The 57,671-nt window shown below is 61.5% G+C and carries 45 protein-coding genes, 4 tRNA genes and 5 pseudogenes (1 of these 54 only partly in view); 28 read left to right on the forward strand and 26 right to left on the reverse strand.

Annotation, left to right across the window (positions count from 1 at the left end):
* Positions 1-1,259: 1,259 nt before the first annotated feature.
* Entirely contained in the window at positions 1,260-1,472 is a 213-nt protein-coding gene (locus tag JGU72_RS31395; RefSeq protein WP_374101086.1) for a DUF4436 family protein, read from the reverse strand.
* A gap of 49 nt (positions 1,473-1,521) precedes the next feature.
* Positions 1,522-2,097, reverse strand: a complete 576-nt coding sequence (locus tag JGU72_RS06940) for a TetR/AcrR family transcriptional regulator (protein WP_199682934.1) — start codon at positions 2,095-2,097, stop codon at positions 1,522-1,524.
* 158 nt (positions 2,098-2,255) lie between these two features.
* Between JGU72_RS06940 and JGU72_RS06945 the strand changes: the two genes are divergently transcribed.
* Positions 2,256-2,918 (forward strand): MMPL family transporter, encoded by a 663-nt coding sequence (locus tag JGU72_RS06945; RefSeq protein ID WP_199682935.1) that lies wholly within the window; start codon positions 2,256-2,258, stop codon positions 2,916-2,918.
* 359 nt (positions 2,919-3,277) lie between these two features.
* Here the strand turns inward: JGU72_RS06945 and JGU72_RS30595 are convergent.
* Positions 3,278-3,432: pseudogene (locus JGU72_RS30595) on the reverse strand (alpha/beta hydrolase); the annotation flags it as partial.
* Positions 3,433-3,654: 222 nt separating this feature from the next.
* On the opposite strand from JGU72_RS30595, the gene JGU72_RS06950 reads away from it, so the two are divergent.
* The 5 genes and pseudogenes from JGU72_RS06950 to JGU72_RS06970 all read left to right on the forward strand — a co-directional run bounded on the left by JGU72_RS06950 (position 3,655) and on the right by JGU72_RS06970 (position 9,959).
* Positions 3,655-5,157, forward strand: a complete 1,503-nt coding sequence (locus JGU72_RS06950) for a PEP-utilizing enzyme (RefSeq protein WP_199683264.1) — start codon at positions 3,655-3,657, stop codon at positions 5,155-5,157.
* A 148-nt stretch (positions 5,158-5,305) separates the two neighbouring features.
* A complete protein-coding gene (locus JGU72_RS06955) occupies positions 5,306-6,202 on the forward strand; it encodes a DUF7065 domain-containing protein (RefSeq protein WP_199682936.1) in 897 nt (298 codons plus the stop codon).
* Between the two features lie 46 nt (positions 6,203-6,248).
* Entirely contained in the window at positions 6,249-6,863 is a 615-nt protein-coding gene (locus tag JGU72_RS06960) for a hypothetical protein (RefSeq protein ID WP_199682937.1), read from the forward strand.
* Positions 6,860-8,337, forward strand: a pseudogene (locus JGU72_RS06965) (pyruvate, phosphate dikinase). Before JGU72_RS06960 ends, JGU72_RS06965 begins: the two are co-directional and overlap by 4 nt.
* The gene (locus tag JGU72_RS06970) at positions 8,334-9,959 is read left to right on the forward strand and encodes a PEP-utilizing enzyme (protein ID WP_199682938.1); all 1,626 of its coding nucleotides are present in this window, start codon (positions 8,334-8,336) and stop codon (positions 9,957-9,959) included. Before JGU72_RS06965 ends, JGU72_RS06970 begins: the two are co-directional and overlap by 4 nt.
* Positions 9,960-10,296: 337 nt before the next feature.
* Here the strand turns inward: JGU72_RS06970 and JGU72_RS06975 are convergent, their stop codons facing one another.
* Both JGU72_RS06975 and JGU72_RS06980 read right to left on the reverse strand, forming a co-directional pair.
* Complete coding sequence (locus JGU72_RS06975; RefSeq protein WP_199682939.1) at positions 10,297-10,524, reverse strand: hypothetical protein; 228 nt, start codon at positions 10,522-10,524, stop codon at positions 10,297-10,299.
* Positions 10,525-10,834: 310 nt separating this feature from the next.
* Positions 10,835-11,575: a GntR family transcriptional regulator gene (locus tag JGU72_RS06980; protein ID WP_199682940.1), complete on the reverse strand. Its 741-nt coding sequence runs from the start codon at positions 11,573-11,575 to the stop codon at positions 10,835-10,837.
* A 267-nt stretch (positions 11,576-11,842) separates the two neighbouring features.
* On the opposite strand from JGU72_RS06980, the gene JGU72_RS06985 reads away from it, so the two are divergent.
* From JGU72_RS06985 to JGU72_RS07025, 9 genes and pseudogenes are all read left to right on the forward strand, one after another.
* A complete protein-coding gene (locus JGU72_RS06985) occupies positions 11,843-12,916 on the forward strand; it encodes an LLM class flavin-dependent oxidoreductase (protein WP_199682941.1) in 1,074 nt (357 codons plus the stop codon).
* A 32-nt stretch (positions 12,917-12,948) separates the two neighbouring features.
* A complete protein-coding gene (locus tag JGU72_RS06990; protein ID WP_199682942.1) occupies positions 12,949-13,563 on the forward strand; it encodes a cysteine hydrolase family protein in 615 nt (204 codons plus the stop codon).
* 45 nt (positions 13,564-13,608) lie between these two features.
* Complete coding sequence (locus JGU72_RS06995; RefSeq protein ID WP_199682943.1) at positions 13,609-14,715, forward strand: alcohol dehydrogenase catalytic domain-containing protein; 1,107 nt, start codon at positions 13,609-13,611, stop codon at positions 14,713-14,715.
* Positions 14,716-14,738: 23 nt separating this feature from the next.
* Positions 14,739-16,514 carry an FAD-dependent oxidoreductase gene (locus JGU72_RS07000; RefSeq protein WP_199682944.1) on the forward strand — a complete coding sequence of 592 codons (1,776 nt, stop codon included), beginning with the start codon at positions 14,739-14,741 and terminating at the stop codon, positions 16,512-16,514.
* Between the two features lie 2 nt (positions 16,515-16,516).
* Positions 16,517-17,455: a 3-carboxyethylcatechol 2,3-dioxygenase gene (locus JGU72_RS07005; RefSeq protein ID WP_199682945.1), complete on the forward strand. Its 939-nt coding sequence runs from the start codon at positions 16,517-16,519 to the stop codon at positions 17,453-17,455.
* 45 nt (positions 17,456-17,500) lie between these two features.
* Positions 17,501-18,358 (forward strand): alpha/beta fold hydrolase, encoded by an 858-nt coding sequence (locus JGU72_RS07010; RefSeq protein WP_199682946.1) that lies wholly within the window; start codon positions 17,501-17,503, stop codon positions 18,356-18,358.
* Positions 18,359-18,475: 117 nt separating this feature from the next.
* Positions 18,476-19,099, forward strand: coding sequence for a 2-keto-4-pentenoate hydratase (locus tag JGU72_RS07015; protein WP_307828326.1), 624 nt, complete (start codon positions 18,476-18,478; stop codon positions 19,097-19,099).
* A gap of 159 nt (positions 19,100-19,258) precedes the next feature.
* A pseudogene (locus tag JGU72_RS07020) lies at positions 19,259-19,387 on the forward strand (4-hydroxy-2-oxovalerate aldolase); the annotation flags it as partial.
* A gap of 77 nt (positions 19,388-19,464) precedes the next feature.
* Positions 19,465-20,152 (forward strand): annotated as a pseudogene (locus JGU72_RS07025) (SDR family NAD(P)-dependent oxidoreductase); the annotation flags it as partial.
* A gap of 280 nt (positions 20,153-20,432) precedes the next feature.
* On the opposite strand, the gene JGU72_RS07030 reads toward JGU72_RS07025, so the two are convergent.
* The 5 genes from JGU72_RS07030 to JGU72_RS07050 all read right to left on the reverse strand — a co-directional run bounded on the left by JGU72_RS07030 (position 20,433) and on the right by JGU72_RS07050 (position 22,103).
* Positions 20,433-20,509: transfer RNA gene (locus JGU72_RS07030), tRNA-Phe, on the reverse strand.
* Positions 20,510-20,565: 56 nt separating this feature from the next.
* Positions 20,566-20,639 (reverse strand) — tRNA-Asp (locus tag JGU72_RS07035).
* A gap of 41 nt (positions 20,640-20,680) precedes the next feature.
* Positions 20,681-20,753: transfer RNA gene (locus JGU72_RS07040), tRNA-Glu, on the reverse strand.
* 93 nt (positions 20,754-20,846) lie between these two features.
* A complete protein-coding gene (locus JGU72_RS07045; RefSeq protein WP_199682947.1) occupies positions 20,847-21,512 on the reverse strand; it encodes a TetR/AcrR family transcriptional regulator in 666 nt (221 codons plus the stop codon).
* 518 nt (positions 21,513-22,030) lie between these two features.
* Positions 22,031-22,103 (reverse strand) — tRNA-Lys (locus JGU72_RS07050).
* Between the two features lie 52 nt (positions 22,104-22,155).
* Here JGU72_RS07050 and JGU72_RS07055 point away from each other — a divergent pair.
* From JGU72_RS07055 to JGU72_RS07075, 5 genes are all read left to right on the forward strand, one after another.
* Positions 22,156-23,265, forward strand: coding sequence for a tyrosine-type recombinase/integrase (locus tag JGU72_RS07055; protein WP_199682948.1), 1,110 nt, complete (start codon positions 22,156-22,158; stop codon positions 23,263-23,265).
* A 208-nt stretch (positions 23,266-23,473) separates the two neighbouring features.
* Entirely contained in the window at positions 23,474-24,445 is a 972-nt protein-coding gene (locus JGU72_RS07060) for an AAA family ATPase (RefSeq protein ID WP_199682949.1), read from the forward strand.
* A gap of 273 nt (positions 24,446-24,718) precedes the next feature.
* Positions 24,719-26,074, forward strand: coding sequence for a S8 family serine peptidase (locus tag JGU72_RS07065; RefSeq protein WP_199682950.1), 1,356 nt, complete (start codon positions 24,719-24,721; stop codon positions 26,072-26,074).
* Positions 26,071-26,973, forward strand: coding sequence for a S8 family serine peptidase (locus tag JGU72_RS07070; protein WP_199682951.1), 903 nt, complete (start codon positions 26,071-26,073; stop codon positions 26,971-26,973). Before JGU72_RS07065 ends, JGU72_RS07070 begins: the two co-directional genes overlap by 4 nt.
* A gap of 842 nt (positions 26,974-27,815) precedes the next feature.
* Complete coding sequence (locus JGU72_RS07075; protein ID WP_307828327.1) at positions 27,816-28,448, forward strand: PAS and ANTAR domain-containing protein; 633 nt, start codon at positions 27,816-27,818, stop codon at positions 28,446-28,448.
* Between the two features lie 516 nt (positions 28,449-28,964).
* Here the strand turns inward: JGU72_RS07075 and JGU72_RS07080 are convergent.
* Complete coding sequence (locus tag JGU72_RS07080; RefSeq protein ID WP_199682952.1) at positions 28,965-29,588, reverse strand: TetR/AcrR family transcriptional regulator; 624 nt, start codon at positions 29,586-29,588, stop codon at positions 28,965-28,967.
* A gap of 245 nt (positions 29,589-29,833) precedes the next feature.
* Here JGU72_RS07080 and JGU72_RS07085 point away from each other — a divergent pair, with 245 nt between their 5' ends.
* From JGU72_RS07085 to JGU72_RS31400, 4 genes are all read left to right on the forward strand, one after another.
* Positions 29,834-30,364 carry a PaaI family thioesterase gene (locus JGU72_RS07085; protein ID WP_199682953.1) on the forward strand — a complete coding sequence of 177 codons (531 nt, stop codon included), beginning with the start codon at positions 29,834-29,836 and terminating at the stop codon, positions 30,362-30,364.
* The gene (locus tag JGU72_RS07090; protein ID WP_199682954.1) at positions 30,361-31,572 is read left to right on the forward strand and encodes a cytochrome P450; all 1,212 of its coding nucleotides are present in this window, start codon (positions 30,361-30,363) and stop codon (positions 31,570-31,572) included. Before JGU72_RS07085 ends, JGU72_RS07090 begins: the two co-directional genes overlap by 4 nt.
* On the forward strand, positions 31,569-32,633 hold the full coding sequence (locus tag JGU72_RS07095; RefSeq protein WP_199682955.1) for a BtrH N-terminal domain-containing protein: 1,065 nt from the start codon (positions 31,569-31,571) through the stop codon (positions 32,631-32,633). The genes JGU72_RS07090 and JGU72_RS07095 overlap by 4 nt, the downstream gene beginning before the upstream one ends.
* Before the next feature lie 645 nt (positions 32,634-33,278).
* Positions 33,279-33,911 carry a metal-dependent hydrolase gene (locus tag JGU72_RS31400; RefSeq protein ID WP_372433090.1) on the forward strand — a complete coding sequence of 211 codons (633 nt, stop codon included), beginning with the start codon at positions 33,279-33,281 and terminating at the stop codon, positions 33,909-33,911.
* A gap of 574 nt (positions 33,912-34,485) precedes the next feature.
* On the opposite strand, the gene JGU72_RS07105 is transcribed toward JGU72_RS31400, so the two are convergent.
* The 13 genes from JGU72_RS07105 to JGU72_RS07165 form a co-directional block, all read right to left on the reverse strand.
* On the reverse strand, positions 34,486-37,458 hold the full coding sequence (locus tag JGU72_RS07105) for an MMPL/RND family transporter (RefSeq protein ID WP_199682957.1): 2,973 nt from the start codon (positions 37,456-37,458) through the stop codon (positions 34,486-34,488).
* A gap of 604 nt (positions 37,459-38,062) precedes the next feature.
* Positions 38,063-40,273 (reverse strand): acyl-CoA dehydrogenase, encoded by a 2,211-nt coding sequence (locus JGU72_RS07110; protein ID WP_199682958.1) that lies wholly within the window; start codon positions 40,271-40,273, stop codon positions 38,063-38,065.
* 109 nt (positions 40,274-40,382) lie between these two features.
* Complete coding sequence (locus JGU72_RS07115; protein ID WP_199682959.1) at positions 40,383-40,877, reverse strand: hypothetical protein; 495 nt, start codon at positions 40,875-40,877, stop codon at positions 40,383-40,385.
* A gap of 166 nt (positions 40,878-41,043) precedes the next feature.
* Positions 41,044-41,961, reverse strand: a complete 918-nt coding sequence (locus JGU72_RS07120) for an MlaD family protein (RefSeq protein WP_307828329.1) — start codon at positions 41,959-41,961, stop codon at positions 41,044-41,046.
* A gap of 38 nt (positions 41,962-41,999) precedes the next feature.
* Complete coding sequence (locus tag JGU72_RS07125) at positions 42,000-43,085, reverse strand: MlaD family protein (protein ID WP_199682961.1); 1,086 nt, start codon at positions 43,083-43,085, stop codon at positions 42,000-42,002.
* On the reverse strand, positions 43,082-44,134 hold the full coding sequence (locus JGU72_RS07130) for an MlaD family protein (RefSeq protein ID WP_307828330.1): 1,053 nt from the start codon (positions 44,132-44,134) through the stop codon (positions 43,082-43,084). Before JGU72_RS07130 ends, JGU72_RS07125 begins: the two co-directional genes overlap by 4 nt.
* Positions 44,135-44,189: 55 nt before the next feature.
* A complete protein-coding gene (locus JGU72_RS07135; RefSeq protein WP_199682963.1) occupies positions 44,190-45,233 on the reverse strand; it encodes an MlaD family protein in 1,044 nt (347 codons plus the stop codon).
* Positions 45,221-46,228: an MlaD family protein gene (locus JGU72_RS07140; protein ID WP_199682964.1), complete on the reverse strand. Its 1,008-nt coding sequence runs from the start codon at positions 46,226-46,228 to the stop codon at positions 45,221-45,223. Before JGU72_RS07140 ends, JGU72_RS07135 begins: the two co-directional genes overlap by 13 nt.
* Positions 46,225-47,274: an MlaD family protein gene (locus tag JGU72_RS07145; protein ID WP_199682965.1), complete on the reverse strand. Its 1,050-nt coding sequence runs from the start codon at positions 47,272-47,274 to the stop codon at positions 46,225-46,227. The genes JGU72_RS07140 and JGU72_RS07145 overlap by 4 nt, the downstream gene beginning before the upstream one ends.
* Positions 47,275-47,278: 4 nt before the next feature.
* Positions 47,279-48,145, reverse strand: coding sequence for an MlaE family ABC transporter permease (locus JGU72_RS07150; RefSeq protein ID WP_199682966.1), 867 nt, complete (start codon positions 48,143-48,145; stop codon positions 47,279-47,281).
* On the reverse strand, positions 48,145-49,017 hold the full coding sequence (locus JGU72_RS07155; protein WP_199682967.1) for an MlaE family ABC transporter permease: 873 nt from the start codon (positions 49,015-49,017) through the stop codon (positions 48,145-48,147). Before JGU72_RS07155 ends, JGU72_RS07150 begins: the two co-directional genes overlap by 1 nt.
* A 168-nt stretch (positions 49,018-49,185) precedes the next feature.
* Positions 49,186-50,781, reverse strand: coding sequence for a flavin-containing monooxygenase (locus JGU72_RS07160; protein WP_199682968.1), 1,596 nt, complete (start codon positions 50,779-50,781; stop codon positions 49,186-49,188).
* A 30-nt stretch (positions 50,782-50,811) separates the two neighbouring features.
* Positions 50,812-51,711 (reverse strand): metal-dependent hydrolase, encoded by a 900-nt coding sequence (locus tag JGU72_RS07165; RefSeq protein ID WP_199682969.1) that lies wholly within the window; start codon positions 51,709-51,711, stop codon positions 50,812-50,814.
* A 1,242-nt stretch (positions 51,712-52,953) separates the two neighbouring features.
* Between JGU72_RS07165 and JGU72_RS07170 the strand changes: the two genes are divergently transcribed.
* Positions 52,954-54,135, forward strand: coding sequence for an ISAs1 family transposase (locus JGU72_RS07170; protein ID WP_307828331.1), 1,182 nt, complete (start codon positions 52,954-52,956; stop codon positions 54,133-54,135).
* A 184-nt stretch (positions 54,136-54,319) separates the two neighbouring features.
* Positions 54,320-54,514, forward strand: a pseudogene (locus tag JGU72_RS31210) (TetR/AcrR family transcriptional regulator); the annotation flags it as partial.
* A 165-nt stretch (positions 54,515-54,679) separates the two neighbouring features.
* Here JGU72_RS31210 and JGU72_RS31215 read toward each other — a convergent pair.
* Positions 54,680-55,258: a hypothetical protein gene (locus JGU72_RS31215; RefSeq protein ID WP_307828355.1), complete on the reverse strand. Its 579-nt coding sequence runs from the start codon at positions 55,256-55,258 to the stop codon at positions 54,680-54,682.
* Between the two features lie 174 nt (positions 55,259-55,432).
* On the reverse strand, positions 55,433-55,816 hold the full coding sequence (locus JGU72_RS07180; protein WP_307828332.1) for a DUF4873 domain-containing protein: 384 nt from the start codon (positions 55,814-55,816) through the stop codon (positions 55,433-55,435).
* A 203-nt stretch (positions 55,817-56,019) separates the two neighbouring features.
* Here JGU72_RS07180 and JGU72_RS07185 point away from each other — a divergent pair, with 203 nt between their 5' ends.
* Positions 56,020-56,991 (forward strand): AurF N-oxygenase family protein, encoded by a 972-nt coding sequence (locus tag JGU72_RS07185; protein WP_199683268.1) that lies wholly within the window; start codon positions 56,020-56,022, stop codon positions 56,989-56,991.
* A gap of 107 nt (positions 56,992-57,098) precedes the next feature.
* Positions 57,099-57,671: the 5' portion of a flavin-containing monooxygenase gene (locus JGU72_RS07190; protein WP_199682971.1), read on the forward strand. Its footprint extends 1,005 nt past the window's final position; the window shows 573 of its 1,578 coding nt (coding positions 1-573); it begins with the start codon at positions 57,099-57,101; its stop codon lies beyond the right edge, outside the window.

Below are 57,671 nucleotides of genomic sequence, written 5' to 3' on the forward strand. Positions count from 1 at the left end.
AGGGCCGGGATCGAACCGGCGACCTTCCGCTTTTCAGATGGAATGCATTGCGCCAAAACAGCATTCGTGCTGGTCATGTCGGATCGACTGTGTCGGATTGGAGGGCTCGGATCTCCTGGTCTGAGCCGTTGGCCCGATCCTGGCCCTATCGAACTGCACTCGTTGGGCGGAGTGCGACCGTCCGCTTGCCGCCGCAAAATGCATGGCCCGGGTCAGTCGAAATTGGAACTCCTGCAGCACGCGACCCGTAGCCCTGGCCCCGTATGGCACTATCACCCGAACACTGCCGCCGCGACCTCCCGGGCAACGATCTCTTATCGGCCGCCGCGACATCCTCGCGCGTTTGCTCCCGCAGCCGATGGTGCGCGACGGAAATTCGTATCAAGAGTGGCGACGCCGATGCGCCTGGCCGTCGGACGAGTCGCGGTTCTGCCACATCACATGCCACGACGACGTACCGGCGGCCGGCGTCTTCAGAATTCGTTCCGCCGCGCGATCGAGCAATACGTCCATCTGCTCGCGCAGCGCCTCCGCCGCATCCGCAACTTCGGTTCAGCGTTCTCCGATGGGCGTAGACATAGTTCGCACACGCGGAACATTATCGCCAATGTCCGACATGGATCCCAATGCGTCACAGTGACAAAACTTGAGGAACGGCCCGAAGGTGTTGCATCCGAACGCAATTAAGGTTCCGGTTATCAATCTTATGTCAAACTCTACGCCTGTGCATTGCGTACCATCAACTGCAACAACATTTTTCGGGATCAGCGAAGCCTTTGGTAACGTCACGCGGAGGCCGGATGGGTAGGCGATCCTGCTTGACGAACTGGCGAAATGCCTGGCCAGTTCATGAAGTTCGACAGCAATCCGTCTGGTCCAACGAGGCAGGCGGCTACGCCCGAATCGGCACTGATCAGGGATCATTGACCCGTGGCGCTCACTCGGCAGGCTGGATCACCACTGCCGTTGCTTGCGTAGCGCTCGGCGTATTCGTCCTCGCCGAGCCGATGCTCCAAAGTTCGTCATGCGAGCTTGGGCTGTTCCCCGACAACGGTGTTGATAACCGGTCCGAATGCAGCAGTTCTGTCCGCGAGCCCTCGAACGGCGCGAACGAGTAGTGCTGAGACACAACGACTTTCCAAACAACGCAGGTTGATAGCGGACGTCCCCGTAGAACTCGATCGACATTAGTCCACGCACACCGAACGTGTCGCCAAAGTTCGGCAGCAAGCGTTTCAGTAAGCTCGAGGTAGCAAGCCTCAACGGGTGGGTGGGTCTGAGCAGATCCCAGCCGAAACTGTCCAGCACGGTGCCTGCGATTCGCGGTGACGCCACCATGCCACGACGTACGTGGTCATTTTTGCGGCAACGAGGCCGATGAGCGCCCAGATCATCACCGTACGGTCGACCCGGCTGCCGGGTGGGCGGCGCCGGGAAGCGCGCTTCTCAGCTGGCTGTTGTCCAGCGGCCATATCAGGAATAACTCGGCGACGACTCCGGCGCGACACTGCGCTGGTTCGATTATGGAGGCAGCGGGCTCGCGTGGGCAGGATCGAGTCCGTCGAGCATCAAACTTAGATATCGCCGTTGAGTTGTTCGGTCGAGGTTCACGGCGGTAAACGCGGTCGTAACAAGTGCCAGCACATTCGTGACGTCGCGAGCGCCGATGTCACGGCGCAGATTACCGGCCGCCTGGGCTTGGTGGACTGCCCTCGCGAATGCGTCATAGTGGCGGTCGAGCAGCGTGTGCGTGAAGTCAGTGAGATTGTTCAGCGACGAGATTAGACCCTGCTGTCGCTGCAGCAGCTTTACAAGCCGCTCACACACATCGAGGAGCTCCGCACGCGGGGCAACGCTGTTCTCGAACTTCGCCAGCAACGGCTCGATGTCCGCGACGAATACGGCTTCATACACCGCCTCCGCGAGGGCCTGCCGGTTCGGGAAGTGCCTGTACAGCGTCGCAGGACCGACGCCCGCGCGACGCGCGATCTCGCTCAACGTGACTGACGCACCATGCTCGGAGAAGAGGTCCCGCGCGGCCACCACAATTCTGCTCGCACTGGCGTAGGCATCGACCCGCTGTTGTCGTTCGCTCACTGCTGTCGCCCTCCGCCTGTTGTGCCGTAGGTCACGATGTCGGCCACGGATGCACTGTCCCACTAATGATAGCGCACTCTCAAAACGAGAGTCTACTCTCGACCTGACATGCACCGCCGCGTGGCGCGACATGCAATCAACTTTGAGGAGGATCTGTAGTGAGTACATTCCTGTTCCGACTGAGCCGAGCCGCGTTCGACGAGTGGTGGTACTTCCTTGCCAGCTGGGTGATAGCCGTCACGCACATCGTCGGCATTCTGGTCGCCGTCCGTGCCCCGATCTTCGGCGACCTGCCTGACTTCGGGGCACCAGTACTAGTCCCCGCCGCGGTAATCCTCCTCGCCAGTTTCGTTTGGGTTATATCAGCGGGACTGCCCCCGACTGCCGCGTTCTCGGGCAGGGCAGTCGGTCTCGGTGTAGCAATCGCAATGTCGCTGATCCCGGAGATGCAGTCGACCACTGCCGTCGCGGCACTGATAATCGGTTTGGCGCTCGGCATCGACTACACGCTTCTCGTCCTCTTCCGCCAGCGGCGGCTTGTCCACGACGCCGGACTCGATCCCTCCGAAGCGGTAGGACGAGCCATCGGAGCGTCCTCCGGCGCAGTGTTCGTCGGAGGTGCCGCGGCCCTGATCGCTTTACTCGCGGTGTCCGTCGTCAGCCACAGCACACTCATGGCGACGGCGATCGCTGCAGGCGCTGTCGTCACGGCGATACTCGGCGCGTTTACGCTGCTACCCGCGTTGCTGGGTATGGTGGGCGGACGCCTCCACGCGCGACAAGAACCGGGGAAGCGTCCCGCAAACAGCGGGAACTTGTGAAACCTGTCGAACGCCTGTCGGTCAATCCTTTGCGATCCCCCTTGCGTGATCCAGCCGAGCAAGCGATCGGTTACCGCGGGAACGACAGATTGAGTGCGGCCGGGCATCCTGGTGTCCGTTCTCATTGATCCGATAGGCCCTGCGAGGCTGACCTGCGGTGCGACAGGTTGATTGAGACTGCGCGTCTCCTACCAGCAGCGCGACGTGAGCAACCGGCGATCCGGCAAGGCCGTCGCTCAATCAATCTGTCGGAACTGTGCGGATCCTCGGACGGTCCAGTGAGCCCCACGCCACGCTGGCCAGCGCAAACTCGCAAACGCGAGACGAGCCGTCCTGTGAGCCTGCACCCGACTGTGTCCCGGCGAGCCCTCGCTGGCGCCCCAATGTCGGTAGTCGAAGACGAATCCGGCAAAGCGGGCTGGGCGAACCGCGCGGCGTAGACGTCGAGTCTCAGTTCGCGGAACGCAGCGAAACCGTGGGCGAGCACGACGAATCGAGGGTTCACGGCGCCATCCCGCAACTACGTATCCATGTGCGTATTCGACCCGATTCGCCTTGGTTCCGGGACGGCCAGACTGAATCCATTAGGGCCACTACGCAGGAGAATCGGATGCCACCATTAGAGACAACGAGAGCGCAGACCGTCGTCGAGGACGAGCCCAACGCTCTGCACGCACTGTCTCCGGATGACGCGTCGTGGAGTTCGATCAACCTGGCCGAAGCAGTTCCCGGAGTGATGACGCCACTGTGCGCAAGCGCCTGGGTACCCGCAAGCGAAATTGGTCTTCGCATGCCCTTTCACGCGATGGGGGTTCTCGCGGGCAATCGCCGCCAGATTCCTGCCGATCCGGCCGAGCGCATCACGAACGCCTTCTACGGCCGCATGGCCGTACGGGTCGACTTCCTCTGCGAGATCGGCGACCTCATCCCCGGCCAGTCGGGCGAAGCGCTCTCGCGCGACTTCTTCGGCTTTGTCCCGCCCACATTCGTCAGCCGACCCTCTAATCGGAGGCTGCCCTTCATCGTGTGGCGATACCCGCGCACGCTCTTGCGCGCCGCCCGCGATATGGAGCGCCTCCGAGCCGAGACGAATGTCTGGTGGGCGGCGGCAATTGTCACGACCCCACGACTGACGATCGCGCAGGCGCAGCGACGCATCGGCGAAGGTATGGACCGGTTCGCACAGGCCCTCGGGCAGCAAGCCGTCATGGCGGCAGGCGCAATCCAGCCAGTCTTCGAGCAACTCTCCGCGATAGCTGTTATGGCAGGGGTCGACGCCTCAGTACTCCTGCGTGGGCATGGCGAGCACGAGGAAAGTGTCGTGCTCGCAGACATGTGGGACGTCTCGCGAAACCGATTGCCCCTGCACGAGTTTCTCGCACGACACGGCTACCACGGACCAGGTGAAGGTGAGCTCTCCGCGACCGCGTGGCGCGAGGATGCGACCCCGGTGGTTCGGTTGGTCGAGCAGTACCGAGCCATGGTCGACGCCAAAGCACCGTCGGCCGCCGACGCAGTACATGCCGCTGCCCGAGACGAAGCCGAAGCACGACTACTCGCCTCGACCGGGCTCGCCGGCCGAATCAAAGCACGCCTGATTTTGCGGCTGGCCCGTCGGTTCGTACCGTTGCGCGGCGTCGGCAAGGTTGCGTACTTGCAGAGCATCGACGTCATCCGGGCCGCGGCCCGTCACATCGGAGCCCAACTCGTCGCGCAGGATCGCCTCGACGATGCCGACGACACCTTCTATCTCACCCGGGACGAACTGACAGGTGACCTCACCGCGGATCTCAGGTCCCTCGTAGCGGATCGCCGCGAGCTCCGATTGCGCTATCAGGCCTACGACGTTGCGTCGTCGTGGACCGGACGACCTGTCGCGACACTGCGAGAGGGCGTCGACACGACCGGCGTAACGAGTCTGCTCGGTGTCGGCGCGTCTACTGGCACGGTCGTCGGTCGGGCCGTCGTGGTCCTCGATCCAGGCGAGGCCGAAATCGAGGACGGCGACATTCTCATTGCGCGCACCACTGATCCAGCTTGGGTGTCCCTGATGTTTCTGTCCCGGGCGCTCGTCGTCGACATCGGCGGAATGATGAGCCACGCGGCAGTCGTCGCCCGAGAACTCGCAATCCCCTGTGTGATGAACACCGGCAACGGGACGCAGGTAGTGCGCACCGGCGACACCATCCGCGTCGACGGAAGCACCGGCAACGTCGAGATTCTCGAGCGCGCGTCGTGATTGGAAAGTGCGCGATTGGAAAGTACGCGATTCGAAAGTACGTAGCGAAGTACGTGCCGCATCGGAACCGGACACTTGGCAACACACCGAAAGATGAAGCACGGCACCTCGTTTCCGCGGTGTCGAGACCAGGGGAAGGAACTTCGTGATGACCGTGACCACACCGACCGAGCAGCTCTGGGGCAGTCTGTCCGAGCCGATCCATGCCGACGCCGCAGGAGTCGGTGAGCCGGTGTGGAAGGACAACGCGTACCTCTCGTTCTGGGACGCCGACGCGCAAGTATTCGGCACGCTGCACGTTTCGACGTCACCCAACGCGCCGAGCGCTCGCAGGGCACGCTTCAGCGTGTCGCTTGCCGGCCGCATCGTCGAGATTGTCGAGCCGCTCGGCGAAGGCACATTCAGCAGTGACAGCATCCACTTCGGGCTCGACGGAAACGTCCGGGTGGACCATCCAACGGTGCAAGCCGAATTGGTCAACGCCCCGCTGTTCGTCGCCGCCGACTATGCGACGAACGCTCTCATTCCCGCACTGGTGCCCGGAAAGCCGCTGCAGCACTTCCAGCAGGCGTGCACGGTCGTCGGTATCGTGACGGTCGACGACACCACTGTCGCGACTGCCGGTCACGGAATGCGTGACCGCACTTGGGGTTTCCGCGACGAGGCCGCGCAATGGGCCGAGTATGCCGGGCTTATCGCGGTCGACGACTCGACCTTCATCACTGCGATGAAGTTTCTCGGCACAGACGGTACGCTCGCCGCAGACGGATTCGTCATCGACGGCGAACGCTCACTGTCCATCACCGGAATCACTTTCGCCCGCAACGCCGCTGCGCAGTATCTGTGGGCACGCCTCGAACTCGCCGACGGCACAACACGTCTGGTGACTTTGCGGTCTCGCCAGGCAGGCTTCTGGGTCCCGATGGGACCAGCTGAGACCGACGGTCCCGCCTTCGGGACCTACGACGACTTCATGTCCCTCGAGAGCGACGGCCGTATCGGCGGTGGCCTTTTCGAGCAGGGCATCGTCCATCGCGTCGCCTAGACACAACCGCCGAGACACAGCTACATCCCCGAAAGCCAGGTTGACCATGACACACGAACTTCGGATCCTGCAGGCAGCGCGCCTCAAAGGACGCCCAACCGAGTCCGCTCTCGCCGCTGCGGCAGGTATCGCTGAAGCCGACGTAACCGGCGTGGTGGAATCGCTGATCGAAGCCGGTTCGCTCGACCGTGCCGGGGCGCGGCTGAAGCTCACTGCGGACGGTCGCGCACAACTCGAAGGTCTGCTTGCCGCCGAGCGTGTGGCCGTGGACCGTGAGAAACTCACCCAGCGCTATCACGAATTCGACGCGATCAACTCCGCATTCAAGCAGCTCGTCACCGACTGGCAGCTTATCGACGGCACGCGCCCCAACGACCACAGCGACGCCGCATACGACGCGGGCATCATGACACGGCTCGGCGAGGTCCACCGCCAGTTTGCTCCGCTGCTCGAGCAGTTCGTTGCGCTGGCACCTCGACTCGCTCCGTACCCGGACCGTTTCGCGAATGCCCTCTCGAATGTTGCTGCAGGCGAATATAAATGGTTCGCATCGCCGCTCATCGACAGCTATCACACGGTGTGGTTCGAGCTGCATGAAGACCTGATCGGCCTGGCCGGTCTGTCGCGTCTCGAAGAAGCCGCAGCAGGAAGAGCCGAATGACTACCGCAATCGATCCCATCGTTGTCCTCGACGGATCCTCGTCGGGTGGTCGGCAGCTGCTTGGCGGAAAGGCGTGGAGCATCCAGCAAATGCTGGCGCTTGGGATACCCGTCCCGCCTGCATTCGTCATCACGACAGACGTGTGCCGCCACTTCCACGAGTCCGGAGGGGTTTTGCCGGACGACATCTGGCAGCGCGTTCCCGCCGCGATGGCGGGGCTCGAAAGGTATCCGGGCGAACGTTCGGCGCACCGGCACAGCCCCTGTTGGTATCGGTACGGTCAGGTGCCGCGACCAGCATGCCGGGGATGATGGACACCGTTCTCAATCTCGGATTCACCGACGACGTCGAAATCGCCCTCGCCAACGAAAGCGGCAATCCCGCTTATGCCGCAGACACCCGTCGGCGATTCAACGAACAGTTCGAGAAGGTGGTCGGCACTCCCCCGCCCGCCGATCCGTTGGAGCAACTGCGGCTCGCAGTCGTAGCGGTGTTCGGATCTTGGAAATCCAAGCGCGCGATCAGTTATCGCGAAAACCGCGGGCTATCCCATGACGGCGGCACCGCTGTCACCGTGCAGGCGATGGTCTTCGGCAACCTCAACGACCAGTCTGGTACCGGCGTTCTGTTCTCCCGCGATCCCCTGACCGGTGGGGCCGACGCATATGGAGAATGGCTGGCCGGCGGTCAGGGCGAGGATGTGGTTTCCGGTCGCGCCGACGCCCTTCCGCTCGACGCTCTCGGCGCTGCGATGCCGGCGGTCCACGCCGAACTACTGGCCGCGACGGCTCGGCTCGAGGCCGCTGGCCGGGATGTCCAGGACATCGAATTCACTGTCGAGAACGGCACGCTGTGGCTCCTGCAGTCACGCGCGGCAAAACGCTCGCCCGAAGCGGCAGTTCGACTCGCGGTGCTGATGCACCGCGAAGGCCTCATCACGAAAGCAGAGGCACTCGACCGCGTGGAGCCCGATCACGTTCGCGCGCTTCTGACTCCGCGCCTCGACACAGCCGCTGTCCGGACCGCTGAGGTCGTTGCGACAGGCAAACCGGCAAGTCCCGGTTTCGCCACCGGAATCGTGGTCACCGACGCCGACGAGCTTCTCGAACGCGCCGACAACGGCGATGCCGTCATTCTGGCCCGGCCGACCACCGACCCCGACGACGTCGCCGCAATGTCCGCCGCAGCGGCCGTGATCACCGAACTCGGTGGTTCGACGTCACACGCGGCGGTCGTCTGCCGCGAGATGGCGGTGCCCTGCGTCGTCGGTTGCGGCACAGGCACACTCGCGTCGCTCGCGGGTCAGACCGTCACCGTCGACGCAACCACGGGCGCGGTGTACATCGGCGAGCTGGGCATGGTCACCGCCAGCGCCGAAAACGACCCGGATCTGGCCCTCCTCACTTCGTGGGCGCGGGACGAACTTGACACCGAAGGCTCGCTCGCCGAGCTGCTGCAGAAGAGGCAACGATGAGCACCCGCTACGAAGTCGAGGAGACACTCGACAACGCGACAATCGATCCCGCGCTGACATGGACGACCGGCAATGTCGCGGAGGCATTTCCGGGCGTCTTCACAACGCTCGGTTTCACCTTCATCCACGAGCCGATGGAACTCGCGTTCCGGAAAATGTTCGTCAGCCTCGGTGTCTTTTCACCGAAGGAGATCTACGTCCCGGACCGCGTCGAAGACATGTTCTGGACGCTCTTCGCCGGACGCGCGGCGGCAAACATCGACAAGTTCCGAACGATTGCGAACGTCACCCCTGGCACGTCGGCAACTGCCGTTGAACAGCAGTTGTTCGGTTACGTTCGACCGGAGACCATCGACGCAAACACCACGCGGCGCTACCCCGTGATACTCGCCAAGGCACCGCAAGCTGTCGTTCGCCTGCCGAAACAGCACGATGCCGAGTTCGCCGAGCTGCGCAGGTGGCGCCTCGAACAGCTCGAAACCATCGGCTATCTCGACCACGCAGGGTGTGCCGCGTTGCTCGACGACGCCCGCAGTCGTTTCGAGAGCATCATGATCAAGCACCTCGTCGTCGCCTTCGTCAGCTCCGGCCTCGCCGACAGGCTCGCTGCGAAGCTCGCCGAACTCGGGCTCCCCGGGCTAGAGGCAAAGCTGCTGTCCGGCGTCGGTTCGGACGAAAACGAAGTCGCACATGATCTTTGGGCCCTCGCCCACGACGAGATCACATTGCGTGAGTTCTCAGATCGCCACGGTTACCACGGCACCAACGAGGGCCAGCTTTCCGGCGTTTCGTGGCGCGAGGATCCGACTCCGGTCCTCGCGCGGCGCACCGACTACCGCGCGATCGCGGCCGACAGTCCGCGTGCGCCGCGCAATCGGAGTGCTGAGCAAGAGCAGACGCGCCTGCGGGCACTGGCCGAACTGGAATCCTCGGTGCCCCAGCGCAAACGGGTCGGACTCGGACTCGTTGTCCGGCTTGCCGCCCGCTGGCTCGCACTACGGGAACAGGGCAAAGCCGGCTATTTGCTCACATTCGATGTCGCACGCGCGGCAATGCGCCGGCACGGCGCACTACTGGTCGCACAGAACGTGATCGATCAGGTCGACGACGTCTTCCATCTCTCGTACGACGAACTGCAACGAGGCGCCTCCGACGACCGTCACGCGGACGTCGAACGACGCCGCGCCGAGTACGACGAGCGGACGAGTTACCGTCTCCCGCAGGCGTGGACCGGATTGCCGACGCTCGCAAAGGCGGGCGAATCGAGCGCACCGAGCGTCGACGGCGTCGTGACCGGAGTTGCCGCCAGCGGCGGAATCGTCGAGGGGCGTGCACGCGTCGTTCGCGATCCATCGACGACCGAGCTCGACGACGGCGACATCCTGGTCTGCGAAACGACCGACCCGAGCTGGGTTTCGCTGTTTCTCGTCGCCGGCGGCGTCGTCACCGATCACGGCGGCATGCTCAGCCACGGACCGATCGTCGCGCGCGAACTCGGCATCCCGTGCGTGTGCGGTACCGAGAACGGTAGCTATCGCATTGTCGACGGCCAGCGCATCCGTCTCGACGGCAACACGGGAACCGTGACAGTCCTCAGCACAAACCCGAACCGCTCGGTGTAGGGGTACTACAAAATCTCGCCAACCAAAGAGTTGCTCCAGACGGGTCGATATCTGGTCCCGCGTCTGCGAGTTCCATCCGAAGGCCACCGCGAACGCGTTCCGGATAACGAGGTACTGCCTTGTCTGCCCGAAGTTGCACAGGGATCAGGTATTTGAGTTCACCGTAAAGAGCCTCGATGGCATGCGCACTCGCGGCAATTGCCCGACGGACGCGTAAAATTGATCGCGAAGTTCTTCGCTCGATGACGGCTCGGCGAGACTGCCGGACTTCGAACGCGCGAAAAACTCATGGCTGACGGCGATTTCGGTCCAAGTCACCCAAAACACTGGCGAATCATCACGGTGCCTCCCCCTGCGCGACGCGCCCGGCAGCGACCTCTGGCTGTCGGTGGGCGTCGCGGAGCTGCTGAAACTCTTTGGACAGCGCTTGCAGCTCCTCACCGGTGCTGGCCGCTTTCTTGTTGCGCTCGAACTCCTCCGACATGTCCTTGAAGGTCTCCTCCTCGTGGACCCATGCGCGCCGCAGCTTCTGCTCGTTGTTCTCTTTGATCGGTTCAGCCGCCATGACTAGAAAAGCCCCCTCGGTGCACCCAGTTTGTCCTGCATCGCGCTCGATGTTTCGTCAATAGAGCTAGCCGTCGTCGGTGAGTTCGGCTTCCAGTTCCTCGAGCGTCGGCAGACTCGATTCGACGAGGTCTTAGCCCGAACCTTCGAACATGGTCCGTGAGGATTAGCAGTTCCTCGACGGTGTGGCGCTCGAGAACAACGGTGATGGGACCATTGATTTTCATGGCGCGAACGGTGCACAGGCGGGGTGCAGACTAGCTGCACGCTGATCACCGACAAGTGCCGTCACAGGGGCCGTCGGAGATCCGTCAGAGTTCGACGCTGACACTTTCATCCCGAATCACGGAGATGGTGCCGACTATGTGTTGCTCCATGGCGCTGCGGGCTGCGTCTGCGTCTCGAGCACGTAGGGCGTCGGTGATCCGGTGGTGGTCGTGCTGGCGCTCCTCGAGCGCACTCGATAGTGGGTTGACGACGCCGGTGGTGTTGATCAGGAAGTCAGACAGGTCCCACATGCGTTGGCTAGTTTCGGCCATGATCCGGGAGTGCGCCATTTTGTGGATCGCGGCGTGAAATTCGCGGTTGTAGATGCGGTAGCCGTGGGCCCGCACGGCTGGGTCGTCGGACGTGAGCAGTCCGTCGACGCGGGCGGAGATCAAGTCGAGTTCGAGTAGTTGGTTTTCGGTGCGCCTGAGCGCGGCGACGCCGGCGATTGTGCCTTCGAAGCCTCCGAAGAGTGTGAAGAAGTCCTCGACTTCCTGGGTGCCGTAGCTGGCGACCTGACATCCGACCTGCGGAATGATTTCGACGAGTTTGTCGCTGGACAGGCGCCGAAGGGCGTCCATGACCGGCTGTTTGCTGACGCCGAATTCCTGTCGGACGGTCTCGACGACGATCTTTTCTCCGGCGTCGTACTTCCCTTCGAGTAACCGCGCTTTGAGGGTGTCGTATAGAGCAGCGGAAAGACGCGCACCGGAGAGGCGTGCGCCCGCGACCGCTGTGGCAGCGTCGCTCGTGGTAACCAGCGGCCACGGATTCGCGGCCGTCATCGAGTCGTCACCTTTCGCTGTCGACCAGTGTTCGCCATTCGGTCCCTCCCATTTTGCGACGCCCAACCTACTGGAATTCTAGCACTAGCATTCTAGTACTTGTGGTCTGAGTCACTGCAGGTTATGGTTGCCTAGCACGCTAGCATGCTACCGCTCTAGAAGTTGAGATCTCCCGCGCGGATGTTCTGGCAACGCCAACAACATCGCGATCGATATTGCCGCCGGTCGTCCGGCGACGCGACTCGCGGCGGTCTACGAGGAGAAACTATGGAATTCAGCATCGGAACGTGCGCCAAGATCGATCAGGTTCACATGGTCAAGCAGGCTGAAGATCTGGGCGTCACCCACTTCGGGGTGGGCGAAGGCCCCCTTCTGTTCAGCGATCCGTATCAGTTCCTCGCCCTTGCCGCGGCCCAGACGAGCACCATCAATCTGGGCACGATGGTCACCAATCCGCTGACCCGGATCGGGCCAGTGACGGCGAACTCGATGGCGACACTCAACGCACTCGCACCCGGACGAACGTTTCTGGGCATCGGAACAGCCAACAACGCGTTGAGGTCGATGGGTAATCGCCCAGCGAAGATCTCCGAACTGATGCACACAATCGAAGTCTCGCGTGAACTGATGGCCGGACGTCGTGTCGTGCACAAATGGCTGGGCCAGGAGCGCGAGGTCGAATTCCTCGACAAGGAAAGCGGATTCCTCAATGTCAAGGACTACATCCCGATCTGGGTCGCCGCCGGCGGTCCACGCGGACTGACCGAGGCCGTGAAATACGCCGACGCGATCGTCTACTGCCTCGGCCCCAACACCGACATGATCAAACTGATCCGCAACAAACTCGACAAAGCCGTCGCCGACGCCGGCCGCGCCCCAGGCTCAGTCAAGCTGGTATCGCTGTCCTGGTTCTACCAGCTCGAAAACGGCGAGACTTGGGAAGACGGAGTCACCAACGGATTCGGCTCCGGCCCCATCTCCTCCTGCATCACCAACTCCGGGTTGATGAACGACCACCGCGACCAACTCGGCGACCCGATCGTCGACGCGTCGATCATCGCCGCACAGCAGTACCTGGGCGACCCGACCGCACCGAATCAACCGCACTACCTCGACGTGTGGGCGAAGTATCTGCGCGGCCTCGACCCCAAGCACCGTCCGATCATCACCAAAGAACTCGTCGATTACTGGTGCCTCTACGGCTCCCCCGCCCAGCTGCAGGAAAAGGCAGCGCTGATGCGTGAGGCCGGCGTCGACGTTCTGCAGGTGTTCCTGTCCAATCCGTTCACCGCCCAGCGCGACATCGACAACATCGGCCACTCGATCATCGCCTACGCCTGACCCAAACCCACACCACTGCAAAGGAATACGCCATGGAACTCGATCCCCGCACCACCGCACTGATGGTCATCCACTGCCAGGGAGACGTCGTCGGTCCCGACGGCGCCTTCGCCGACTTCTTCTACCAGCAAGTAGTCGAACGCGACGTGATCGCCAAGATCGCAACGCTCGCAGACACATTCAGAAATGCCGGCGGAACAGTCGTCTACACCCGCGTCGCCTGGAAACCTGACTTCTCCGACCTCGAGGTCAACTCCCCCATCCTGGGCATCGTCCAACAGTCCGGCTGCCTCACGGACGGAAACCCGCTCACCGCGATCGTCGAACCCCTCACACCGCACGACGATGACGTCGTCATCGATCACCAACGGGTCGGCGGATTCGCCGGCAGCGGACTCGACGATGCGTTGCGCAGCAAGGGAATCACCAGCCTCGCCTTCGCCGGCGTCGCGACCAACTTCTCCGTCGAAGGAACCGCACGCGTCGCCAGCGACCTCGGCTATCACACCGTGATCGTCGCCGACGCCTGCGCCGCGGCCACACCCGCAGCGCACGAGGCCAGCATCGAATCGCTCGGGCTACTCGCCGACATTTCCACCATCGACGACGTCACCCGCGCTCTCACCGCGACTTCCGTCACCACCTAGCCCAAAGTGCCTGCGCAAAAACCATCCTCAAGGAGTTCTACGACAATGCAGTCCATGCTCGCTGCTCGCCTACACAACATCGACGAGCCCATGCGACTCGAGTACCTTCCAATCCCCCACCCCGGTGCCACCGACGTCGTCGTGCAGGTCAAGGCCTGCAACGTGGTCCCGAACCTGAAGAACGTGCTCGCCACCTACGCCGAATGGTTCCCCTACCTGCCATTGCCCAAGCTGCCGGCAGTGTTCGGACTCGACAGCGCCGGCGTGGTCACCGAAGTCGGCAACCAGGTCACCGATGTCCAGGTCGGCGACCGGGTCTATGTCAACCCCGGACTGTCCTGCGGGTCCTGCCGCGCCTGCAGGCAAGGGGCGGACCAGAATTGCGACAGCTACACCTTCATGGGTTACTTCGCGTTCGGCACCGGCGGCCAGAAACTCTTCGACGCCTACCCCTACGGCGGGCTCGGCGAGTATTTGACTGCACCCCAACGAAATCTGGTCAAACTGCCCGACTCGGTAACCTTCGAGCAAGGTGCACGATTCGGCTACCTCGGTACCGCGTTTTCGGCGCTGCGCAAGGCGGGCGCCGGTCCGGGAACGACGGTTCTGATCGACGGGATCTCCGGAACACTTGGCCTGGGCGCCTGCTTGATCGCGCTCAGCCTCGGTGTCACCCACATCTTCGGCACCGGACGAGACGACGCACTGCTCGCCGACGTCAAGGCGATCGCTCCCGATCGCATACACGTCAGGTCAACTCTCACCGGCGATCTGCGCGGCTGGGTGCGCGAACACAACGAGGGCGCAGGTGTCGACATCGTGATCGACGCCCTCGGCCCTGGGGCACCGGCCGAGTCGATGCTCGAAGCAATCTCCACGCTGCGGCGCGGCGGAATCGCTGTCGACATCGGCGGCATGATGGAGCGCCCGCAAATCGACATGTTCTCGATGATGTGCTCGCAGATCTCGCTGCTGGGCAGCCTGTGGTTCTCCACCGGAGAAGCCCAAGACATGGCCGACCTCGCCGGCGCTGGCGTCCTGGACCTGTCCGTCTTCGAGCACCACACCTTCGCGCTGGAAAAGATCAACGAAGCCCTCGACAGCCTGCCCGCACGACACGGCGGCTTCACCAACTTCATCAGCGTCCCGTAATCGACAAGCGAAGCGACACAACCATGAATGACTTCGACACCGACGTACTCGTCGTCGGAACCGGACCCACCGGATCCACCGCGGCCCTGGCTCTGGCCACCTACGGAGTTCGGGTTCACCTCGTCAGCAGATGGAACTGGCTGGCCAACACACCCCGCGCGCACATCACCAACCAGCGGGCCGTGGAGGTGCTGCGCGACCTCGGGATCGAGGAGGAAGCTAAGAAGTACGCCACCCCGTGGGAACTGATGGGCGACACGCTGTTCACCACCAGCCTGGCCGGCGACGAAATCGCCCGGGTCCGGACCTGGGGCACCGGCGACGACCGAGTCGGGGACTACATCAAAGGCAGCCCCTGCGGACTGCTCGACATCCCGCAGCTCTACCTCGAACCGGTCATCTTCAAGAACGCAGTCGCCCGCGGCGCGACCTACACCTTCAACACCGAATACCTCTCCCACGTCCAGGACGACACCGGTGTCACCGTCTCCGTCCGCGATCACCTGTTACAGCGCGACTACACAATCAGAGCCAAATACCTGATCGGAGCCGACGGAGCCCGCTCCCAAATCGCCGACGACATCGGTCTCGAAATCGAAGGGACGATGGGGCGGGCCGCCACCGCCTACGTCCTCTTCAACGCCGACCTCAGCCGATACGTCCAACACCGGCCGAGCATCCTGCACTGGATCATGGCCCCCGGCAGCAGCTTCGGCGAAATCGGCATGGGACTGCTACGCGCCATCCGGCCCTGGAACAAATGGATCGCCGGCTGGGGCTACGACATGGCCGACGGCGACCCGGACTTCGACCCGGCCGAGATCACCTCGAAGATCCGCACGCTGGTCGGTGACCCCGACCTCGAGATCGACATCGAAACCACCTCGACCTGGCAGGTCAACCAAGCCTGCGCCTCCCACTACTCGAAGGGGCGCGTGTTCTGCGGCGGCGACGCCGTGCACCGCCATCCACCCAGCAGCGGACTCGGCTCCAACACCTCCGTCCAGGACGCGTTCAACCTCGCCTGGAAACTCGCCTTCGTGCTCAAGGGCTACGCCGACCACGCGATGCTCGAGTCGTACTCACACGAACGCCAACCGGTCGGCCGCCAGATCGTGGCCCGCGCCAACCAATCTCGCGTCGACTACGGACCGATCAACGAATGCTTCCGCACCGAAGGCGCCGCCAACCCAATCGCGGCCGGGCTGGAGAAGCTACGCGACCCCAGCCCCCACGGCGTCGAGGTCCGCGACGCGCTCGGTCGCGCACTGGAACTGAAGAACTACGAGTTCAACGCCCAAGGCGTCGAACTGAACCAACGCTACGAATCCAGCGCAATAATCCCCGATCCCACTGCAGGACAAGAAGAGTGGGAACGCGACCGCCAACTCTACCTGCAAGCCACCACCCGCCCGGGCGCGAAACTGCCGCACACCTGGTTGGTCGACAGCAACGGTCTGCGCACCTCCACCCTCGACGTCACCGGCAAAGGACAGTTCACCTTGGTCACCGGCCTGGCCGGCACCGCCTGGGTCAACGCCGCCAACAAACTCGACCTGCCGTTCCTGCGCACCGTCGTGATCGGCGCCAAAGGCACCGAGGACCCCTACCGCAGTTGGCAACGGATCCGCGAAACTCACGAAGCCGGCGCCCTGCTCGTGCGTCCCGACGGATACATCGCGTGGCGGCACAGCCCGGCGATCTGGGATGACAACGACGCCTTCGAGCACCTGCAGACTGCGCTGGCCGCCGTCCTCGCCACGCCCGCCGACGCAGCGGTCACGCACGGAGGGAGCTGACAATGACTGTCGCACTGTGCACCATGTCGCACTCACCTCTGATGGGCCGAAACGACCCCGACGCAGCCGTCGTCGCCGAAGTCGACGCCGCCTTCGCCGACGCCAGAGCCTTCATCGCCGACTTCGCACCGGAACTGGTCGTCATCTTCGCGCCCGACCACTACAACGGCGTGTTCTACGACCTGTTGCCACCGTTCTGTATCGGCGCCGCCGCGCAATCGGTCGGTGACTACGGCACCCAGGCCGGTCCGCTCGACGTCGACCGCGACGCCGCCTATCAAATCGCGCGGACCGTGCTCGCCGCCGGTGTCGACACCGCGTTCTCCGAACGGATGCACGTCGATCACGGGTTCGCCCAGGCCTTGGAACTGCTGACCGGGTCGATCACCGCCCTGCCGACCGTCCCGATCTTCATCAACTCCGTCGGCGAGCCGCTCTGTCCGGTCAGTCGAATCCGCCTGCTCGGCAACGCAGTTGGCCACGTCGCCGCTGCGTTGGATCGCCGGGTGCTGCTCGTCGGATCCGGCGGGCTGTCCCACGATCCGCCGGTACCGCGCCTCGACACCGCTCCACCCCCGGTCCGTGAAACGCTCATCTCCGGTCGAAACCCGACGCCCGAGCAACGCGCAGCGCGCGAGCAACGCGTCATCGACGCTGGACGCGACTTCGCCGCCGGAGTCGCCACGATCCAACCGCTCAATACCGACTGGGACCGCAACCTGCTCACGGTCCTGGCGTCCGGCGACCTCGACCAGATCGACTCGTGGACCAACGACTGGTTCGTCGAACAAGCGGGGCACTCCTCGCACGAGGTCCGGACCTGGATCGCCGCGTATGCAGCACTCGCGACCCAAGGCCGTTACCGGGTGCGGTCGAGCTACTACCGCCCCATCCCCGAATGGATCGCCGGCTTCTCCATTACCACCGCGCTACCCGCATAACTGCGCGGATCACATAGCACCGCATATGTTTTGAAAGGAACTCCCATGACTCACGCACCCTCGGTGTGGACCTCGTTTCCAGGACTCGACCACACCGTCCGCCACGTCCAGGTCGGCCGCTGGAACACCCGCATCTTCGAAGCCGGAACGGGACCCGACACCGTCGTGCTGATGCCCGGCACCGGCGGCCACCTCGAGGCCTACACCCGCAACTTCGCCGACTTCGCCGCCCAGCACCGAGTTATCGCGTTCGACTACCCCGGCCACGGCTACACCACCCACGCCGAAAATGATCTGGAACTCGACGACTACGTCGAGCACCTCCTCGGACTTCTCGACACACTCCGCGTTGACAAAGCACACCTCAACGGCGAATCGCTCGGCGGCTGGGTGGCCGTCAAATTCGCTGCCGCACATCCCGGTCGGGTCGGCAAGCTGGTGCTCAACACCCCTGGCGGCACGATGTCGAGCCCCGAAGTCATGGCGAAGATCCGCGGCCTGTCCCAAGCCGCGGCCGACGACCCCAGTCCTGAACGCATCCGCGCAAGGCTGGAATGGTTGATGGCCGACAACGACAGTGTCACAGACGAACTCGTCGAAATCCGGCGCGGAATCTATTCGCAGCCCGGCTTCGCCGACTCGATGCGACACATCCTGTGCCTGCAAGATCCCGACATCAGACTGCGCAACCGCATCACCGACGACGAACTCGCCGCCGTCCCCAACGGAGCGTTGGTCATCTGGACCAGCAACGACCCCTCCGGGCCCGCCGGAGCCGGAATGGACATGGCCGAGAAAATTCCTGGCGGCCGATTCGAGCTGATCACCGACGCCGGGCACTGGCCACAGTGGGAACAAGCCGAGCACTTCAACAAGGTCGTGCTGTCGTTCCTCGCCGAATGACCTCGCCCGCCACCGGAATGACCACCAGATGACCACTCCAACAGTGGAATCCGCAATCGTCGTCGATGCGGCCGACCGCCTCGCGACCGCAGCCACACCGGACGCCCCTGCCCGCCGGTGATCGATCTGGGCGACCCCGACGACGTCGACACCACCTACCGGGTGCAAACCCACAACGTCACAGCGGCCGTCGATGCCGGTCGCCGCATCGTGGGCCGCAAGATCGGACTCACCCCACCGGCAGTACAACGACAACTCCGCGTCGACCAACCCGACTTCGGTGTGCTCTTCGCAGACATGGACTGCAGCAACGACGCTCGGGTCGAGCACGTACGACTGCTCCAGCCACGCATCGAAGCCGAGATCGCGTTCGTCCTCGCGCGCGATATCAATGCATTCATCACCGCCGATACCGCTTCGGATTTCGTCGATCGCATCGTCGCTGCGTTCGAGATTGTCGAGAGCCGCATCGAGGCATGGAACATCAGCCTCGCCGACACCGTGGCCGAGAACGCCTCCTCCGGCCTGTACGTGCTCGGCGGCTCGATACCCAGCACCGACGCACCCGACTTGTCCGCCATCGAAATGACCATGACCGAAAACGGCACCGATATCTCCCATGGTGTCGGATCGGATCGTCTCGGCAGCCCCTGGCACGCCCTGGCCTGGTTGGCCAACACCAGTCTGTCCTTCGGGTCGCCACTGCACGCCGGTGGCGTCGTGCTCTCCGGCGCACTCTGACCCATGGTGCCCGCCCGCAGCGCCACCTACACCGCCACCATCACCGGGGTCGGCGACGTCCGCGTCTCGTTCACCGCCTGAGAACAGAAAGCCACCACCATGCCCCGAACCAAAGTCGCCGTCAAACAGTACGGACTCGACACTCGAGACATCCTGCTCGCCGTCAAACAGTACGGACTCGACACTCGAGACATCCTGCTCGCCGTCGGACAGCGCGGACTCGTCGGCGGACAAGAAGACCTCATCACCGACGTCGCACTCGGCCTGCAAGCCGCCGCGAACCGGTGACCGAACTCGACGGTCACGTCGCCGTCGTGACCGGCGGCAGTCGCGGAATCGGCGGGGCCATCGTGCGAGCACTCAGCGCGGCCGGCGCAACCGTCATCGTGCACTCCCGCGTCGACAGCGTTGCCGCACGCACGCTCACACGCGAGCTCAGCGACGCACCCGGGCACGCCGTCAATGTGTTCGCCGATCTCGCCGACTCGGATGGGCCAGCTCGTCTGTGGCAGCAATTTGACCGTGCCACAGAAGGACTCGGGCTGCCCCAAGAACTGGACGTGCTAGTGAACAACGCCGGCATCAACGCCCCCCGGAACGATCGAGACACTCTCTCCACCAGACTTCGACCGGCTCACCGCAGTCAACCAGCGAGCACCGTTCTTCGTCACACAGCACGCCCTGCCCAAGATCCGTGACGGCGGGCGCATCATCAACATCTCCTCTGGATCCGCCCGCTATGCCCGGCCCGACATCGTCGGCTACGCCATGACGAAAGGGGCGATCGACGTTTTCACCCGAACCCTCGCAGCCCACGTGGGCGACCGCGGGATAACCGTCAACGCTATCGCTCCCGGACTGGTCGACACCGACATGAACGCCCACCTGCTCCGAGGGCAGCACTCCGCCGCCGATTCCGCAGCGGCCACCACAGCCCTGCAGTCGCTCGCGACGGTCGAAGACATCGCAGACATCGCTTGTTTCCTCGCGAGCCCACGCTCGCAAAGCATCACCGGACAAACGATCGACGCAACACTCGGAAACCGGCTCTGAAGGCGACGCGGCCATTGCCGCGTTGGCCGAGGCCAATGTATCTCGGATCGCATGTCTCGCGACGATCGCAAGGCCGAAGTGTTGCGGCCGTTCGATCAGGTAGCCCCACCGTCGATACGCCAGCCACACCGGACGGAAGTTGTAATTGGTAGGCCAATCGTCGACGACCTTCCGCTCAACGACAAGCCGTTCACTCGCGGCGGATACTGGCGGATACTTCGCGGATTCTGATGCCTTCGATGCCGAACAAGATCGAACAATTGGGGACCTACGGAAATTCTGGTGGCCAGGGCCGGGATCGAACCGGCGACCTTCCGCTTTTCAGGCGGACGCTCGTACCAACTGAGCTACCTGGCCGGACGGCACCGGAACTTCAATGCCAATCGCGTCTGCGGTGTCACCCGCAAATATTGCGACCCTGACGGGACTCGAACCCGCGACCTCCGCCGTGACAGGGCGGCGCGCTAACCAACTGCGCCACAGGGCCTTGCATCTATCTTTGTAGCAGGTCTAACACTGGCCTAACCGTACCCCCTACGGGATTCGAACCCGCGCTACCGCCTTGAAAGGGCGGCGTCCTAGGCCGCTAGACGAAGGGGGCCCGTCGGATTGCTCCAGACCAGTACCCCAACGGCGTTCCGTTGGGAGCTGGGATAGCTTAGGACAGATTCGCCCGATTTCCCAAACCGCGTAGTCAGAGGCCTGAATTGACGTCGTCGAGGCTTGCTTGCGTCTGCCAGCCGGAGGCGCGCCAGCTTGCCAACCACTCGGGTGACGCCATCGCTTCGAGCACCACTTCGTAGGCCTCCTCGAACCGCCGGCGGAGGTCGGCGTGCTCGGATAGGAGGTCGGCCATGTACCGCTGGCCGGCGAGTATGGCGGAGAGGGTGCGCATGAACTTCACACAGTCCGCGTCCGCTCTGAAGAGTCCTTCGCTTTTTGCGCGCTCGGCGAGCGCGAATGCCGTCTGCCCCCATACTTTGCCGCCGCCAGTCTGGACTTCTTGGTAGAAGTCGGGCTCGATGATCAGCCGGAACTCGGCCTGAACGATCACGTCGGTCTGGAATCGCAGCGCGAGCTCGTCGATCATGCCGTGCAGAATCTCGAAGGGGTCGAGTTCGGTTCGGGCAGCCCATCGCTGGGTGGTCTCCGCATACCGCTCGAGCGCGGTTTCCATGACCGCGCGCGCAAGGTCTTCCTTCGAATCGAAATGGAAGTACATCGCACCCTTGGTGGCGTGCGAGCCTTCGAGAATCCGGTTCAGCGACGCAGCCGCGTAACCACTTTTGCCGAACTCGATTGCGGCTGATCCAATGATCGCCGCCCGGGTACGGCGGGCCCTCTCTTGCTGCCGTGCCATGCGCCCTCGTCTCCGAAGCAGATGCCGTCAACGTCGCCGAAAACCGCGCCGCCGTCGCATCTTGTGGTGTTTTCCCGACACACTCAAAGGGTATAGGTTCTGTTTCCGGAAAGCTGGTCGGTTCTCACGAAACCACAGAAAACACACCGGGTGGTATAGTTCTGATCGCTCGGGTGCGCTGCAGGGGGTGCGCACCCGAGCGAAACTTTGTATCGGGACTCCTGCTTTCTGGGCGCTGCTCGCGTGTCGGCACGAACAATAGCGGCACGGACCCTGCGCCGGAAGGCCAGTGAGACCCTATTTCTGGGGGCAGGCCGCAGGCCGGACGAAACGACACGCCAACACGGCAAAAGTGGGTGGTGTTCTGCTCTCGATTTCGGCACATTAGACTTGCCGACCGCGCCCCTTTAGCTCAGTTGGTAGAGCTACGGACTTTTAATCCGAGGGTTCTGGCGCATCTACCAGTGGGAACGTTAGAATCGTGGGGCAAATGTGGGGCACGTAGCCCCAAAGATGAGTGCCCCCAGCAGGACTCGAACCTGCGACCTGCTGATTAAAAGTCAGTAGCTCTACCAACTGAGCTATAGGGGCTCGGCTGGTTAGCTTACCCGACGCCCTTTGGGCACCACGGGAGGGGGAAGCGATGGCGTGGGCCGAGAAGTTGCCGTCCGGTAAGTACCGCGGGATGTATCGCGACGCCGACGGCGCAAAGCGCAGTGCCGGCACCTTCGGACGAAAAGACGAAGCTGTGCGCCAAGCTGGCGCGAAGGAGGTCAACGAGCGCGGGTCCCCCACTCCCCGCGAGGCCAGGACCGTGACGTGGGGCGAGTGGGAACCACGATGGGAGGGTATGCGCCTTGTTGTGGCAAGCACGGAGCGCTCGGACAAGGGCCGGCTACGTGACCACGTGCGACCCCGCTGGAAGAACGAGCCACTGCGGTCAATCACCGGGGACGATGTCCAGCGCTGGGTCGCCGCCCTAGCGGACAGCGGCATGGCTCCCTCGACAGTGGCCAAGTGCTACTACCTTCTGAGCTCTTCGATGAAGGCCGCACTGCAAGCGAAGCTGATCCCGACAAACCCGTGCAGCGGAATAAAGCTCCCGAAGGCTGGCCCTATGCCCGAACGGTTCCTCGACGCCGACGAGGTGTCGGCGATCGAAGCGTCTCTGGACGGGTTCGACGCGTTTGTCGTCAAGCTGTTGCTCGGTAGCGGCATCCGGCTCGGCGAAGCAATGGGCCTGCACTGGCAAAGCGTCGACCTCAAGCGCAAAGAACTCACAGTCGAATGGGCCTACGACCCCGTGGCTCAGTTGATGAAGACGCCCAAGGACCACGAGCGCCGAACGATCCCGGTCGGCGAGACCTTGGCAGGCTTACTGAACGCCAGGCTCAACAAAGGTGGCGTTGGCCGGCCGGCGGCGCCGCCTGTCGAGTACCCGAGGAACGCCCGTGTCCACTCAGGTCTTGTTCTGGCGCATACACAGGGCCGGCCGTTCGATCCTAGTAACCTCAGACATCGATTCGAGGCATCCGTGCGGATCGCCTATGTCGGAGTCGGCAAGAAGCGGCACCAGATCGGGCATGTCCGGTTGCACGACTTGCGGCATACGTACGCGAGCCGACTTCTGGAGGCTGGTGTGCCGATTGAAGAGGTCTCGCGGCTGCTCGGGCACGCATCAATCACAACGACCATGCGATACGCACATCGCGCTAGGTCACAATGGGACAACGTACGGTCGGCGTTGGGTTGATCCATCCGTTTAATCGATCCTTGTCCGACATATGCAGGATTCGAGCATGCGGCATACCCGGACAATCCGATTTTCAGCGAATAGCCTCAGCTGGAGTCCTGCTGGCTGGTGCGCCCAAACCGCACTAGGTTGATCCTGGCGTGGGGTCAGTGCCCACTCGGTCAGAGTCTGCAACGATGATGACGCAAGCAACCGACGAGGAGGAAAGATGGCACGCGCCGACCTACTCCTTGCTCTCGTGAAGTCTGGAGCGGGTGGGGACGAACTGGCATTTCGTCGCGCCGCCGAGGCTCTCATCGCCGAGGAGGAGGGCAAGAAGCACGGTGTTTTGGCCTCCCAGCTCGCCGACGCCCTCACCCGGCGCTCCCGCTCAGGATCAAACGTCGCCCCGCTAGCCCGCAACGAGGCCGCCTCCGCGCTGTTCTACGAGCTGGAGCCCGAGCGACGCACCACCGACCTCGTGCTGCCGTCGACCGTACGAGCTGCAATCAGTGAACTCGTCGAGGAACACCATCGTCGCGACCTTCTACGCAGTCACGGCGTCGAGCCTCGCCACCGCGTTCTACTCAGCGGTCCGCCCGGCGGCGGTAAGACGTCACTGGCCGAGGCCGTTGCATCCGAACTAGCCGTTCCTCTCCTCACCGTCCGCTACGAAGGCTTGATCGGCAGCTTCCTCGGTGAGACGGCCTCGCGCCTGGACACGCTCTTCGCCGCGGTCCGTATCCGTCCCTGCTTGCTCTTCTTCGATGAGTTCGACACCATCGCCAAAGAGCGAGGCGACACCCACGAAACCGGCGAGATCAAACGGGTCGTGAGTTCTCTACTTCTCCAGGCAGACCGACTCCCGTCGCACGTAGTTGTCGTCGCCGCCACCAATCACGCTGAGTTGCTAGACCGCGCGGTTTGGCGTCGTATGCAGGTACGACTAGAGCTACCCCAGCCGACCCGGGCCGCCAAGATCGAGTTCTTAAGCGCCTGGGCTAGCCGCAATAACGTCGACTTCGGACTCAGTCCTCGCAGCATCGCCGACCGTCTGGGTAGCGTCAGCTTCGCCGAGCTGGAGGACTTCGTTCTCGACCTTCAGCGACGCTCCATCCTGTCGGGACCCGAACCTCATCCCACCGAAGTGACGCAATTGGTACTGAAGCACTGGTCTACGCGCGCCAACCCCGACGGCTAGATGGCAAGTCGTGATAGTGCCGCCTCGACAGCACGACCCGTAATTCTTGGTGCCGTCAGCACAGCGCAGGCCACCACCTTGCCTCAAGGGCGCATCGGCGGCAAAGTCCGATTTCCGTCCCTAGACGCGAGGCGCCAGCGCCTCGAAGATCGCTTCGTCGCGGCGTCCGACGCCTTCCAGACCCAGATCCAGCTCGCCGAATCACTCCCGGCCGCAGACCCTCAACTCGTGCTCGTACTCGAGGCCAGAGACGAGCGCCTCGACCTGACCAGCGTGGCCAAGAAACTCAACATCGAGTTACTGACCGAGACAGAGTCCAGCGCCGCGGCTGACGACGAGTTCGAGATGATCAACACCAAAGCAGCGCCGGTCATATCCAGCACCCTCCATGCCGTTTGCCTCAATCAGAAGGCAATGCACGAGCTGCTCGGGCTTTGGCGAGCATGGAAGGCCGACCAGAAACTCGGCCACGGCTACGCCAAGATGCGCGACCTGTTTCTGCATCTCAAAGACGTACGACCATGGGGACCACAGGACCGACTCAAGCTGACCAACTGGGACGACCATTTCGCCGGACAGCTTCCCGGCAGCAAACGGTCCGTCGACATCGAGTTGTGGTTCCGTGGCTCGACCGCAACCCGTACTGCGGCGGAAGCCCAAGTTACGGCTCTCGTCAGCCAGGCCGGGGGCGCCGTTCTTAACCGTGTCATCAACGAAGACATCGGATATCACGGTCTGAAGTGCGACCTTCCCATCGAGGTAGTCGAGGTTCTGGCTCGGGGTAACCTCGACACCATTCAGCTAGTTAAATCCGCGAACGTCATGTACCTCCGCGTCACCGGCCAGGTGATAGCTCAGCCGAGCTCCGACACCGCCGAGGAAGCGAGCTCCACGGCCGCCATGCCGACCGGCTCGCCGGTTGTGTGCCTTTTCGACGGACTCCCGGCCACTAATCACCCGCTCTTGGAAGACCGCGTCAATGTCTATGACCCCGACGACCTCACCGCCGGCTACAACGTCGACGAGCGCCGACACGGAACTTGGATGACGTCAGCAGTGGTGTGGGGCGACCGAAGCGAATCACCCGACCTCGCCGCCGCCCGGCCGGTCATGGTTCGCCCCATACTGGTCCCCTCGCCGGAGACACTCCAGCGCATCGAAGAGCTGCCCCTGCTGGACCTTGCCCCGGACCTGATGCGCGGGGCATTTCGCGACCTGTTCGAACCAGGCCCGACTGGCACCGCTCCCGCTGGTGCTGACATCGCCATCATCAATCTCTCCGTTGGCGACCCCGCCACGCCCTTCGACAGCATCGTCTCATCGTGGGCACGGATGATTGACTGGCTGAGCTATGAGTACGGGGTCCTTGTCGTCGTCTCGGCCGGGAACCACCTGAGCCTGAACCTCAGCCCGATGAACAGCACTGACTTCGTTGCCCTCCTGGGCGAAGACCGCCGAAGAGCCATGCTCGATGCGCTCGATCGGCACCAAATCGATCGCCGCCTCATTGCACCGGCCGAGTCGATCAACGCCATCACCGTCGGCGCCCTGCACGCTGACTCCTCCGGCATCGAACCCCGGCCTATCAGGAAGACCCTGCCGATGGCCTTACGAGCGTCAGCCCCGTGACATCAATCGGCTCTGGCTACCGTCGAAGCATCAAGCCCGATCTCGCTGCACCCGGCGGTCGTGCCATGTTCGTGCCGGCCGCCCAGCCCAGCAGTGTCATAAACTTTGGCACGGCTCCCGCCCGTGGCCCGGGTGTCAAAGTCGCGTCCACCACGATCGGCCGCGAGACCTACACAGTGGGGACGAGCGTGGCGACTGCTCTCGTCACGCGCCGAGCAGCCGCTCTCTACGACCTCGTCGAGCAAGTTACTGACGGCGCCGCCATCACACGCCGCCAGCGCGCGGCCGCGATCAAAGCGCTCCTCGTCCACGGGACCGATTCATTCCGAGAACTCGCCGCGCCTAATACCCACATCCCTCTCGAGCGCATGGTCGGAAACGGACTCGTCGTCCGCAACCTCGCTGAAGGCTGCGCCACCAACGAGGCAGTGCTGCTCTTTCTGGGACAGCTAGGCGCAGGCCAAGAGCAGGAGCTGACCGTTCCGCTACCCGACGGCCTCAGCGTGCTGGAAACCAAGCGGATCGACGCTTCGCTGGCGTGGCTGTCCCCTATCAATTGGCGACATCGCCAATACCGGCGTGCCGCCCTTTCGTTCACGAAACCCGCCGGGGCCATACCTGCTCTCAAAACGCCCGTCGGCTTACCGATCGATACAGCCAAGGCCGGAGCTGCCACCGTCCAGCACCTGTCGTGGGAAACCCGCAGCGCCTTCGGGTCCGGCCGGGGATCGTCCATCACTGTCAAGGTCAAGTGTCTCGAACAAGCTGGTGGCCTCGACGGATCGACCATCGACTATGCCGCCGTTGTCTCGCTATGGGTCGCTCCGTCTGTCGGTGTCGACGTCTACACGCAGGTACGCGATCAGGTCCAGTCGCGCGTGGGAATCCGCTCTAACTGACGGCCCGACCAACCACACCTACCGGATCGGCTCTATACCGCTAGGACCAGGCATCGGCGCGACGCCGCCGAGCGCCGCAAGATCTCCCGGCAACTCCGTCATCGACTACCCGACTTCGAGCGTTTGAACTGCATCGCGTTTCGTCAGAATATGCTGGCTCTCAACTGCAACTGCAACTGCAACTGCGGCTCGGCTCGGCTACAGTGGTTCGCTATACGACGTTGTGACATCAGAACGATTCCGAAGCCAATTCGACTTACCCGCAAGGGTTTCCGGTATCTTACCGCCCAGATTTGGCGGCTGCCCGTCCACCACGGCCCCGACATGGAGAGTCCTCATCTGGCAGAATGCATCAACCATGTTGCAGCACAATATAATTCATCCACCGAGCCATTGTCCGCACCGATTGCACCGATCGGTTCGCTGGAACACCGAGGATCCTGATCGGCCGGCCGTGACCGTTACGTTTCGCCGAAGACCCCGAGTTCGTACCCGCAGAACACTCAGATGCGATCCACCGCTGGTTGATTCGGCGGTGCAAAACGAGCCTGGCACCCGACATCGATCATTTCACTGGTTCAATCCCAGTATCGCGCACCACAGTCAGACCAGGTCAGGCCCCCTTTCGAGGGGGCCTTTCTTGTTGGCGTGGGGTAATCATGGGGTAGCGGAAAATCGAGCGACCAACACGCTCCGCACGGAAGGACGTCGAACACCAGGCCCGAACTGCTGCCTCGACTTCGTCAACCCAGCGCGGCACACACCGCAGTCGACTTCGATTCAACGGATGCGATCTGCCGAAGCGCGACAGGTGCCGCCACGAGTGCGGTAGAACTCTGGACGTGAACCCCAGAGATTCCGACGCCGACGGCGGCGAACCGCTGCGCGTAGGAAGCTTCAAGTTCTACCTCGACGACCGAAGATGGGAATGGTCCGACGCGGTCGCCCGGATGCACGGCTACTCCCCCGGCACAGTCACTCCGACCACCGAATTGCTGCTGCACCACAAACACCCCGACGACAAGTCCACCGTCGCCGCCCTCTTCAACGAAGTCACACGCAACGGTGCGCCATTCAGCAGTCGGCATCGCATAATCGACACTGATGGCCGGACTCGCCGAGTCATCGTGGTCGGCGACCGAGCCGTCGACTCCGCGGGACAGATAGTCGGCACAGGCGGCTTCTACATCGACGTCACCGACTCCCAACGGGCCGACGAGCAAGCCGTCATGGACTCAGTGGTGCACGAATTCACCGAATCTCGCGCCACCATCGAGCGCGCCAAAGGCGTCCTCATGCTCGCCTACGGAATCAACGCCGAGCGCGCGTTCGACGTGCTGGTGTGGCGATCACAAGATGCCAACATCAAGCTGCGCGAACTCGCTCATCAACTCCTGCACGCAATTACCGACGTAGAGCTTCCTGTCACCGTGCGCGAGCAGATCGATCACCTACTGCTCACGCTGCCGCACTAAACTGTCCTGACGAACTCAGGCAGCTGGATTCGCCACATCCGCTGGGACAGCAATACTGCACACCGAGGTACGCATCGCCCTCGCCGGTCAGCACTCGAAAGCCACGCAGGCAAATGCACTCCCCGTGCATTGTTGCCGTCACCGGCACATCAGCGCGAATCGTGACAGCGCATGACGGACATAACGCGACCTCGGAAGCAGCGGCAGCGCCCACGATTCTGCACTCACGAGCGAGCGACTGCGTCCCAACTTCAGCGGACCATTCTGCACGACGCCCCGAACGCTGTCCCTTTGGCGCGTCGACCTGCATGCTTTTGTCGGGCTGACGGGATTTGAACCTGCGACCACTTGACCCCCAGGACGGTTGTCACCGCGTTCCTGCACGTGACGCACGTTATGCACTGAGAGGTATGCCGCCTCGACCTGCGGGACGTGCATACGCACGCGTGACGTGTGGTCCAGAAATGGTCCACAAATCGGGTGGGCGATGCGGGATCGACGCCACTCAGGCGGTCACTACGGGGAGAGGGTCATCTGACTCGCGAGACCTAGGTAGCGCAGGGCAACCTCGGAGATTCGCCGTCCCGTTTCGGCGCTGTCCGACGTGGGCAGCACAACATGGCTGATCGTCAGCCGGATCAACGCGTCGACACCATCGATGACGTCATCGCTATCGAGCTGAGGGAAATGCTTTCCGATCCAACCCACTAGCCGTGCGGACGCGAGCTCGAGCATCGACGCCGACATGGTCAGCAGCGGCAGCACGCCCGTCTCTTCGGGGCGGCTGTCGGCACCTGGGGAGGTCAGCACCGACTTCAGCAACGGACTGGACGAAGCCTCGTCGAGCGTGTAGCGAACGGCAGCCGGGATCGCTTCTTCGAGAGCGTTGCGGTGGTCATCGAGCGTCGCCCCAATCCCCACCAAGAATCTCTCGGCCTCCTCCAGAACGAGTGCGTCTCCGAGTCCTTGCTTGTCACCGAACTCCTTGTACAAAGTCGGACGCGACACTCCGATAAGGGCTGCGACCTCGCTCACTCTGACCCGATCCCAACCCTTTTCCAGGGTCAGCGCGTGCGCGGCACGGATCGCCTCCTTGCGCAAATGCCGCCTAAACGACAACCGAACAGATTCATCGACCACGCAACGAACTGTATCAGGTGGCACTTTTGTTCATAAATTTACAGTTACCGACGCATAGTCCATATGTAAACGCTGGGAAGCACCATCCCGACATACCGTATGCGTTCGGACTTTTTCCGTCGAAATGGCAGTCTTTGGAAATTTGTTGACACCATGAGACTTTTTGTATCCAATAGTGTGCGTGGCGAACAAATTCGGGAGTTGCGCAGTCAACGCAGCTGTCGCCACAGAGAGTGAGGTATGCAATGCACGACGCCAAGGACATCAGTCTCACGTCATCGAATCCATGCATGTCGGATTGGCTAAGTTCGATGCAGACGACTGAGCATGATTCGGCTCTGCTTCCGCCCCACCACGGGGACTGCCTCGGGTGCGGTCCCGCGAATCCGCATGGGCACCACCTGCGCGCATACCGACATGGGGACGGTGTAGTCGCAGGTCACGTCTTCGACGGACGCCATGTCGGCGCGCCGGGAATCGCTCACGGCGGCGCAGTGGCGACGGTCTTAGACGACTTGTTCGGCTTCGTGCTGTATGTGGTCGGTGAACTGGCAGTGACACGCAAACTGGAAGTCGACTACCTCGCCCCGGTATTACTCCAGACCGAGTACACCTTGCACGCCCAGATGCTGTCGCGAAACGGGCGCAAGCTGCGACTCCGGGCGAAAGTGGAAGACCAAAACGGGCGAGTTGTTGCCACTGCCGACGCGCTGTTCATTGTGGTCGGTCCCGCGCACTTCACCAGTCGGGCCCCAGTCATTCAGGCCCGACGGTGACCGCACCGCCGCGCGAGTTGCTGCTCGCTGCACTGCTCGCCGATCATGGCCAGGCTGGCCCGTACGACGCTTTCCGCCGGCTCCGCGAAGCGCATCCGGCGTTGTTGACCCAGTCTGGTGTATTGGTGTTGAGCCGTTACGACGACTGCGCCGCCGCTCTGCGGGATCGCAGGCTCGGGAAGGTCGACGAGTCTCTCGGGTTCGGGCTGACCGACATCCCAGAAGAATTACAACGCCAAGCCATGCACCGCTTCCGGCGCACGATGCTGTTTCGCAATCCACCCGACCATCAGCGCCTACGACGACTCGTTGCTGACGTATTCACTCCCCACCACGTCCAGGACCTCCGAGCCCGAATAGTCCTCCAGATCGATCGCCTACTCGACGGCATTGCCGAAAAGCCGGTCGCCGATATCATCGCCGAATTGGCATTGCCGTTGCCTGTCAACGTAATCGGCGACCTCCTCGGAGTTCCTGCCGAGGCTCGCTCCGCCGCCGCTCCGCTGGTTCGCGCACTGGTCGCCTCACTCGAACCAAGCGCAAACACTGCCGACCTAACCCGAGCCTGTGAGGCCGAAGACCAACTCGCCCAGTACTTCTCCGAACTTATCGCAGCAAAACGGGCTGATCCGTCTGACGACCTGCTCAGCCGGCTCGCCGCCGCCCGCGGTGACGACACTCTCGACGACGATGAATGCGTCGGTACCGCTATCTTGTTGTTCGCGGCAGGATTCGAAACCACGACAAACCTGATCGGAAACGGCGTCGCCGCGCTGCTGTCGCACCCCGATCAGATGGCGCTCTTACGCCAACGTCCGGATTTGGCCGCCACCGCAGTCGACGAACTGTTGCGCTACGACGCGCCCGTACAAACCAATGGACGGACCGTTCTCGAAGCAACCCGGCTTGCCGGTATAGACCTGCGACCGGGCCAGGTCGTGCTCACCCTTCTCGGCGCCGCGAATCGAGACCCCGACCGATTCCCCAATCCCGACGTGCTCGACATAACTCGAACCGGAACCGTCCCACTGTCATTCGGCGCTGGCATCCACTTCTGCCTCGGTGCACCGCTGGCTCGACTTGAAGGAATCGAACTGTTCCCACGCCTCGTCTCACGCTTTCCGCGGCTCACGCTGGCGAGTGAACCCATTTGGCGAACCGGAATGTCGTTTCGCGGATTGTCTAGCCTGAAAGTAGTCTCCCGATGACCCGTGTCCTGATCGACTACCCACATCAGAAGGCCGGCCATTGCGGATCGGGCGCGTTGCGCGACCTCATGGAATGGGCCGAGCTCGGTTGGGGCAGGCCGCCAAGCGAGGGCCTTGTGTTCACTCTCGGAGGGGCACTCGATTTCGCCTATATCCGGGACGGCAGCCTGCAACCCCCGCTGTACCTCGTCGGACGCGGAGCCGATATGGAACTCGACCTGCTCGACCGACTCGGCGCTCATACGGATTTACGCCAGACTGACGACGCCGACCTCGGGTGGAAATGGGTCACCACCGAAATCGACTCCGGACGACCGGTCATGGTATGGGCCGATATCGCCGAACTTCCTTACCTGCGCGTGCGGTTCACGATGAGCCGCCACGACATCGTCGTCATCGGCTACGACGCCTCTGCCCGAATCGCCTATGTCGTCGACAACGACCGTGACGCCGTCCAAACGGTCCCTTACGACGCGTTGGCGCGGGCCCGCTCCTCTACCGGCTTCCCGATACCCACGCGCCACACCACCTACGTCGTCGACTGGCCAACTTCCGCACCCGACCTCCTCACTACCGCGGCCGACGCTTTGCAGCGATCCGCCTACACACTCCGCAACGGCGGACCCGGCATTTTCGCCGCCGCGTCACCGAATGTGGTTGCCGGAACAGGACTTGCCGGTGTCCGCGCCTTCTCCAAAGATCTGTGTCACTGGTCTGACACCTTCGACACACCGACACTCCATGACGCCCTCAGCGCACTCGCTGCCTTCATCGAAAAAGCAGGCACCGGCGGCGGACTCTTCCGCCGCCTGCTCTCCCAGGGATGCACTGACCTCACCACCCACTCCCCTGATCCGGCCCTCCAGGCCGCCGCAGTCGCGGCGGGCCGAGCTGCACAAGCCTGGACGGCCGTCGCAGTTGCCGCTACAACCATCGACCACACCGCACAGCAACGCGCCACTCACGCCGCCCAACACGCCGCACTCCTACCACACCTCGAGGAGACCCTGGTCAGCGCGCTCGCCGATGCCGCGCAGTCACTGAATGCCCGGGCGGAATGACATTGCACAGAGTTTGAAGTGACGATTCGATGATCGCGTTGGATCCCCGCTCACACGGTCGCTAGAGCCGCTCCGGTCAATGGCGGAGCGATACGACCCGACAGGCTGTTCAATGCCACCCTTAGCGTCGCCTCGATGGCACGGAGGCCGTTTCGAGTCGCGCACCCGCGATCATCCAAACCGAACTGGCGATTTCCGTTCGCGCGGGTCTGCAGTCCGTCGGGGCCGGCAATGCTGGACAAGCGCATTTCCGGTGGCCTCATCCCCAGCCTCCACGGCCAGGTTCAGCAATATCGGATAGCCTGTCCCTTAGTTATGGACCTGCAGGTACTGTTCCTTCGACCGTCCCCGTTCTCAGTCGCGTCATGCAAACGCGGGAATCAGGATGACCGAATAATCTTGACAAGGCGCCTATTTCAACCAGTCTGTGGCTTCTTGATCGGGGTAGGAGAACGTCGCTCCAGGCTGTCTCGGTAGCCGTGAACCGTTGAGAACCTTGAACCTATGCATTACACGAAGTATCGTCTAATTCTCGCCCCAAGTACGTGGTCGTTTGCGGGCGAGAAGGCGCTGCGATGCGGCAAAAGCACATAGCATGGATGCCCCGGAGGAGATTGAAACCCCTGCAATACCCAACACACGCCTCTGCATGAGCATAAGGCCGTTGCTTTCGACGTGTACAAAGCCGTCGGTGGCCCCGAATGGTCGCGGATCGTGACGATGTTGGCGATGTTCGGCGTCGCCTTCCCGCTCATCGCCGCGGCGACGTTGGTTTCGGTGGTCCAGGATTCGGAGGGGCGCAACCCGATCCGGGTGGCCCGCGGAGTCGTGGCGACGCTGCGGGGACCTCTCTTCAAGGGTATGACACCCGTCCTCTTGCGATACGTCAAACCGGGATCTCATCCGAGCGACATCGATACCGAGCCGCTCCTAGAGCGTTGGCGAGCCGAACTGTTGGCGCCGAGGGCATTCTCGTGGACCATCTCAAATAGCAGCAATATTGAGTATCATCACATTGAATTCGAGCGGCGCGCGGCGCCATCGTCGGCAATCGCCAACGCCGCAAACAAACACAGCGTTTCGTCCGCCTCGCGCAACGTACGCGATCGTACGAGCCAGACTGGATCAAACGCGACGGGCGCTTTATCAGGTTGGTGGCAATATCGGTGCCCGGAACGTGCGACGGCATCGAGGCGGACGATGGCCGTCCGGTCGGCAAGGATGCCGACTACGTCGGTACGGCGACGGTGCCTAGTTCGACCGTTGTGCGGTTGTTGAACCAAGATCTACCTAAGAATGTGAATGCGAGCAGGTCCACGCGCGTGGTCCCGATGCGCGGCGACACTCGGTAAGCTTGTCGCGAGCGCGTCGGCCTTCCGATTACATTGCACATCAAACGATTTCGGTTCGGTTCGATCGTTACCGGATGCAGCACGGCCGCACCCAACGGTCAGGCCGCTTCGGGGTGATCGACGTCAGAGTCACCCTGAAAGGGTGCCGCATCGGGCTACCATCTCGTGCCGGGCGCACCGACCGCGGGCAAACATATGGGTTGACCGTCGATTTGACATTGCAACGCCCCGGTGAGCCGCGGAATTCTACTTTCCGGCAAAGTCCTCGATGCTGGTGATGTCGATGGCGAGGATCTCGCAAACCCATCAGCGTCGAAGCCGGTCGCAACAATGAAGCCAATGTTGACCACACGCCCGCTGTACCCAACCTCTAACACGTGAGCGGCGGCGGCGAACCTACCGGCATCTTGATCGAGCGGACGCGCATGAGACGACGCCACTTGTGTCATGCGTTTGGTCCTCAATCCAGTTGGGGCAATGTCGACTGGTTCCGGGTTTCCTTAGACTTTCGAAGGCCACCAGTTACCACGGCCAATCAACGAGGCGAGGGCCGGAACGGTGACTGTTCGCACGATAAAGGTATCCAACAGCAGTCCGGCTCCGATCACAAAACCGATTTGAATCATGCCCTGGAATTGACCTGCCATGAGTCCGAACATGCTCGCCGCGAAAATGATTCCGGCAGAGGTGATGACGCTGCCAGTGGACGCGACGGTTCTAATGACGCCGACGCGAATACCTCGGGACGACTCGTCCCGCAGCCGGGAAATGAGCAGCATGTTGTAGTCCGCCCCGACCGCCACCAACACGATGAAGGCCATGGGTGCCAACATCCAAGACAGTTCCTGACCCAACAAGAGCTGAAAGACGATAACGCCCAGACCCAAAGCCGAAACATAGGACAACACAACCGAAATCAGCAGATACAGCGGCGCGAGGACCGCCCGCAGAAGCAGAATCAAAACCAACGCGACGATGATCAACGTGGTGATCATGATATGTAGGAAGTCGTCGTTCAGGTATTTCTTGACGTCCTCGGTCAATGAGGTGGCACCAGCAACCTCGACGGTACTGTTCTCCAAACTGGTGTTGGGCACTGCGCCTTGTGCCGTCTGCCGAATCTTTCCGGTCAGCTCGATTGCCTCGTCGCCGAATGCCCCGTACTCCGTCGAAATTAGATAGCGAGCCACGTGCCCGTCCGCACTGACGAACACAGATGCCGCGGTTTGAAAGTCGATACTGTTGACGACGATGGCTGGAATGTAGAATCCCGCCATGTTTTGCGAGGAGGCTTTATCTTTCAGCTCCAGCAGATAGTTGGCCGCCTGCTCGAGACCAGCCTGCAGCTGATCCTTGGCGGGGCCAAGCTCTTCGAAGCGGCTACCGAAGGCTTGCGCATCGACTGCCATTGTGCCGATGGTTCCTTGTGCCGTCCTCACCAGTCCCCCAGGATCGTTGGGGTCTCCACCGAGGGCAACGATCGCAGACTTTACCGAGGCGAGGGTATGTCGAGCTTCTCCTAGGGTTTCGGCGATCGACGGCCCTCCAGTCAGCGTCGTCAACGCGTCGCGCAGTCGCGCTACGCGGGCACCGAGCGAATCGTCGCCGACCCCCACGAACAGTTCGAGCTGAGAGCGCAGTTGTACACAGGGCGGATCGACGTCGCACATTGAGCTGGTATTAAGTACGTTGATCAACGGCTCGGCAGACTTAGCAAGATCGGCAAGTTGCATTGCGGCATTAGCGAATTCATCGAACGTACCATTCATTGCCTCGAGCTGATCAGACGCGCCCTGCACCTCGGCTAACCCGGCGTCCAGCCCGTCGAAACCCCCTGCTCTGTCTAGCAAGTCGCTCGCTTCTACCGCTGCGGCGAACACGGGCTCCGACATTTCGCGCAAATCCGTGATGGCTGCAACCATCTGGTCGACTTTGTCGAGCATTGGGGTAAATTCTGCTGCGCGCGAATCGATCTCGCTGGCGGCATCGGCCAGGCCGGACCCGACGCGACCTGCCTGATATGCGACCGAGCTTTCCGTCAGCGGCTTGCCGTCGGGCCTCGTGATTCCGCGAACAGCTGTGACTCCCGGGAGTTGCGCCACTCGCGCAGCCATCTGTTCGAGATCCGCGAGGCCTTCGGGCGTCCGCATATTGGACTCGCTGTCGATCACCAGATACTGCGGTAGTACAAAGTCTTTGGGAAAGTGCGCATCGAGCATCGTGTAACCCTCGTTGCTCTGCAGATCGTCAGGTAGACCACTGCGGTCGTCGTAACTAACGTCTATAAAGGTTGCACACACAGCCAGCCCCAGCAGAAGCACCAGACTCATCGCAAGGACACGCACCGGCCGTCGAACCACGGCCACACCGACCCTCTTCCAGGCACGAGCCGTGCGGTCGCGTTTAGGCAGGGCTTTTCCTTTACCCGCCGCTACCGAAAGCACCGCCGGCAGCAGCGTGACTGACGCCAGAAAGGCAAGGGTGATACCTATTGCGCACGCGGGACCGGCGGTGGCGAAGAACCCTAGCTGCGTGAAAGCCAACGACGCGCACGCGAGTGCCACGGTGGCCGCTGATGCCGCAATGACCTTTCCGATTACGCCCGCAGCTTCGCCTATCGCGCGATCATATGCGAGCCCACCGCGGACGAACTCGTGGTATCGGCTGATGAGGAAAACCGCGTAATCGGTGCCGGCGCCGGCCAGAACTGCCGTCATGAACGCGACTGTAAAAGCGGACACGCCGAACCCTGCGAGGCCCAACGCGGCCGCAACTCCTCTCGCTGCCACGAGCGTTATTCCGATCATCATCAGCGGAAGCAGGGCGGTCACGAGCGACTGATAGATCAGCAGCAGAATCAGCGTGATAAGGACTCCGGTCACCACCGTGATCAACGCCATGCTGGATTCACCGATGACTACCATGTCGGTACCTGTGGCTGGCGGCCCCGTCACCCGCGTCTCTAGGTTCGAGTCTTGGGTCGTCTCTGCGACTATATCTCGGACCCTAAGGTCTGAAGCGTTGCCGTCAGGCGTACCGATGTCGCCCTGAATGCCGACCGGCAGATACCACAACTGGTTGTCGTGGCTGGTGAAGAGCGCTTTCCCCTGCGGCTCGTCAAGGAAATCCTGCACTCTGAGGACGTGTTCGGTGTCCGCCTTCAGCGCTGCAACCAGATTTCTCAGGACCTGCTCGTCACCTTGATCCAGGCCGGACTTGTCTTCCAGGACCACGATGACCGTCGTGCGGGAACCCTCTTCGTCGAATGCCTTCGCCATCCTGTCCAGAACTGCGAATGTGGGCGAGTCAGGAGGGAAAGCAGGAGCCGACTGTTCGCGCACGACACTCTCCACCTGAGGAAAAGCGATGTTCAACGCCGCCGCCAAGACGATCCAGAAGCCGATCACCCACCATCTTGCGCGCACAACGAAGTGCCCCAGCCGATCGAAACTCATGCCTCTGTTGGCCTTCACTGACCCCTACCTGACTACTCAAAATGTCGGTCCCACGCGCACCATTGCGGAAGCGCCCAGTTCACCTCGGATTTCCCTTCCCAAGGGAGAGGACCGATCATCATTCCAGATTCGATACTATCGGTATCGTATCCTAACCTATAGTTGTCGGGAATAGGTGGCGCCGCTGCCCAGCTCGCCACCGGCATCGAACGTCGTTACAGTCATCGTGCCGGCCGAGCGGCCCGATCGCCGTGGAGAGCCCGTATGCCGTCTCGCGACTCCGGCGATGCGCGACTCGCCGTTGCCGATCCAATGATTGCGACTCGCTCGCCGCATCGAGCCGAACGGCTTGAAGTGGTGGCACTGAGGCTAAATCACAAGTTAGGCAGCAATATTCGAAAGAATGAGTCCGGGCCTCCCCGTATCGGTGATGCCGTTGCGAGCGAGCTTGCGGTGCCTCCTGCGGTGAGGGCTCCTGCTACACACCCAAGCGCACGCTTCCCGTTTCGTCGCTACCGGGTTATCTCGCCGATCGTTCGCATCGCGACTGCTGGTCGTGGATCGAAAGTCCGCGCAGCCCTGGAGCGCACGATGAGTCAGCCGCAGGACTCGAAATGCAGAGTCACAGTTCGATCGGTACTGGATCTCGTGGCAGGTGTAGCTGACGCTCGGCGATGATGTTCAGCTGTATCTCAGTCGTGCCGCCATAGATTGTGGTTGCCCGACTCGCGAGCAGGTAGCTGGCCCATTTACCGGCAGTTTGGGATTCGTTCGCGGATGCGCCCTCGTGCCCGAATTCGGCGTGCACGACCTCGGCGGCGTGCTGGCCGAAGCGCATGTTCAGCAGCTTCGCCACACTCGACGATGCGCCGGGATCGGTACCGTCGATCTGCAGCATTGTGGAACGCAAGTTGAGTAGACGAACTGTGTAGCCCTCGGCAACGAGGCGTCCGATGCGATCTTGAGCAATGGCGTCGAGTTCGGTTTTCTGCGCGTAGCGCACGACGTCGTTGCAACTTGCGTAGAGCGGAAGATCTTTATTCGACAGTGACACTCGCTCGTTCGAAAGCGTGTTGCGGGTGACCTCCCACCCCTTATTCACCTCGCCGACGACATCCTCATCGGAAACGAAAACGTCCTCGAGGAACACCTCGTTGAACAGCGCAGATCCCGTCAGCTCCCGCAGCGGTTTCACGGTGACGCCAGCAGCTTTCATATCGATCAGGAAATAGGTGATTCCTTCGTGCTTCGGAGCCGTTGGATCGGTTCGCGCCAAGCAGAAACCCCGATCAGCGAACTGGGCCAACGAATTCCACACTTTAGTACCGGTCAACCGCCAACCGCCGATCACCTTGGTGGCTTTGGTCGTCAAGGATGCAAGATCCGACCCCGCGCCCGGCTCACTGAACAACTGACACCAGAACACTTCACCGCGCAGGGTCTGGGGCAAGAAGCGCTGCTGCTGTTCGGATGTGCCGTACGCGATCAGCGAGGGCACCATCCAGTTCGCCAACGCAATCTCGGGTCGCACGATCTTGGCTGCCTTGAACTCCTGCTGAATGATCACCTGGTCGACTGCGTTGGCATCACGACCCCATGGGACCGGCAGGTGCGGCAGAACCCAACCCCCGGCGGCGATCCGCTCGGTCCGCTCGTCGGCCGGGACGGCCGCCAGTTGTGCTACCGCGCAACGGATCTCGCCCCGCCGGCGCTCGGCATCGTCCGACAGGGTCACCTCGATCGAGGGCAAACCCGACTCGATCACGCGCTCCGTGACCGTGCGACTCCAGTCCGCGCTCCGCCCGAGTGCGGCGGCGATTCCGATGGCACGCCGGTAATAGATGTGGGCATCGTGTTCCCAGGTGAACCCGATACCACCGAGCACCTGGATAGTGTTCTGGGTGGTTGTGAGGGCCGCACGCGGTGCGAGCACGGCTGCGATTGCGGCTGAAAAGTCAACATGGCTCGAGGTGGCATCGTCGAGCGCGCGGGCTGCGTCCCAGACGGCAGCGGCTGCTCGCTCCGCGTCGACCAACATCGCTGCGCACTTGTGCTTCACAGCCTGGAACTGGCCGATGGGCCGACCGAACTGGTGGCGCACCCTCGCATACTCCGATGCGATGTGCGTGCACGCCGATGCGACCCCGACCGCCTCGGCCGAATAGAGAACGGCGGCGATGCTGCGTACCCTCGCCACGTCCAGGACACCGAGCACCCTGTTAGCAGGAACAACCTGCGCAGAGATCTCTATGTTTGCGATGGGACGCAAAAGGTCGACGCTCTCCACGTCACGAACGGTTAGGTCGGAGGCATCCAGTGCAATCCACGTCGGGAGCAATTCGCCTGCTCTGAGCGAAACCGGCAGCACCACAACGTCAGCGGCCGAGGCGCCGACTACTGAACTGGCAGTGCCTTCGACGTAGAGCAGGTCGTTTTCGATCCACCCGACCACGTTGGAACGCAGCGACGCCGCGCCGCATTGTGACCCATCGGAGAGGGACGGCAAAAGCTCGTCCTTCGCGTCCGTGTTGCTGCTCAGCTCGACGATGGCGGCCGCCAACACCGTCGGCACGAACGGACCAGGTGCGGAGGATCGCCCGAATTCTTCGATGACCACCACCAATTCGGAGTATCCGAACCCCTGACCGCCGAACTGCTCGGGAAGATGGAGCCCGAATAGCCCAATGTCGGCAGCTGCGCGCCAGTAGGCGGGCGGGATCTTCACCTTTGCATCAAGGGCTTCGTGTAGGTCCGCGGAAGTGACGGTCCGCTTGGTGAGCGATCGCACCGACTCGGCAAGTGCGAGGTGATCCGAACTGATAGCTATCGACACGGTATTGATCCTTCCCTGAGGGCCACCGACATGGTCAGTCAGCGCCTGACGGGATCATCTGGAGTGAGGGCGTTGATTCGGCCTGGGGCGGGCTTCGCCCAATTCGAGGTCACTTCGCGGGTAAAGCACCGTCCATGCCGCCGACGTCGGTGATCAGCCAATCCGAGTTTGTGTCGATGGTGATGTTGTAGGTGACCGTGGTTTGCGCACCCGCGGGAGTCTGCGCGCTCGTCGACGTAACGTTGAGGAAGACGTTTACCTTGTAGATTCCGTCGGCCTCGGACTCGACCACGGCGTCTATGGGGGCGGCTGTCGAAGTCCACTTGAGCGGGACGAGGATTTCCTGTAACTGCGGTGCTGTCGCGTCGAACTTGTTACCGAGTTGCGGCGAAGTATTGGCCTTCAGTTTCCCAAGCCACGCATCGACGTCCTGGAAGTTGATGTTCGATGCGCCGACTGCGTAGTCAGTTGCCACCTGTTCGGCCCGCTGATCGGCGGCGGCCCTCGCGTCCCTGTCGCTCAGATCGCTTTTGGCCGAGAGCCAAAGCCCGCCGAAAGCCGACACTGCGGCAACCAACACAACGATGACCGCACCGTAGACCATGGTCGACGTTCGGATCGAGATGGTCGCCCGCTCGCGGACATGGATGGTAGTAGCTAATTTTGGAGCTGCACCGGAGGTCTTCGGGTCGCCGTCCTCTGCTATCCGCTTCTCTGTTCTGTTTGCTGCTTGGGGTATCATCGGCGTTCCGATCTTGTTGCGGTGGAGATCATTTGATATTTATTTGCAGATGAAGAGCGCCGTCGTCACCGGTAGCGTTCAGCGCTTGTGAAATTAGCGCGCTGATGTCGATTTGCGGGATGGACGCCTCTGATGCGGCGGCGAGCGGTTGGATGATCGGCACAAGTCTCTGCAAGTCCGGACCGACCTCGATCAGGTAGGCCGACACGTTGTTCAAGAACGGCACCAACCCATTGCCTAGTACATAGTCGTCGGGAACTTTCCCGATCCTCGCTAGTTTCCCGATCGCCTCAGCGATGAGGTCTGCCTGGGTTCCGGAATTGCCCCATTCTGGGCCGGCCGCGGCCATCGAGGGGCCGGCCCATTCCATATCCGCGCCGATCGCCTGTAGATCGGTCATCGTGCTGCGAATTTGTGGGCTTCGACTCAGGATGGTGGCGGCCAACAGGCTGGTCGACTTTGCGAGCTGCGGAATCACCGATTCGGTCCCGGCCAAGCCCTGATCGAGCGTGTTGACGATGTTACTGAGCGCCTTTGGATCGAGTTGGTTAAGCAGATTGGTCACTGTTCGGGCGACCTCTGGGATCGATAGCGGCATCTGGATTGTCCCGGTGTCGATTCGCTGGCCGCTTTCGAGATAGGGTCCGCCGTCCCGAGTGGGAGTGAATTGGACATATGGTTCGCCGAGCGCGGAGAGATTCTCGATCATGACCGTGCTCGCCGTGGGGATCCGAAATTTGTCGTCGACTCGGAATTTCACCTCGACTCCCTCTGCGACGTTGTCAACCGAGGTGATCTCGCCTACCTTGACACCTCTAAGAAGCACTGGGGAACGCGGAGCGAGGCTTCCCGAGTTCGTCAGCAGCATGGTCGCGGTCGTGTAGTCCTTGAACCAATCCACGCGTATGACACCGAATGTCAGGTAGCCGATGCCGAACACCAACACACACACGATCGCAGAGAGTGACACCAGTGAGCTCAACTTCATCGGACTGCCCCGATCATCCTGAGAGTGTCGATAATTCGATCGACTTGGCCTTCGTTGGACAGTCCCGCAACGGCAGGTGAACCCTCGATGTGAACACCGACGATGTTCACCTTCGGTCCGTGATCGGCGAAAGGAATGACTTTTTCGCGAATCAACGCAACCAACTTGTTCAAATTCGACGGTGCCTGAAGATCCAAAGGTCGCGCTGTGAAGGCAAGTGGCATGAATGCCTTGGCTGCCGCGTTTCCGGCTGCCGCGAGTGGTGACACCCACGCCAAAGAACGGGTGATCGCTGCGAATCCGTCGTAGAGGCCTAATAACCCGATGAGCGACGTCATTGCGTCCGTCGCTTGAGTGACGCCCGCTTCAGTGAGTAGTTCGGCGAGTATAGTCGAATCTTCCATAACGACACCGGTGGTGGCCTGCATTCCGTCGAGAAACGCGTCTGCCTGGTCAAGGTGTACGGATACGTCCTCAACGTCTGCACCGACAACTTGGAATATCCTGGCCGTTTCCTTCGGATCCGCAGGCAGCACAGAGTTCATCCGGGTGATGATGTCCTGCATTTCGTGAATTGCTCCGCCTTGGACGAAGGTTGCAATGCCGGCCATCGTGTCTTCGATCTGCAGTGCAGGTTTCGTTTGCTTCCGTGTGATGGTTCCGCCATCTGGAATCGGATCATCGAAGCCGTTCGACGGCGTGATGAGGGCGATATAGATATCGCCGAGGACTGTAGCTTGGCGGAGCTCCGCGGTTGTTGCGGATGGGAGCTTGACCGATTTCGCGATGTCGACATCAGCGACGACATACCCGTCGTGTGCTTCGGTCGGATCCACGAGCGTCACAGCGCGTAAGGTGCCGACCCGGATACCATTGGACGCTACTTTGGCGCGCGCCGGCAGATTCAGTGCATTTTCGAACTCAATTCGGACGCGGTAAGTCTCTCCAGACACTGTAGTTCCGGGCAATGGCACCGAGGACGGGTCGAACGCGCAACCGTTCAGAGTCACGGCTGCTGCCAAAAGTAATGCGACCACTGTCGCGAGCCTCCGCGAAACGCGAACTCGGGGCCCCGCGGTCATCGCGCACCGGCTATGGCGAGTACCAACGGAACTAGCTGTACGTCCGCGAGCCCGTCCGCCGATGACGTGCACCGACCGGGTGCGATCATGTTCATCGCTGAACACACCTGGTTCGCGTTCGACTGCGAAATAGCAACGCTCGGTGGTGCATACGTCAGAGCGGGCTTGCCGCTGTGAGGGTCGGTCGAACGTTGGAAGGCTCCGGCAACCGGCGGAATCATCCGGATGATTTCCTCAATGGTGCCGACATTGGCGCCGATGAAATGAAGCAGTGGAACCGAGGCATCGAGGACCTGCAGGATAGGGCCGCCGAACTTGGTGGTGATGTCGTTGAGCCACGGGATGATGGCGCGAAGGTCATCAACGATGGGCACCACCGGAGCCAGTACTTCTGAGTTCACCTGTTCGAGGACCACGGCAAATCGAGTAAGCATGTCCTTGATGTCGCCCCAACCGGTGGAAACGCTCGCCGACAGGGAGCTGAGCGCGTCGACTAGCGCCCCGATGTGCCCGATCGCGGCATCGGGTGAGTTCAGTGCCCTACCCAGCTTGTGGATCAGGTCGTTGATCTGTGGCCCGGTGCCGGCGGTTGCATTGTCGAATGCGGTGATACCGTTGGCGATCCGGGCCTTTTCCGCAGGATCATCGGATCCGTTGAGTTCGTCAGCAAGTTCGCCGAGCGCGTTCAATGTTCGAGTCATACTCTTCGGCGTCAGCGTATGTGTGATGCACGTGTTCGGGTCCCAGTCCACACTCGCGTTGCCATCACCGATTACGGCCAGGTTGCGGTTGGCCACAATCGTATCCGACACCGTGGTCGCAGATATGTTTCCGCGCAACGGATGGTCCGCATCTACATCGAAGTCGACGCGCACTGCCTCGCCCTGCGGTTCGATATCGGTCACGGTGCCGACCGCCACGCCGAGCATAGTGACCTGGTTCCCGGTATAGAGACCGACAGCGTCGGGCATGAGGGCGCAGTAACTCTGAGTCCTTTTGGCGGGATCGAACACGATGAAGTAGGCGACGACCACGATTGCGCCTGTCACGATCACTCCAACGATCGACATTAAACCGCGGGAAGCAAGCAGCCGTTCCACTGTCTCAGCACGCCTTTCCGGGAACGGGTATGCATAGAGCAGGCGCCGCGATCGTGGCCGACGCTTGGTCGATAAGAACGCCACCTTGCGGAGAGACCACATGCTGTAGTCGCGATAGCAAGTCCTGCACACTCACGACGACTCCCCCGAGTTTTTCACTTAACCGCTGCATTTCGGGAATGGCTTCAGCAAGTTTGTGGGCCATCGGCTTCAACGTGGACTGCCACGTCGGCTCGAGCGCCGCGATGCGCGACAATACCTCGCCGATCGTGGTGATAGCTTGATCGATCTCCGCTCGTTTGTCGATCGCGATCGTCTCCATCAGATTTATTCTCGTGATCATGTCGCCGAGTACCGATTTCGACGCATTGACGGCGGTCAAATATTCGTCGACGAATGCCAACATTCGGGAAACGTCGTCGTTCTGCCTTTCGAGGACGTCGACAAGCGATTCGATCGCATTCCCTGTTCGTCGAATTCCCTCCGGGCTCGACGCGATCGCGGACTGCGCGGCCGCGAAATTCTTGCGTAAGGTTTCGCCGTCTACATCGGAGATAGGCGTAGCGGCATCCTGAAACACCTGCGACAGGCTGTACGGCAGCCGGACGTGGTCGGCTGGAATCGATCGTTTTCCCAACGCGGATGTGCCGGCCGGAGTGACGGCAACGTAGTGGCCACCCACGATGGTGAGCATTCGGATGTCGAGCGTTGTCTGGTCGCCAAGGAAGACGTCACTATCGACAGTGAATGTCATGTGGACGGTGTCGGAGCGTAGCTCGAGCGATGTCACCTTCCCGACCGGCACTCCGGCGAGGCGAACGCCATCACCGACCTTGATCGACCCGGCTTCGGACAGGTCGGCGGTATAGGTCGACTTGCCCAGTGGCACAACGAAGATGACAGCGCTAGCGACCAGGGCGAGCGCTACGACAACTGCACCTGCTATGCCCCAGCGCAACTCGTGCCGTTCGAGCGCTGCACCGTGCAGAATCGGCTTGTCGCTTGCGAAGCCAAACCTTCTGAGTGACCTTTGATTCAGCGTTTGCATATCGATATCCTTTGCCCGCCGATAAGCACGTTAAGGGGTCCCGGAGCCGACGCGTTCCCGTTCGTGCAGGTGAAATTCACGCCCGGCCCGGTGTCAGGTATGAGGGCATTGAGCGATTGAAGCAGCGCAGGTAAGCGGCCCAGAACCTCGACCGCGTGCTGCGGATCGGGGAACAGCAACTTGATATCGGTGTCGAAATCGGGATTGGTCTCGGTTGTAAGCCCCAGGGTGGCAAGCAGATCGTTGATCGGCCCCAGGATGGGTGGAGCGATGAGGGCGAATTCGATAATGCTGCCGATCTTGTCGTGCAACGTGGCGATCAAAGTCGAAAGTTTGGTGATCAGCGAGACCAGCTGCCCCGACTTCCCGCCGATCTTGTCGGAGACCGCCCTCAGGTTCGAGAAAAGGACCGAAATTACGGCTTGGCGGTCGGTGACGTAGTTGCTCAGCGTCTCGATCGACTTAAGTGCCGGTCCGATTCCAGCGCCGTTACCTTCGATCACGGCGAGCATGGTCTCCGCGAATTGATTCAGGGCGCCCGGTGAGAATTCGGCGAGAACGGGTTCCAACCCGTTGAACAGTGCTGTGATATCGAACGACGGAATGGTCTGCGACGTTCCGATCGTCGTTCTCGCCGCTATCTCAGCAGCCGACACCGCCGGTTGCTGGATATCGACGTACCGTTGGCCAGTGAGATTCTGATAGCGGATCGCGAGTTTGCTCGTGTCATAGATCGCTCGCTCGCGTTGCAGGGTGAATCTCACCACCGCCTGATTTGCGTCAAGCTCGATCGACTGCACCTTGCCGACTTGTACGCCGTACATGCGCACGTCGTCGCCGGACTTGAGTCCGTTAGCGTCGGTGAAAACGGCAGCGTAATCATGCGTGTCTCCCGACACTGGCCGTTTGACCGCTTGGACCACGAACGCCAGCAACACAGCGATGACGACCGTGAACAATGTCAACTTCCACGCGACCTGGAAGACTGGTTTCATCGCGCGCCTCCCGCTAGGGGAGCCGAAGAGGTCCCGAGCAGTGGTACCGACAACGCTGGGACTCCACGCAGCGTCAGCGCCAGGTTGAGTATCGGTCCGTCCGGTGTTTCGGTGAACGAGTTGTCCAGTCGGTCCAGTATTTCGCGGAGCTGGGAGCCGGATAGTTGCGGAGAGGGCACCATCTGACTCGTGATGTTCAGAATCGGTGTCAGCATGTCGGCGTAGCCGGTGAGGTAACGCTGCGCTGTGAAGAGCGTGTCGGCGACCGCCGGAAAGAAATCCTTCGCGATGGTGTTCACACCGGTGTCGAACAGATCGCGCTGGGTTCTCAACACTTCGATGTTTTTGAAGCGGTCCAGCAGCTTGACGGTGCCATCGATAAGCTCGGCGGCGCCCGTCAGCGTAGATCCATATTGACCGAGCAGGAAAGAGACGGGGTATTTCTGTGTGTCGGCGAGGTTCTGACCGGTCGCGATCATGGCTTCGATTAGCGGGGTGAACCACCCGAGGTTAGCGGCAACCCTCGTCAGGTTTTCGGCGAGTTGCGGGGTGAGCACCTCGGTGCTCGTCTGCGAGAGGGACCGGATAAGCGCACCCATGGTGGCGTCTTGCGCCCTAGCCGGATCGTCGCTGAGATCGACTATTTCGTTCTCCTGCAACGGCGAACCGCCGTCCCTGCGTTTCAGCTCGACCTCGCTGATCCCGAAGAGATTTGCCGGTGCGTAGTCGATGGCGAGGTTGTCGGTGACGCCGAAAAGCCGTGACTGGTTCAGCTTCAAAGTGATCAGCTGTCGCCCGGCCTCCCCACTGTCAATCGCGGCAATCGAGCCGACGTTCACTCCATCGAGACGGACCTGGGTACCTGGCGCGATACCGTCCCCGATCCGATCCGTCTGTAAAACGATCTCCATCCGGTTGTCCCCGCGGGCATTGTCGATCACGATCCACGAGATCGCGACCACCGCGACCACCGCTAGAGCAAGCACACCCGTTACTTGTGAGCGGCGCTTAGTGGTCGATACGCCTGGAATTCCGTATATCGGCATAGCCCTAACCTGTGAATTCGATCGATGAATTGAAACCCCACAGCGCGAGGGTCAGCAACATGTCGAGGGCGATGATCGCCACGAAGCTCGCGCGAACAGCCCGACCAGATGCAATACCCACCCCCTCCGGCCCGCCGGTCGCGAAAAAGCCTTGGTAACAATGGATCAGAATGACGGCGATGCAGAAGACGAGCACTTTGATCACCGCTGCGGTCACGTCCCAGCCACTGATGAACTGAAAGAAATAGTGGTCGTATACACCGGAGGCTTGTCCGTGCAGCAAAACGATGACCAAGCTGCAGGAGAAATAGCTCAGGATCAACGCGATCAGAAACGTCGGAACGATCGCGATTGCCCCGGCGATCACCTTGGTCGTGACAACGAAAGGTATCGACCGCAGGCCCATCGCTTCCAGCGCATCGATTTCCTCAGAGATTCGCATCGATCCGATCTGAGCAGTCATCCGACATCCGGCCTGGGCCGCGAATCCGATGCCGGCAGCGATCGGGGCCAACTCGCGAGTGTTCGCGAATGCCGAGACGAGGCCGGTGACGGGGCCCATTCCAATGATGTCGAGGGTCGCAAACGATTCGATCCCGACCGAACCGCCCATCACCAGGCCGAGCACGATCAGCATCGGAACAGTGCCACCGCCCACGATGATCGACCCGCGCCCCCACGTCATGTCCGTGATGGTGCGCATTGTCTCGGCGCGATACCGCTTGAGCGTCATCGGGATCGACGACAGGGCTTGCCACACGAAACTCAAGACGAAGCCGATTGTTTCTACCGGTGCCGAGGACCTGCCGCGTTTGCCGAGGATCCGTTTCGCCAAGCCGACGTGCTTGGGTGCATAACCGGACGGGGGCATCAGGCTAGCCTCACTGGAATGAACATCGTGACCAATTGAGTGATCAATAAGTTCACGATGGTGATCGAGACTACTGACAGAACCACAGCGGCATTTACGCCGTCGGCGACACCGCGTGGACCACCCTTTGCTTCGAGCCCGCGCTGACAGGCAATCACTACGACAAGAAACCCGAAAATCATTGATTTGAGGACGGATACCCATACGTCGGCGAGGGTCACAAACGAACCGAACGTTCCCCAGTAACTACCCGGTGTCACGTCTTGTCCACCGACCGCCACAGCGTAGCCAGCCGACACGCCGACGAAGATGATCAGGATATTCAGCATCGGCGCAACAATCACCATCGCGACCATGCGCGGAATGACTAGCCGGTGTATAGGGCTGATGCCCATTGTGCGCAAAGCATCGATTTCCTCGCGAATGTTGCGGGCGCCCAGATCCGCTGCGATCGCCGCGGCGCCGGCGCCGCCCAACAGCAGACCTGTCGCCAACGGGGCGCCCTGTTTGATCACCCCGAGGCCGCTGGCGGCTCCCAGTAGAGAATCCGCGCCGAGCTGATGAATCAGGTTACCGACCTGCACCGAGACGATCACGCCGAACGGCACCGCCATCAGGATCGCTGGTAGCGCCGTCACAGTGATCAGATACCAGCACTGTTGAAGCATCTCTCGCCACTGAAACTTCAAACTGACAATATCGCGGCCCGCGCCACCGACGGACTCCCTGGCGACGTCCACTGCTCGACCGAACGTCCGCAAGCTCGAGACGACCGAGTCGGAGAAATTCTTTCGCACGATCCTTACATATGGGGCAGCTACCCTGTCTGGAGCGCCTCGCGTAGCGGTCGCATGTACATTTGCATCCGTCATTCCTTACCCCTAGATTTCGGCTGAATTAATCGCACATAAATCGCCGTCTATGAGGGACCAAAACGGCGGCCGGCACGGATGACCCAGCAGGCTGGGGAACATCGTCAGACTTTCGCAGGAGTGCTGCTGGATCAGCCGCGCACCCACAATCGAACGTGCTTAGTCGAGTCACTGGTCGCCATTCTCGACGCGCCGTGTTGAGGTTATTCCGGCCGGGATGGCGGGCCGAAGCGTTTCTATGCCGTAGACGTAGTCGTTCAGGTCGTAGTGGCGGTTCTGCCAGTACATTTCGCCATGGGTGGACGGCCGAAATGGCGAATCTCCGTGGTGGTCGAGGTAATACGTGTTCGACCCCGCGCATGTTGGGGTGAACAACATGTTCGATTCTTGTCGCTTCAAGCATTTCTTGAAGTACGCATCGTGGACGTTTCGGCGGATTTCGCAACTTGTAGCACCACGTTTGTTCGCCTCACCGATTGCCCGGCTCAGGTGAGCTGTGGTGGCCTCGATCATCCAGATGTAGGAACCGAGCACAAACCCGTAAGGCCCGATGACAAGGAATAAGTTAGGAAAGTCCGGGATCGACACACCATGATAGGCCTGGAATCGATTATTTTGCCAGAATTCTCCGAGCTCTAGACCGCCGCGTCCGACAACCGGGAAAGGCGGCATCGACCCTTTGTCCCACAGCTTGAAACCTGTGGCACAGATCAGCACGTCGAACTCGTGCTCGATTCCGTCGACCGTCACGACACCCTTCTCAGTGACCCGCTCGATGGATTCGGTCACCAAGCTCACGTTGTCGCGATTGAAGGTCTTCAGATACGTGTTCGACATGGACGGACGCTTGCAGCCGAACCCATACTGCGGGATCAATTTCTCGCGGGTGACCGGGTCGTCGACCTGGGAGCGCATCCATTTGCGCATCTGATGCTCCGTTGCGCGTCTGCTGAGGTCGTTCAGCCACGCCGGTCCCACCAGCATGGTGCTCATAGCGAGTTCTGTTCCGACCGTGCCGACAGCGCGGAATGCGGACCGAAGAGTTCGACGGCCCAGAATTCGTCGACCACGAGACCCGATCTCCGCGTCGGGTTTAGGACCCAACCAGATCGGCGTTCGCTGAAACACCGTGAGTCTGCCGACCTGCTCGGCGATCGCCGGCACCAGTTGCAACGAGGTCGCGCCGGTGCCAATGACAGCGACCCGTTTTCCCGTGAGATCCACGTCGTGATCCCACAGTGCGGTGTGCATCAACGAACCTGCAAACGAATCGAGTCCGTCGATGTCGGGCAGCTTCGGCCGCTCGAGCCCACCGACGGCGGGAACCAGGAACCGGCACGTGATCTGTTCCCCGCCGTCGGTACGCAGCCGCCAAAGGTTCTGCGTCTCATCGAATTGAGCGTGTTCGATCTTGGTGTTCACGCGTAACTTCTCACGCAGGCCGTGCTTGGCGACAATGTCTTTCGCATACCGAAGTAACTCCGCGCCTGGGGCGAAAACGCGCGACCAATCTGCTCGCTGTTCGAAGGAGAAGCTGTAGATGAACGACGGGATGTCCACTGCCACACCAGGATAAGTGTTGGCCAGCCAAGTCCCTCCGACGTCGCCCCATTTCTCCACTATCAGGTAGTCGTGGATGCCTTTACGCTGCAGGGCGATAGCGGAGGCAATTCCACCGAACCCGGCCCCGATGACGACGACTTCGTGATCGGGAACCTCTTCTTCAGAACTGGCCGTCGTCTCGACTTGCGTACTCGAGGTCATGCGCGGGATCCTGTCGTTGTCAGTTTTTCATTATTTGAGATGGTCGACGAGAGTGCCCTCGGCACCGAACAATTCAGCGCGCCAGTACGCCAGAAGCGCCTCGTTGTCGATGTCGGACGGGTGGAAGCCCGGCTTCATATAGCGCAGCAGGGGTGGCGTCAACCCTTTGAAAAGCGGCCCTCGCAGCGTCGCGACAGTTCCGCGTGCAATCCGCACCGGATTGCGCCCATCGGGATCCTGGACCAGCGACACCAACGTCGCCACAGCGATGAGTGGGAATGCAAGGCTGGACATTCCCGCCATCATCGCAATCCGCAACCACTCGGGACCGCCGACGGTCTTGTAAACATCGAAAGCCACCGCCTTGTGCTCGACCTCTTCGAGTGCATGCCACATCAGCAGGTTCTTGACCTCCGGATCGTGGGCCATGTCTTGCACCTCTTGATTCGACAGGATGCGCTCAGCGAGGATCGCCGTGAAGTGCTCAGCGGCCGCGGTCATCGCCAAAGGCATGAGGCTGGGTAGCCAATCTTCCAAGCGCTGAATCGGCTTGAAGACTGCATTCATGAACTTGGTGCTGTAACCGATCTCCACGAGCTTGTCGTTGAGGGAACGATGTTCTTGTCCGTGCGACATCTCCTGACCGATGAAGCCGCGAATCTGCTGGCGTAAAGCAGGGTCCTTGATCTGGTCGCTGTATCGGCGCACCGACCGGATGAACAACTCCTCGCCAGGTGGAAACGACATCGATAGCATCGCGATCAGGTGGCTGAAAACGAGGTCGTTGTTCGCGAAGTGGCGCACCATCGGAGTTGGCTCGCCGAATTCGAACTTGATTCGGCGGAGCTTGACTCGGTCCACCGGGGCGATTGGTGCGGGCTTGCCGTGGTCGGCCGGATTCAGAGAAGTGGATCTGCGAGCCGTAGTCATTGGTATTCCTCCAGTAGATACGTTTGATATCACACACTGTGAACGCAGTATGCGTTGGGCCTCATCGGGAGCGTCAACGACGGCTCCTTGTGGTCGCCGGCACCCGGAACAGCAACGCGCGACGCCGCTGCCTTCCGCCGCACAAGCTCGTCTACTGCCGGTTCGAGCTTCTCAGAACAGTACATGTATGCGGTACCCCATGTCACGTACTTTTTTCAGAAAAACTAGACAAGCCCGCTGACCGCCTTAGTCATTTCAGCGAACAACGGCGGCCGATTCGCCCCGGGCAAACTACCCTGAAGCTGAATTCTGTTGTGCTCCCATATCATTGAAACCTATCGAAGTACATGCACCAAACACTTGCGTGCGAAGCCGACGTTCACCCGGGGTTGGGAACCGAAGGTACCGCAATGCAGCCGAAGTGCGAGAGATCTAGCCGACAACTGTCGCCGACGTACACGACCCGGGCGACAGTTCTGCCCGTTCGAGGGCATCCGAGACTACCGTTTCTGTGGATCGCGACAGCTGATTCTTCGCCCGTGCGGCAACCGAATTGGGTGCCGACGCGGCGTACCGCTGGCCGCGAGTTAGGCCCGGTTCGACCCCAGAACGCTGGTAGACCAGCGGTATCGAACATTGCAAACCCACTCGGACTTTGCTGGTCCACCGCTCCGGCAGGCCAAAGTGAATTCGAGCCGTCGCAGTTGTCTACCAATCGCGGAGGCAGCTTTGCCTTACGGCATGAGACTGACGATGTAACCGTTCAACCTAGATTCAAGCGCATTCGAGATCATCTAAAGGACACGAGTACGGCCCCCCACTGGACTGGAGGCCGATCGTCACCTGGCGGTTCCTCGCCGTTTGTTGGACTAACGGGCAAAACGAGACGAACAAGCCGCTACCTCAGCACGAGCATGCAGGCGGTCCGCTTGGCTCCAGCCGAAGAGGTCGAGCGATTCGCGGCCAGTTCAACCAAGGAGAGCCGGCCAGCGATGCAAACGAAGCGCTCACTCCGACTGATACAGATCCAACTCCGCAGTCGACTACCGTTCTCCATCTGCACTATTCCGCACAGGCAACGGCAGTATCGAAGTCCACAGGGGTGAGGCAAAGTCGATAGTCAGGTGGGTTGAGCTGCGGGTTTGATATGCGACACGCCGAAGAATTCAGGTTTGGGCGCAGGCGCGGCGGGACCGTTGATCATGAAGGTTCCTATGCCGTCTGATCCTCGGAGAGCCCGCCGTGCCTGCTGTCTCATCTTCACCTATCGATGCCCTTGCCCGCCAGTTCGAGCCGGTCGCGGAGATCCCCGCCGCGGTTCGGCGAAGCTTGCTCGACGCCCTCGAATCGGTTCCGGATCCACGTAAGAAGCGTGGTGTGCGCCACCGGTTCGGTGCAATAGTGTTCGTCTCGATCTGCGCGGTGGTTTCGGGCGCGAAGTCGTTCGCCGCGATCGCCGAATGGGCAGCCGACGCGGCCGGGGACACCCTGCGGGGTATGGAAGTAGGAGCGCCGGACGCATCCACGATCCGTCGGGCGTTGACCCGCGCGGGTGGAGACGGTTTCGACGCGGTGATCAGCTCGTGGATCGCCACGCGGCTGTGCGCTGCGCGGGCGGCGGGGACCGCAGGTCGGCGTCGGGCGGTGGCCGTGGACGGTAAAACCCTGCGCGGCTCACGGACCGGCGATGAGCGGGCCCGGCATTTGATGGCGTGCTTGGATCACGGCGCAGGTGTGGTGCTCGGGCAGGTCGACGTCGACATCAAAACCAACGAAATCCCCATGTTTGCAACACTTCTCGATTCCATCTCGGATCTGACCGAGGTCGTCGTGACCGCGGACGCGATGTATGCCCAGCGCGGGCATGCCGAGTACCTGCACGGCCGGGGAGCGCATTACGTGCTCACGGTGAAGGGAAACCAGCCGAAGCTGCGCCGCCAGTTGGCGTCGCTGCCCTGGGGCGATGTCCCCGACGGGCACCGTGAGACCGACACCAGCCACGGCCGCAAGGTGACCCGCACCTACAAGGTGGTCACGATCGCCGCAGGAATCGCGTTCCCGCACGCCGCGCAGGCCGTGCGGATCACCCGTACCCGCAAACGGATCGGCAGCAGTGCGCGGGCGTCGCAGGAGACGGTGTACGCAGTTACTTCGCTGACCGCGCCACAAGCTCAACCGGGCGAGTTGGCCCGCTACATCCGTGGGCATTGGCGGGTGGAGAACAAGCTTCATTGGGTCCGCGATGTCACGATGGGCGAGGACCTCTCGACCGTGCGTACCGGCGGCGGGCCGCAGATGATGGCCAGTCTGCGCAACCTCGCGATCAGCCTGCTGCGACTGGCAGGTCACGACAACATCGCAAAAGCACTGCGGCACAACGGACGAGACCCCAAACGGGCACTAAAACTGGTGACTGCCAGCTGAAACACGACTTTGCCTCAGCCCTGTCGAAGTCCATGGCGAGTTACAACGGACGGCCAGAACGAGACTGATGTGACGAGTGAAGGCTCTGCAAGGGAATCGGTGCGTTACCTCATCGAGCAACAGGTCCCCGTAGACTCGACGTTGTGGGCACTTGCAGACTAGAAAACGAATTGACGGTATCGTTATGCGGCCGCTGAAGTCGGCGGATGGTGACTATGTGGACCCGCGAACCGCGCGGTCACGGGCCCGACTCATCGAAGCGGCAACGTCGTTGCTTTCTTCGGGGGGAGTCGGGGCTGTGACCATAGAAGCGGTGACAGCGCTGTCGCGGGTTGCGCGTACGACGCTTTACCGGCAGTTTGGGAGCAGCACCCACCTCCTCGCCGCCGCCTTCGAGCATCTCCTACCGCCGGTGGTATCGCCCCCCGTGGGAGGCGATCTTCGAGCTCGACTCGTCGAAATAGTGTGTCGGTCGGCTGAGTTGATCGATGCTGCGCCAGTACAGCTCTCTGTTCTCTGTTGGGTGGGACTCGGCCCCGCTCAGCTAGACAGCGGTCACCCGGTCGGAGTCAAAGGAGACAACCTGGTCGGCGTCGACAGCGACGCCGTGGAGTCGCTGCGGGCCCAAGTAGTCCATCGATATCGACAGCCCTTCGATGATTTGCTCGATAGCCCCCAAGCGAGGCGGCAACTTGGTGACTTCGACACGACCTTGGCCATAACGCAACTCGTGGGTCCCCTGGTTTTTGCACGACTCGCCGGTCTGCATTCGTTGGGGCCGAGCCAACTCACTCAGATTGTCGACGATTTTCTTGCGGCCAGAAAGGCTGGTGCCGAGATCAGCGACAGCGGTCGCCCTTTGGTCCGAGGTCGCGTAGCTCTGGCCAAGGTCGAAGATCGTTCGGAAGGCCAGGCCTGACCACTCAATCAGCGCTAGCGGAACCGATGATGAGACCCGTCGCCGCACGAAGCGATCACCGCTGGCGTTGCCTGGCAGCACGCGAGTTGCACTTGCACGGATCGTTTTGCTTCCCAGATTACCCAATTCTGGATGCGCTGGTGCCCTACGCAATCGCGAGTACGGCCGTATTGGACCGACGATCGGAACCTTGATCAGGTCCACACCTAATCGAGCACGTCATCCTTCATCAGTCTGATCTTGACTGCTGCGGATGTTCTCTTGACGATGTGCAGTCGCTGACTGCGTTTCGCTACTGCCCATAGCGCTAGTCCGGTCGGGCAATCTCCGCCATCGCAGACGGCGTCTCACCTGCGGTTGCACTGACACCCGGGTCGGTCATTCCACCGACGCGCGCCGATGAAAAGGCGGTCGACCGGTTCCTTCCAGCCTGTAGCGACCCCAAAAGTCGAGGTCCCCAACTGTTGCAACCGACTCTCCTTCAGGCGTTTTCAACCTGGCCTTGGCGCGTCTCCCCCGCAGAACCTCGCAGAGCTGAGGGGCTGGCCGGGTGCGGCCGTACCAGCGATAGAGACCATCGATCGGCTGGAAAACGCCGCGCAGCTCGATCTCGACGTCGAAATCGCAACCGTCGATCGTCAGTCTGCCGGGTCCTATGTAGTCCGAGCGTTCGTGTGAATCAGCCATATGTGCTGTCTTCCTTAGGGTTTCGGATTGCTTCTTGCGGTCAGCCGACACCTTCGCATCCACTCCCGCCCTCATGAGAGTGTGGTCCTCTCGGAAGCAACATCGGGACTTGACAACCGACGCGCTTACGCACAAAGGTATAGCATACTCCGAGTAACGGCTACTGCCTCGTTGGTCAAACTCGCTGGAAGGCAAACGCGTCTGCGAGACGACCAACGCCCGCCACACAGGCGGATGCGGATACCGGAAGCACTCGAACTCTGCAAAGGATGGCGAAGATGACAAGTCAAAAAGTTGCAATGAACAACGACAGCACCTCCGGCGATCGCTCGGTGCGGGTAGTCGGGAGGAGGCCGGTAGACATCCAGAAGTCCGCTGGCCGGCTACTGAGATCGTCTGCGGAGAAGTCTTACGATGCTGAAGTCGACATCGACTGGGACAGTCCGTGGGTGCCAGACAAGAAATGGCTACCCGAACACAGGACCTCGCTCTACGGTACAAAGATCTGGCAGCGACTCACTCCGGCACAGCGAGTGGAGCTAGGCAAACATGAAATCGTGAGCATACTGAGCTTCGGCATATACGCCGAGAATTTCTTGAGCTCTGCATTGCTACGCACGGCCGCCAGAGGCGACCTCACGGACGACAAATCGCTTTACGCCCTGACTGAGGTCGGCGACGAGTCGCGCCACTCGACGATGTTTGCTCGATTGATCAATAAAACTGGTATCGCGCCATACAAACTACCGATCGGGACTCTAACCTTCGCGAAGATCCTTCACTTTATTCCTCTCGGGCCGTCCGTATCCGGCGCGACGTTGCTTATCGAGGAAATACTGGACCGAGGCCAGCGTGAAGCAATGAACGACGAAGAATTACAACCGCAACTCAGGCAACTCATGAAGATTCACGTACTTGAAGAAGCGCGACATATTACGTTTGCGCGGATGGAACTCGTTGACGGCATGCAAAGCCGTCGCAGAGTGACACGAGCATGGCACCGCGGAGTACTCGCCGTCATCGCAAATCTCGCATACCCGATTCTAGTCAATCCACGTGTGTACCGATCAGTCGGCATACATCCAGTGAGGGGATTCATCGCATGCCAATTCGGCCCCCACTACAGAGAGAATCTTCAGTTCATGTCGGAGCCGATGATTCGTTTCTTCTATGAAGCGGGAATGCTCGACGGAAAGATCACCGGCTGGCTTTGGAGATTGAGCAGAAGCCTTCCGGACGACTTGAAGTGACTGCTTCGCATCATATTTTCCGATGATCCCGCCGCGCGGCACCGCTCGTCGCGCGACTTCCAAGACAAATGACTCCAACGACTGCAAACTCACCCTAGAGGATACAAATGACGACACGCACAACCAGGAAGTCGAAGCCCAGTTCGGCCGGTGCCAAGATTCACCGCACAGACGTACTGATAGTCGGCAGCGGATTCTCCGGACTAGGCATGGCGATGCAGCTTCGCAAGGCTGGACTCGATGATTTCCTTATCATCGAAAAGGCATCCGACATAGGCGGAACGTGGCGCGACAATGTATACCCTGGTTGCGCCTGCGATGTGCCGTCCTACATGTACTCGTATTCGTTCGAACCCAGATCCGACTGGAGCAAAGTATGGGCGGGGCAACAAGAGATCCAGGACTATCTCACCGGTCTGGCCACGAAGTACGACTTGTACTCCCGCACGCACTTCGGCTGTGCTCTCTCCAGCGCCTATTGGGATGAGGCTGAATCGAGATGGCGTGTCACGACATCTGACGGAAGCGAGTATGTCGCACGCTTCCTAATCTCCGGAATTGGCGCTCTCCACATACCGAACATTCCCGACATCAAAGGTCAGGACACATTCAATGGGCAATCGTTTCATTCAGCACAATGGGATCACGAATGCTCGCTGGAGGGTAAGCGGGTAGCCGTG

It is taken from the genome of Antrihabitans auranticaus (genome assembly GCF_016481275.1).
Classification (GTDB): Bacteria; Actinomycetota; Actinomycetes; order Mycobacteriales; family Mycobacteriaceae; genus Antrihabitans.

Coding starts and splice junctions, on each gene's coding strand:
- JGU72_RS07140 (WP_199682964.1), bottom strand. CDS start 46,228: ATGAAACCAGTCTTCCAGGTCGCGTGGAAGTTGACATTGTTCACGGTC.
- JGU72_RS07010 (WP_199682946.1), top strand. CDS start 17,501: ATGACTCACGCACCCTCGGTGTGGACCTCGTTTCCAGGACTCGACCAC.
- JGU72_RS06995 (WP_199682943.1), top strand. CDS start 13,609: ATGCAGTCCATGCTCGCTGCTCGCCTACACAACATCGACGAGCCCATG.
- JGU72_RS07180 (WP_307828332.1), bottom strand. CDS start 55,816: ATGAGGGCGGGAGTGGATGCGAAGGTGTCGGCTGACCGCAAGAAGCAA.
- JGU72_RS07185 (WP_199683268.1), top strand. CDS start 56,020: ATGACAAGTCAAAAAGTTGCAATGAACAACGACAGCACCTCCGGCGAT.
- JGU72_RS06950 (WP_199683264.1), top strand. CDS start 3,655: ATGACGCCACTGTGCGCAAGCGCCTGGGTACCCGCAAGCGAAATTGGT.
- JGU72_RS06970 (WP_199682938.1), top strand. CDS start 8,334: ATGAGCACCCGCTACGAAGTCGAGGAGACACTCGACAACGCGACAATC.
- JGU72_RS06960 (WP_199682937.1), top strand. CDS start 6,249: ATGACACACGAACTTCGGATCCTGCAGGCAGCGCGCCTCAAAGGACGC.
- JGU72_RS06975 (WP_199682939.1), bottom strand. CDS start 10,524: ATGGCGGCTGAACCGATCAAAGAGAACAACGAGCAGAAGCTGCGGCGC.
- JGU72_RS06955 (WP_199682936.1), top strand. CDS start 5,306: ATGACCGTGACCACACCGACCGAGCAGCTCTGGGGCAGTCTGTCCGAG.
- JGU72_RS07055 (WP_199682948.1), top strand. CDS start 22,156: ATGGCGTGGGCCGAGAAGTTGCCGTCCGGTAAGTACCGCGGGATGTAT.
- JGU72_RS07005 (WP_199682945.1), top strand. CDS start 16,517: ATGACTGTCGCACTGTGCACCATGTCGCACTCACCTCTGATGGGCCGA.
- JGU72_RS07000 (WP_199682944.1), top strand. CDS start 14,739: ATGAATGACTTCGACACCGACGTACTCGTCGTCGGAACCGGACCCACC.
- JGU72_RS07115 (WP_199682959.1), bottom strand. CDS start 40,877: ATGGTCTACGGTGCGGTCATCGTTGTGTTGGTTGCCGCAGTGTCGGCT.
- JGU72_RS07150 (WP_199682966.1), bottom strand. CDS start 48,145: ATGCCCCCGTCCGGTTATGCACCCAAGCACGTCGGCTTGGCGAAACGG.
- JGU72_RS07165 (WP_199682969.1), bottom strand. CDS start 51,711: ATGACTACGGCTCGCAGATCCACTTCTCTGAATCCGGCCGACCACGGC.
- JGU72_RS31395 (WP_374101086.1), bottom strand. CDS start 1,472: ATGGCCGCTGGACAACAGCCAGCTGAGAAGCGCGCTTCCCGGCGCCGC.
- JGU72_RS06985 (WP_199682941.1), top strand. CDS start 11,843: ATGGAATTCAGCATCGGAACGTGCGCCAAGATCGATCAGGTTCACATG.
- JGU72_RS07135 (WP_199682963.1), bottom strand. CDS start 45,233: ATGCAAACGCTGAATCAAAGGTCACTCAGAAGGTTTGGCTTCGCAAGC.
- JGU72_RS07085 (WP_199682953.1), top strand. CDS start 29,834: ATGCACGACGCCAAGGACATCAGTCTCACGTCATCGAATCCATGCATG.
- JGU72_RS07045 (WP_199682947.1), bottom strand. CDS start 21,512: ATGGCACGGCAGCAAGAGAGGGCCCGCCGTACCCGGGCGGCGATCATT.
- JGU72_RS06980 (WP_199682940.1), bottom strand. CDS start 11,575: ATGACGGCCGCGAATCCGTGGCCGCTGGTTACCACGAGCGACGCTGCC.
- JGU72_RS07125 (WP_199682961.1), bottom strand. CDS start 43,085: ATGACCGCGGGGCCCCGAGTTCGCGTTTCGCGGAGGCTCGCGACAGTG.
- JGU72_RS06990 (WP_199682942.1), top strand. CDS start 12,949: ATGGAACTCGATCCCCGCACCACCGCACTGATGGTCATCCACTGCCAG.
- JGU72_RS07095 (WP_199682955.1), top strand. CDS start 31,569: ATGACCCGTGTCCTGATCGACTACCCACATCAGAAGGCCGGCCATTGC.
- JGU72_RS07060 (WP_199682949.1), top strand. CDS start 23,474: ATGGCACGCGCCGACCTACTCCTTGCTCTCGTGAAGTCTGGAGCGGGT.
- JGU72_RS07155 (WP_199682967.1), bottom strand. CDS start 49,017: ATGACGGATGCAAATGTACATGCGACCGCTACGCGAGGCGCTCCAGAC.
- JGU72_RS07160 (WP_199682968.1), bottom strand. CDS start 50,781: ATGACCTCGAGTACGCAAGTCGAGACGACGGCCAGTTCTGAAGAAGAG.
- JGU72_RS07145 (WP_199682965.1), bottom strand. CDS start 47,274: ATGCCGATATACGGAATTCCAGGCGTATCGACCACTAAGCGCCGCTCA.